General features: G+C 32.5%; 63 protein-coding genes and 1 pseudogene (2 of these 64 only partly in view). 17 read left to right on the top strand and 47 right to left on the bottom strand.

Translation table 11 applies throughout. The annotated features are described in order from the left end of the window. Positions 1-143 carry the 5' portion of a nuclease-related domain-containing protein gene (locus LQ679_RS05760; RefSeq protein ID WP_239762240.1) on the bottom strand. 766 nt of this gene lie to the left of the window's left edge, so only the first 143 of its 909 coding nucleotides appear in the window; its start codon is at positions 141-143; its stop codon lies off the left edge, out of view. Between the two features lie 94 nt (positions 144-237). Then, positions 238-1,575 carry a glucose-6-phosphate isomerase gene (locus LQ679_RS05755; protein ID WP_037588854.1) on the bottom strand — a complete coding sequence of 446 codons (1,338 nt, stop codon included), beginning with the start codon at positions 1,573-1,575 and terminating at the stop codon, positions 238-240. Between the two features lie 210 nt (positions 1,576-1,785). Here LQ679_RS05755 and LQ679_RS05750 point away from each other — a divergent pair, with 210 nt between their 5' ends. Together LQ679_RS05750 and argH are read left to right on the top strand one after the other, a co-directional pair. Then, on the top strand, positions 1,786-2,988 hold the full coding sequence (locus LQ679_RS05750) for an argininosuccinate synthase (RefSeq protein WP_025904705.1): 1,203 nt from the start codon (positions 1,786-1,788) through the stop codon (positions 2,986-2,988). Next, entirely contained in the window at positions 2,985-4,358 is a 1,374-nt protein-coding gene (gene argH / locus LQ679_RS05745) for an argininosuccinate lyase (RefSeq protein WP_204188809.1), read from the top strand. Before LQ679_RS05750 ends, argH begins: the two co-directional genes overlap by 4 nt. A gap of 48 nt (positions 4,359-4,406) precedes the next feature. Here argH and LQ679_RS05740 read toward each other — a convergent pair whose 3' ends face one another. From LQ679_RS05740 to LQ679_RS05715, 6 genes are all read right to left on the bottom strand, one after another. After that, positions 4,407-5,651 (bottom strand): Glu/Leu/Phe/Val family dehydrogenase, encoded by a 1,245-nt coding sequence (locus LQ679_RS05740; RefSeq protein ID WP_025904703.1) that lies wholly within the window; start codon positions 5,649-5,651, stop codon positions 4,407-4,409. A gap of 108 nt (positions 5,652-5,759) precedes the next feature. Beyond that, entirely contained in the window at positions 5,760-6,950 is a 1,191-nt protein-coding gene (locus LQ679_RS05735) for an ornithine--oxo-acid transaminase (protein ID WP_025904702.1), read from the bottom strand. Positions 6,951-7,020: 70 nt separating this feature from the next. Next, positions 7,021-8,565 (bottom strand): L-glutamate gamma-semialdehyde dehydrogenase, encoded by a 1,545-nt coding sequence (gene pruA / locus LQ679_RS05730; RefSeq protein ID WP_058591479.1) that lies wholly within the window; start codon positions 8,563-8,565, stop codon positions 7,021-7,023. A gap of 244 nt (positions 8,566-8,809) precedes the next feature. Beyond that, on the bottom strand, positions 8,810-9,190 hold the full coding sequence (gene ygs / locus LQ679_RS05725) for a S1 domain-containing post-transcriptional regulator Ygs (protein ID WP_204188810.1): 381 nt from the start codon (positions 9,188-9,190) through the stop codon (positions 8,810-8,812). 431 nt (positions 9,191-9,621) lie between these two features. Beyond that, positions 9,622-9,825 carry a hypothetical protein gene (locus LQ679_RS05720; protein ID WP_025904699.1) on the bottom strand — a complete coding sequence of 68 codons (204 nt, stop codon included), beginning with the start codon at positions 9,823-9,825 and terminating at the stop codon, positions 9,622-9,624. 83 nt (positions 9,826-9,908) lie between these two features. Then, entirely contained in the window at positions 9,909-10,502 is a 594-nt protein-coding gene (locus LQ679_RS05715; protein WP_239762239.1) for a peptidylprolyl isomerase, read from the bottom strand. A 76-nt stretch (positions 10,503-10,578) separates the two neighbouring features. Here LQ679_RS05715 and kapB point away from each other — a divergent pair, with 76 nt between their 5' ends. The 8 genes from kapB (at position 10,579) to mnhG (ending at position 16,841) form a co-directional block, all read left to right on the top strand. Next, positions 10,579-10,956, top strand: a complete 378-nt coding sequence (kapB, locus tag LQ679_RS05710; protein ID WP_037588851.1) for a sporulation phosphorelay system protein KapB — start codon at positions 10,579-10,581, stop codon at positions 10,954-10,956. A gap of 152 nt (positions 10,957-11,108) precedes the next feature. Next, a complete protein-coding gene (locus tag LQ679_RS05705) occupies positions 11,109-13,520 on the top strand; it encodes a Na+/H+ antiporter subunit A (protein ID WP_239762238.1) in 2,412 nt (803 codons plus the stop codon). Then, positions 13,501-13,929 carry a Na(+)/H(+) antiporter subunit B gene (locus tag LQ679_RS05700; protein ID WP_025904695.1) on the top strand — a complete coding sequence of 143 codons (429 nt, stop codon included), beginning with the start codon at positions 13,501-13,503 and terminating at the stop codon, positions 13,927-13,929. The genes LQ679_RS05705 and LQ679_RS05700 overlap by 20 nt, the downstream gene beginning before the upstream one ends. Beyond that, positions 13,929-14,270 carry a Na(+)/H(+) antiporter subunit C gene (locus tag LQ679_RS05695; protein WP_025904694.1) on the top strand — a complete coding sequence of 114 codons (342 nt, stop codon included), beginning with the start codon at positions 13,929-13,931 and terminating at the stop codon, positions 14,268-14,270. Before LQ679_RS05700 ends, LQ679_RS05695 begins: the two co-directional genes overlap by 1 nt. Further along, on the top strand, positions 14,263-15,753 hold the full coding sequence (locus tag LQ679_RS05690; protein WP_037588849.1) for a Na+/H+ antiporter subunit D: 1,491 nt from the start codon (positions 14,263-14,265) through the stop codon (positions 15,751-15,753). The genes LQ679_RS05695 and LQ679_RS05690 overlap by 8 nt, the downstream gene beginning before the upstream one ends. Then, positions 15,753-16,235, top strand: a complete 483-nt coding sequence (locus LQ679_RS05685; protein WP_025904692.1) for a Na+/H+ antiporter subunit E — start codon at positions 15,753-15,755, stop codon at positions 16,233-16,235. The genes LQ679_RS05690 and LQ679_RS05685 overlap by 1 nt, the downstream gene beginning before the upstream one ends. Next, positions 16,232-16,522 (top strand): Na(+)/H(+) antiporter subunit F1, encoded by a 291-nt coding sequence (locus LQ679_RS05680; RefSeq protein WP_025904691.1) that lies wholly within the window; start codon positions 16,232-16,234, stop codon positions 16,520-16,522. Before LQ679_RS05685 ends, LQ679_RS05680 begins: the two co-directional genes overlap by 4 nt. After that, complete coding sequence (mnhG, locus tag LQ679_RS05675) at positions 16,500-16,841, top strand: monovalent cation/H(+) antiporter subunit G (RefSeq protein WP_025904690.1); 342 nt, start codon at positions 16,500-16,502, stop codon at positions 16,839-16,841. The genes LQ679_RS05680 and mnhG overlap by 23 nt, the downstream gene beginning before the upstream one ends. 42 nt (positions 16,842-16,883) lie before the next feature. On the opposite strand, the gene LQ679_RS05670 is transcribed toward mnhG, so the two are convergent. From LQ679_RS05670 to LQ679_RS05640, 7 genes are all read right to left on the bottom strand, one after another. Continuing rightward, positions 16,884-17,252, bottom strand: a complete 369-nt coding sequence (locus tag LQ679_RS05670; RefSeq protein WP_204170982.1) for a PaaI family thioesterase — start codon at positions 17,250-17,252, stop codon at positions 16,884-16,886. Between the two features lie 23 nt (positions 17,253-17,275). Continuing rightward, on the bottom strand, positions 17,276-18,610 hold the full coding sequence (locus LQ679_RS05665) for a Na+/H+ antiporter family protein (protein ID WP_037588847.1): 1,335 nt from the start codon (positions 18,608-18,610) through the stop codon (positions 17,276-17,278). Between the two features lie 180 nt (positions 18,611-18,790). Further along, positions 18,791-20,266 (bottom strand): M17 family metallopeptidase, encoded by a 1,476-nt coding sequence (locus LQ679_RS05660; RefSeq protein ID WP_239762242.1) that lies wholly within the window; start codon positions 20,264-20,266, stop codon positions 18,791-18,793. Positions 20,267-20,284: 18 nt separating this feature from the next. Beyond that, positions 20,285-20,605: a YuiB family protein gene (locus LQ679_RS05655; RefSeq protein WP_107577233.1), complete on the bottom strand. Its 321-nt coding sequence runs from the start codon at positions 20,603-20,605 to the stop codon at positions 20,285-20,287. A 65-nt stretch (positions 20,606-20,670) separates the two neighbouring features. Next, complete coding sequence (locus LQ679_RS05650; RefSeq protein WP_037588845.1) at positions 20,671-21,885, bottom strand: NAD(P)/FAD-dependent oxidoreductase; 1,215 nt, start codon at positions 21,883-21,885, stop codon at positions 20,671-20,673. Positions 21,886-22,038: 153 nt separating this feature from the next. Further along, positions 22,039-22,398, bottom strand: coding sequence for a HesB/IscA family protein (locus LQ679_RS05645; protein WP_204252792.1), 360 nt, complete (start codon positions 22,396-22,398; stop codon positions 22,039-22,041). Between the two features lie 11 nt (positions 22,399-22,409). Continuing rightward, positions 22,410-22,646, bottom strand: a complete 237-nt coding sequence (locus tag LQ679_RS05640) for a YuzB family protein (protein WP_025904683.1) — start codon at positions 22,644-22,646, stop codon at positions 22,410-22,412. Positions 22,647-22,799: 153 nt separating this feature from the next. On the opposite strand from LQ679_RS05640, the gene LQ679_RS05635 reads away from it, so the two are divergent. Then, positions 22,800-23,864, top strand: a complete 1,065-nt coding sequence (locus LQ679_RS05635; protein WP_159315247.1) for an NAD(P)/FAD-dependent oxidoreductase — start codon at positions 22,800-22,802, stop codon at positions 23,862-23,864. Positions 23,865-24,443: 579 nt separating this feature from the next. Here LQ679_RS05635 and LQ679_RS05630 read toward each other — a convergent pair. Beyond that, complete coding sequence (locus LQ679_RS05630) at positions 24,444-24,770, bottom strand: YuzD family protein (protein WP_037588843.1); 327 nt, start codon at positions 24,768-24,770, stop codon at positions 24,444-24,446. A 109-nt stretch (positions 24,771-24,879) separates the two neighbouring features. Here LQ679_RS05630 and LQ679_RS05625 point away from each other — a divergent pair, with 109 nt between their 5' ends. Then, complete coding sequence (locus LQ679_RS05625) at positions 24,880-25,122, top strand: NifU family protein (protein WP_025904405.1); 243 nt, start codon at positions 24,880-24,882, stop codon at positions 25,120-25,122. 69 nt (positions 25,123-25,191) lie between these two features. Here the strand turns inward: LQ679_RS05625 and dltD are convergent, their stop codons facing one another. The 8 genes from dltD to LQ679_RS05585 all read right to left on the bottom strand — a co-directional run bounded on the left by dltD (position 25,192) and on the right by LQ679_RS05585 (position 31,947). Further along, positions 25,192-26,373, bottom strand: coding sequence for a D-alanyl-lipoteichoic acid biosynthesis protein DltD (gene dltD, locus LQ679_RS05620; protein ID WP_191835726.1), 1,182 nt, complete (start codon positions 26,371-26,373; stop codon positions 25,192-25,194). Further along, on the bottom strand, positions 26,370-26,606 hold the full coding sequence (gene dltC / locus LQ679_RS05615) for a D-alanine--poly(phosphoribitol) ligase subunit 2 (protein ID WP_037588840.1): 237 nt from the start codon (positions 26,604-26,606) through the stop codon (positions 26,370-26,372). The genes dltD and dltC overlap by 4 nt, the downstream gene beginning before the upstream one ends. Before the next feature lie 16 nt (positions 26,607-26,622). Beyond that, positions 26,623-27,843, bottom strand: a complete 1,221-nt coding sequence (gene dltB / locus LQ679_RS05610; protein ID WP_126477211.1) for a D-alanyl-lipoteichoic acid biosynthesis protein DltB — start codon at positions 27,841-27,843, stop codon at positions 26,623-26,625. Then, complete coding sequence (dltA, locus tag LQ679_RS05605) at positions 27,840-29,300, bottom strand: D-alanine--poly(phosphoribitol) ligase subunit DltA (RefSeq protein WP_126477212.1); 1,461 nt, start codon at positions 29,298-29,300, stop codon at positions 27,840-27,842. Before dltA ends, dltB begins: the two co-directional genes overlap by 4 nt. Before the next feature lie 15 nt (positions 29,301-29,315). Further along, on the bottom strand, positions 29,316-29,459 hold the full coding sequence (locus LQ679_RS05600; RefSeq protein WP_078099933.1) for a teichoic acid D-Ala incorporation-associated protein DltX: 144 nt from the start codon (positions 29,457-29,459) through the stop codon (positions 29,316-29,318). 299 nt (positions 29,460-29,758) lie between these two features. Next, positions 29,759-30,727, bottom strand: a complete 969-nt coding sequence (locus tag LQ679_RS05595; RefSeq protein WP_126477213.1) for a 2-hydroxyacid dehydrogenase — start codon at positions 30,725-30,727, stop codon at positions 29,759-29,761. A 22-nt stretch (positions 30,728-30,749) separates the two neighbouring features. Further along, positions 30,750-31,517 (bottom strand): TIGR01457 family HAD-type hydrolase, encoded by a 768-nt coding sequence (locus tag LQ679_RS05590; RefSeq protein WP_126477214.1) that lies wholly within the window; start codon positions 31,515-31,517, stop codon positions 30,750-30,752. After that, on the bottom strand, positions 31,504-31,947 hold the full coding sequence (locus LQ679_RS05585; protein ID WP_025904398.1) for a DUF86 domain-containing protein: 444 nt from the start codon (positions 31,945-31,947) through the stop codon (positions 31,504-31,506). The genes LQ679_RS05590 and LQ679_RS05585 overlap by 14 nt, the downstream gene beginning before the upstream one ends. Positions 31,948-32,055: 108 nt before the next feature. On the opposite strand from LQ679_RS05585, the gene LQ679_RS05580 reads away from it, so the two are divergent. Beyond that, positions 32,056-32,325 carry a DUF3055 domain-containing protein gene (locus LQ679_RS05580; protein ID WP_025904397.1) on the top strand — a complete coding sequence of 90 codons (270 nt, stop codon included), beginning with the start codon at positions 32,056-32,058 and terminating at the stop codon, positions 32,323-32,325. 429 nt (positions 32,326-32,754) lie between these two features. On the opposite strand, the pseudogene LQ679_RS05575 reads toward LQ679_RS05580, so the two are convergent. The 10 genes and pseudogenes from LQ679_RS05575 to LQ679_RS05530 all read right to left on the bottom strand — a co-directional run. After that, positions 32,755-33,132: pseudogene (locus tag LQ679_RS05575) on the bottom strand (YutD family protein); the annotation flags it as partial. Positions 33,133-33,144: 12 nt separating this feature from the next. Beyond that, positions 33,145-34,062 (bottom strand): lipoyl synthase, encoded by a 918-nt coding sequence (gene lipA / locus LQ679_RS05570; protein ID WP_025904395.1) that lies wholly within the window; start codon positions 34,060-34,062, stop codon positions 33,145-33,147. A 76-nt stretch (positions 34,063-34,138) separates the two neighbouring features. Next, positions 34,139-35,470: a bifunctional metallophosphatase/5'-nucleotidase gene (locus tag LQ679_RS05565; protein ID WP_239762237.1), complete on the bottom strand. Its 1,332-nt coding sequence runs from the start codon at positions 35,468-35,470 to the stop codon at positions 34,139-34,141. A gap of 12 nt (positions 35,471-35,482) precedes the next feature. Beyond that, on the bottom strand, positions 35,483-36,304 hold the full coding sequence (locus LQ679_RS05560; RefSeq protein WP_025904393.1) for a sulfite exporter TauE/SafE family protein: 822 nt from the start codon (positions 36,302-36,304) through the stop codon (positions 35,483-35,485). An 11-nt stretch (positions 36,305-36,315) separates the two neighbouring features. After that, positions 36,316-37,164 (bottom strand): DUF72 domain-containing protein, encoded by an 849-nt coding sequence (locus LQ679_RS05555; RefSeq protein ID WP_196307678.1) that lies wholly within the window; start codon positions 37,162-37,164, stop codon positions 36,316-36,318. Positions 37,165-37,424: 260 nt separating this feature from the next. After that, complete coding sequence (locus tag LQ679_RS05550) at positions 37,425-38,057, bottom strand: ATP-binding cassette domain-containing protein (protein WP_037588831.1); 633 nt, start codon at positions 38,055-38,057, stop codon at positions 37,425-37,427. Beyond that, on the bottom strand, positions 38,054-38,416 hold the full coding sequence (locus LQ679_RS05545; protein WP_058591498.1) for a YxeA family protein: 363 nt from the start codon (positions 38,414-38,416) through the stop codon (positions 38,054-38,056). The genes LQ679_RS05550 and LQ679_RS05545 overlap by 4 nt, the downstream gene beginning before the upstream one ends. After that, a complete protein-coding gene (locus tag LQ679_RS05540; RefSeq protein WP_196307677.1) occupies positions 38,416-40,419 on the bottom strand; it encodes a hypothetical protein in 2,004 nt (667 codons plus the stop codon). Before LQ679_RS05540 ends, LQ679_RS05545 begins: the two co-directional genes overlap by 1 nt. A 315-nt stretch (positions 40,420-40,734) precedes the next feature. Continuing rightward, positions 40,735-41,988: an N-acetylmuramoyl-L-alanine amidase gene (locus tag LQ679_RS05535; RefSeq protein WP_126476591.1), complete on the bottom strand. Its 1,254-nt coding sequence runs from the start codon at positions 41,986-41,988 to the stop codon at positions 40,735-40,737. Between the two features lie 20 nt (positions 41,989-42,008). Further along, positions 42,009-42,329, bottom strand: coding sequence for a phage holin (locus LQ679_RS05530; protein ID WP_078099932.1), 321 nt, complete (start codon positions 42,327-42,329; stop codon positions 42,009-42,011). A gap of 142 nt (positions 42,330-42,471) precedes the next feature. On the opposite strand from LQ679_RS05530, the gene LQ679_RS05525 reads away from it, so the two are divergent. After that, positions 42,472-42,801 (top strand): helix-turn-helix transcriptional regulator, encoded by a 330-nt coding sequence (locus tag LQ679_RS05525; RefSeq protein WP_126476592.1) that lies wholly within the window; start codon positions 42,472-42,474, stop codon positions 42,799-42,801. A gap of 31 nt (positions 42,802-42,832) precedes the next feature. Continuing rightward, entirely contained in the window at positions 42,833-43,297 is a 465-nt protein-coding gene (locus LQ679_RS05520) for an ImmA/IrrE family metallo-endopeptidase (RefSeq protein WP_126476593.1), read from the top strand. Between the two features lie 54 nt (positions 43,298-43,351). On the opposite strand, the gene dgoD is transcribed toward LQ679_RS05520, so the two are convergent. Genes dgoD through LQ679_RS05495 form a run of 5 tightly spaced genes read right to left on the bottom strand, consistent with a single transcriptional unit; the run spans position 43,352 to position 48,155 of the window. Beyond that, positions 43,352-44,500, bottom strand: a complete 1,149-nt coding sequence (dgoD, locus tag LQ679_RS05515; RefSeq protein WP_126476594.1) for a galactonate dehydratase — start codon at positions 44,498-44,500, stop codon at positions 43,352-43,354. Between the two features lie 14 nt (positions 44,501-44,514). Further along, positions 44,515-45,123 carry a bifunctional 4-hydroxy-2-oxoglutarate aldolase/2-dehydro-3-deoxy-phosphogluconate aldolase gene (locus LQ679_RS05510; protein WP_316251584.1) on the bottom strand — a complete coding sequence of 203 codons (609 nt, stop codon included), beginning with the start codon at positions 45,121-45,123 and terminating at the stop codon, positions 44,515-44,517. Between the two features lie 31 nt (positions 45,124-45,154). Next, complete coding sequence (locus LQ679_RS05505; protein WP_126476596.1) at positions 45,155-46,108, bottom strand: sugar kinase; 954 nt, start codon at positions 46,106-46,108, stop codon at positions 45,155-45,157. A 21-nt stretch (positions 46,109-46,129) separates the two neighbouring features. Continuing rightward, positions 46,130-46,915 (bottom strand): SDR family NAD(P)-dependent oxidoreductase, encoded by a 786-nt coding sequence (locus tag LQ679_RS05500; protein WP_107565548.1) that lies wholly within the window; start codon positions 46,913-46,915, stop codon positions 46,130-46,132. Positions 46,916-46,934: 19 nt separating this feature from the next. Beyond that, positions 46,935-48,155, bottom strand: coding sequence for an ROK family transcriptional regulator (locus tag LQ679_RS05495; RefSeq protein ID WP_239762236.1), 1,221 nt, complete (start codon positions 48,153-48,155; stop codon positions 46,935-46,937). Positions 48,156-48,386: 231 nt separating this feature from the next. Here LQ679_RS05495 and glcP point away from each other — a divergent pair, with 231 nt between their 5' ends. After that, positions 48,387-49,754, top strand: coding sequence for a glucose transporter GlcP (glcP, locus tag LQ679_RS05490; protein ID WP_239762235.1), 1,368 nt, complete (start codon positions 48,387-48,389; stop codon positions 49,752-49,754). A 66-nt stretch (positions 49,755-49,820) separates the two neighbouring features. Here glcP and LQ679_RS05485 read toward each other — a convergent pair whose 3' ends face one another. The 7 genes from LQ679_RS05485 to sufC all read right to left on the bottom strand — a co-directional run bounded on the left by LQ679_RS05485 (position 49,821) and on the right by sufC (position 55,957). Continuing rightward, positions 49,821-50,120 carry a hypothetical protein gene (locus LQ679_RS05485; protein WP_159315262.1) on the bottom strand — a complete coding sequence of 100 codons (300 nt, stop codon included), beginning with the start codon at positions 50,118-50,120 and terminating at the stop codon, positions 49,821-49,823. Between the two features lie 13 nt (positions 50,121-50,133). After that, positions 50,134-50,343 carry a DUF6007 family protein gene (locus tag LQ679_RS05480; protein WP_126476600.1) on the bottom strand — a complete coding sequence of 70 codons (210 nt, stop codon included), beginning with the start codon at positions 50,341-50,343 and terminating at the stop codon, positions 50,134-50,136. A 341-nt stretch (positions 50,344-50,684) separates the two neighbouring features. Continuing rightward, positions 50,685-52,082, bottom strand: a complete 1,398-nt coding sequence (gene sufB, locus LQ679_RS05475) for a Fe-S cluster assembly protein SufB (protein ID WP_025904379.1) — start codon at positions 52,080-52,082, stop codon at positions 50,685-50,687. A 46-nt stretch (positions 52,083-52,128) separates the two neighbouring features. Continuing rightward, entirely contained in the window at positions 52,129-52,569 is a 441-nt protein-coding gene (gene sufU, locus LQ679_RS05470) for a Fe-S cluster assembly sulfur transfer protein SufU (protein WP_025904378.1), read from the bottom strand. Then, on the bottom strand, positions 52,559-53,800 hold the full coding sequence (locus tag LQ679_RS05465; RefSeq protein WP_037588817.1) for a cysteine desulfurase: 1,242 nt from the start codon (positions 53,798-53,800) through the stop codon (positions 52,559-52,561). Before LQ679_RS05465 ends, sufU begins: the two co-directional genes overlap by 11 nt. Positions 53,801-53,825: 25 nt before the next feature. Further along, positions 53,826-55,142: a Fe-S cluster assembly protein SufD gene (gene sufD / locus LQ679_RS05460; protein WP_037588816.1), complete on the bottom strand. Its 1,317-nt coding sequence runs from the start codon at positions 55,140-55,142 to the stop codon at positions 53,826-53,828. 35 nt (positions 55,143-55,177) lie between these two features. Beyond that, entirely contained in the window at positions 55,178-55,957 is a 780-nt protein-coding gene (sufC, locus tag LQ679_RS05455) for a Fe-S cluster assembly ATPase SufC (RefSeq protein WP_025904375.1), read from the bottom strand. A 339-nt stretch (positions 55,958-56,296) separates the two neighbouring features. Here sufC and LQ679_RS05450 point away from each other — a divergent pair, with 339 nt between their 5' ends. Beyond that, entirely contained in the window at positions 56,297-56,530 is a 234-nt protein-coding gene (locus LQ679_RS05450) for a hypothetical protein (protein WP_025904374.1), read from the top strand. A gap of 270 nt (positions 56,531-56,800) precedes the next feature. On the opposite strand, the gene LQ679_RS05445 is transcribed toward LQ679_RS05450, so the two are convergent. Next, the gene (locus LQ679_RS05445; protein ID WP_232193896.1) for an IS3 family transposase occupies positions 56,801-57,671 on the bottom strand (it continues 682 nt past the right edge of the window). Within the gene, positions 56,801-57,671 belong to an annotated coding region that runs on past the window's edge; the region does not span the whole gene.

Below are 57,671 nucleotides of genomic sequence, written 5' to 3'. Positions count from 1 at the left end.
TCAAGTATTTGAGCGAATGCTTTTTCACCTTCGTACCCTTGTTTTGTGACTTGGTATTGTTCATCTACATTTTCAGGTAACACATCTATCCTATTTTGCAATGCATCAATATAAGCTAAAAATAAATTTTTACGTATTTTCATAAAATACCACTCATTTCTTCAAAAAATTCAAATCCAAAATAAAAAAAGTCCTCCAAATTAAATTTGGGGACTTTTTTCTAAAATACGTTTCATATTATAGTCTATCTTCTAATTCTTTTTTCAAGTCTTCGAATCCTGGTTTACCAAGTAATGCGAACATATTTTGTTTATATGCTTCAACACCCGGTTGGTTAAATGGATTCACACCTAACATATAACCACTCATTGCACATGCTAATTCGAAGAAGTATACAACATAACCGAATGTATATGCATCTAATTGAGGAACTTTAACAACTAAGTTTGGTACGCCACCATCTGTATGTGCTAATAATGTTCCTTGGAATGCTTTCGTATTAACGAAGTCAACTGTTTCACCTGCTAAGAAGTTTAAACCGTCTAAATCGTCTTTGTCTTCTTCAATTGTAATATCATGTTTAGGATTTTCAACTTTTACAACTGTTTCAAATAAGAAACGACGGCCTTCTTGTACATATTGACCAAGTGAATGTAAGTCAGAAGTGAAGTTTGCACTTGATGGATAAATACCTTTGAAGTCTTTACCTTCAGATTCACCGAATAACTGTTTCCACCATTCACTGAAGTATTGTAAAGCTGGTTCATAGTTGATTAACATTTCTGTTGAATATCCTTTTGCATATAAGATATTACGAATTGCTGCATATTGATATGCAATATTGTCATCAAGTTCTGAAGATGATAAATCTTCACGTGCAGCTGCAGCACCTTTCATCATATCTTGAATATCAATACCACTTGCTGCGATTGGTAATAATCCAACTGCTGTTAATACTGAATATCTACCACCGACATCATCTGGTACGACAAATGTTTCATATCCTTCACCAGTTGCTAAATCTTTTAAAGCACCTTTTTCTTTATCAGTTGTAGCAAAGATACGGTTTTTAGCTTCTTCTTTACCGTATTTTTCTTCTAAAATTTTCTTAAAGATTCTAAATGCTACTGCAGGTTCAGTCGTTGTACCTGATTTAGAAATAACATTAATAGAGAAATCTTTACCATCTATATACTCAATTAAATCATGTACATAAGATGAAGATAAATGATGACCTACAAATATAATTTGAGGATTTTCACCTTTTTCATAATTAGCAAATGTAGAATTTAACATTTCAACTGCTGCACGAGCACCTAAATATGAACCACCAATACCAATTACAAGTAATACTTCAGATTGTTCTTTGATACGTTTAGAAGCAGCTAGAATTCTATCGAACTCTTCTTTGTCATAATCTACAGGAAGGTCAACCCATCCTAAAAAGTCGCTACCTGCTCCAGTCTTTTCATGTATAACATGATGTATATTTTTTACTAGATCACGTGATTGTTCTAACTCATGTTCACCAAAAAATGTTAAAGCTTTTTTATAATCAAATTGAATATGTGACATAATATCCTCCTATGTAATCTATATTTAATTTCAACAACGTCTTTATTTTACTCTAGTTTTCATAGGCTTTCAATCGAAATGCAACGATATACTTTTAAGTGCATAAATATTTAAAATAACTATTGAACATTCATTCCTAATATGATATTGTATGTTTATCGATTAAATATACAAGATATTAAATATTAATACAAAAGCGAGGTTTTTTTAATGACTAACAAAGTTGTATTGGCATACTCAGGTGGATTAGATACGAGTGTTGCAGTAAAATGGCTAATTGAAAAAGGATATACAGTAATTGCATGTTGTTTAGATGTTGGTGAAGGTAAAGATTTAGAACTAGTAAAACAAAAAGCATATGATATGGGTGCAGAAAAATCATATGTAATAGACGCAACTAAAGAATTCAGTGAAGATTTTGTTGGATATGCAATTAAAGGGAATACAATGTATGAAGGAAGTTATCCACTTGTTTCTGCATTAAGTAGACCACTTATCTCTAAGAAATTAGTTGAAATCGCGCAAGAAGAAGATGCGATTGCAATAGCACATGGCTGTACTGGTAAAGGGAATGACCAAGTACGTTTTGAAGTAGCTATTAAAGCATTAGCACCTCATATTGAAGTATTAGCGCCAGTACGTGAATGGTCTTGGAGTCGTGAGGAAGAAATTGATTATGCTAAAAAACATAACATTCCAATTCCTATCAATTTAGATTCTCCATATTCAATTGACCAAAATTTATGGGGTCGTAGTAATGAGTGTGGTATTCTTGAAGATCCATTTGCGACACCACCAGAAGATGCATATGATTTAACGAAACCAATAGAAGAAACACCTGATACACCAGAAGAACTTGAAATTGTATTTGAAAAAGGTTTACCTATTTCAATCAATAATAAATCATATCCGTTAGATGAATTAATTTTACAACTTAATGAAATTGCTGGTTTACACGGTATCGGTAGAATCGATCACGTAGAAAACCGTTTAGTTGGTATTAAATCACGTGAAGTCTATGAAACACCGGGTGCAAAGGTTATAATGGAAGCACATAAAGCGTTAGAAACGATTACTTTAACTAAAGACGTTGCACACTTTAAACCAGTAATCGAAAAACAATTAGCTGAACAAATCTATAATGGATTATGGTTCTCTCCATTAACAGATAGCTTAAAACAATTTATCGATTCTACACAAACTCAAGTAACAGGTACAGTTCGTGTTAAACTATTTAAAGGAAATGTAATCGTTAATGGACGTAAATCTCCATTTAGTTTATACAATGAAGCACTTGCTACGTATACTAAAGAAGACGCATTTAACCAAGAAGCAGCTGTTGGATTCATTGAAATCTTCGGTTTACCTACTAAGGTTAAAGCATTATTAGAAACAGAGGGTGTTTTAAAATGACAAAAAAAGCATGGGGTGGAAGATTCGAGTCTAACCCTGAATCATGGGTAGATGCATTTAATGCATCTATCCATTTTGATAAAAATTTAATTGATCAAGATATTCAAGGTAGTATTGCACATGCAACAATGTTAGCGGAGCAAAATATCATCAAAACAGAAGAAGCAAATCAAATTATTCAAGGTTTAAAAGATATTCAAGCCGACTATTATAACGGTAATCTTGAGCTTTCTGAATCACTAGAAGATATTCATTTAAATATTGAACATGCTTTAATTCAGAAGATTGGTCAAGTTGGCGGTAAATTGCATACTGGTAGAAGTAGAAATGACCAAGTTGCAACGGATATGCACCTTTATACAAAACAACATGTTCAAGAGATTTTCACACTTATAGAGTCTCTTCAAAAATCAATACTTGTTATTGCTGATGAACATGTGCATACTATCATGCCCGGTTACACGCACTTACAAAGAGCGCAACCTATTTCTTTCGCGCATCATATCATGACTTATTTCTGGATGTTAGAGCGTGATAAATCGAGATTTAATGATAGTTTAAAAAGAATCGACATCAGTCCACTAGGTGCTGCAGCTTTAAGCGGTACAACGCACCCTATTGATAGACATCGTACACAAGAACTTTTAAACTTTAGTAGTTTATATGAAAATAGTCTTGATGCAGTTAGTGACCGTGATTATATCGTTGAAACATTGCATAATATTTCATTAACGATGGTTCACCTTTCGAGATTTGCAGAAGAAATTATTTTCTGGTCTACTGATGAAGCTAAATTCGTTACATTATCAGATAGTTTCTCTACTGGATCATCGATTATGCCACAGAAGAAAAATCCTGATATGGCAGAATTGATTAGAGGAAAAGTAGGCCGAACAACGGGTCATTTAATGAGTATGCTCGTTACTTTAAAAGGCTTGCCACTAGCATATAATAAAGATATGCAAGAAGATAAAGAAGGTCTGTTTGATGCCATTCATACGATTAAAGGCTCATTACGTATTTTCGAAGGTATGATTTCTACTATGCAAGTGAATAAAGAGCGTTTAAACGAAACAGTCCATAAAGATTTTTCTAATGCTACTGAGCTAGCTGATTATTTAGTAGAACAAAATATACCTTTCAGAGAAGCACATGAGATCGTAGGTAAAATCGTCTTATGGTGCATTCAAAACGGTAAATATTTATTAGATGTGCCATTAGAACAATATCAATCTTATAACGAACGTATACAAGAAAATGTATATGATTACTTGAAACCTGAAAACTGTTTAAACCGTAGAAAAAGTTATGGTTCAACAGGTCAAGAGTCCGTACAACATCAAATTAATGTCGCTAAAGAACTCATATAATCAAAAAAACACACCATTCAAAATGGTGTGTTTTTTATTGGTTAAGGCTTATGCCCATCCTCTATATCTAGCCGCTTCAGCTGTACGTTTAATACCTACAATATAAGCTGCTAATCTCATATCTATTTTTCTGTTTTCTGATAAGTTGTAAATTGTATCAAAAGCTTTAACTAATTTTTCACGTAGTTTTTCGTTAACTTCTTCTTCAGTCCAGTAATAACCTTGGTTATTTTGTACCCACTCGAAGTAAGATACTGTTACGCCACCAGCACTTGCTAGTACGTCTGGTACAAGAAGAACGCCACGCTCACTTAATATTTTAGTTGCTGCCATTGTAGTTGGACCATTAGCTGCTTCTACTACAATTTCAGCTTTAATATCATTAGCATTTTCTTCTGTAATTTGATTTGAAATCGCTGCTGGAACAAGGATATCACAATCAATTTCGAATAACTCTTTATTAGAAATTGTATCATCAAATAGATTTGTAACTGTTCCGAAGCTATCACGACGATCTAATAAATAATCGATATCTAAACCTTCAGGATCATGAAGTGCACCGTAAGCATCTGAAATACCTACAATTTTAGCGCCTTGATCATATAAGAATTTCGCTAAAAAGCTTCCTGCGTTACCAAATCCTTGAATAACGACTCTTGAACCTTCGATTGTTTTTCCACGTCTCTTAGCTGCTTCTTCAATTGCAATAACAACACCTAATGCAGTAGAACGATCTCTACCTTGAGAACCACCTAAAACAATAGGTTTACCAGTAATAAATCCTGGAGAATTGAATTCATCCATTTGACTATATTCATCCATCATCCAAGCCATAATTTGTGAGTTTGTAAATACGTCTGGTGCTGGAATGTCTTTTGTAGGACCTACTATTTGAGAAATAGCACGAACATATCCACGAGATAATCTTTCTACTTCATGAATACTCATTTGTCTTGGGTCACAGACAATACCACCTTTACCACCACCATATGGTAAATCTACAATTCCACATTTTAACGTCATCCACATAGATAATGCTGTTACTTCTTCGACATCAACATCTGGGTGGAAACGAACCCCACCTTTAGTTGGTCCAACTGCATCATTATGTTGTGCACGATAACCAGTAAATGTCTTAACAGAACCGTCATCCATTCTAACAGGTATACGCACTGTTAATAATCTCATTGGTTCTTTAATTAAATCGTACATTCCCTCGTCAAAACCTAATTTATTAAGGGCTTCACCAATAATTTCTTGTGTCGATGAAACTAAATTTAAATTTTCGCTCATGATCCTCTTCGCCTCTTTTTTAAATACTTTTAATCTCTAAATAATTGTAACATAATTGATTATTTTTAAAAGGTCTTAAACGTTTTTTTGTAAACGTTATCAGATTTTTTATTTAAAAACAGACTTAACTTGATCAAGTGCCCAATCTAAATCTTCTTTTTCGATAATAAGTGGTGGTGCAAAACGAATAACTGTATCGTGTGTTTCTTTACATAACAGACCTAATTCTTTTAATTTTTCACAATATGGTCTTGCATCTTCAGTTAATTCGATACCGATGAATAAACCTTTACCTCTTACTTCTTTGATTGATGGATGATCAATTTTTTGTAATTCTTCTTTGAAATAAGTTCCTAATTCTAAAGAACGCTCAGATAATTTTTCATCAATTAGTACATCTAATGCTGCAACAGATACCGCACATGCTAGAGGGTTACCACCAAAAGTAGAACCGTGTGAACCTGGGTTAAATACTTCTAGAATTTCTTTATTACCAACGATACATGAAATTGGGAATACGCCTCCACCTAATGCTTTACCTAAGATATACATATCTGGTTGAACATTATCCCAATCTGTTGCGAATAATTTACCTGTTCTACCAAGACCAGCTTGAATTTCATCTGCAATGAATAATACATTGTTTTCATCACAAACTTCTCTAATTTGTTTTAAATAACCGTCTTCAGGTACATTAATACCCGCTTCACCTTGAATAGGTTCAATTAATACGGCTGCTGTATTTGGTGTAATAGCAGATTTAATTTGTTCGATATCACCGAAATCAACAAGTTTGAATCCACCTAATAATGGACCGTAACCTCTTTGGTATTCTTTTTCTGAAGAAAGTGAAACTGCAGCCATTGTACGACCATGGAAGTTACCATTCATCGCAATGATTTCTGCTTTGTTATCTTCTACGCCTTTCACATCATATGCCCAACGTCTTGCAGCTTTAATAGCTGTTTCAACAGCTTCTGCACCTGTGTTCATTGGTAATACCATTTCTTTATTTGCAAGTTTACAAATTTTTTCATACCAAGGACCTAATTGGTCACTGTGGAATGCACGTGAAGTAAGTGTTACACGATCTGCTTGATCTTTTAATGCTTGGATAATTTTCGGATGACGATGACCTTGGTTAACTGCAGAATAAGCAGATAACATATCTAAATAGCGATTGCCCTCTGGATCTTTAACCCAAATACCTTCCGCTTCTGAAATTACAATTGGTAATGGCAAATAGTTCGGCGCACCAAATGTATTTGTTTGTTCAATGATTTCTTGTGACTTTGTCATATTAAATCTCCTCCCATTAAAACAGTAGAGCATGTATACGCCCTACTGTATTTTTATTATTTCAACAATATTATAACATTTCTGAAGTAGTACGTCCTTGTAAGTGAAGTACTAAGTAATCTGGTCCACCTGCTTTAGAATCTGTACCTGACATTTTAAAGCCACCAAATGGTTGGTAACCTACAATTGCACCTGTACATCCTCTATTGAAGTATAAGTTACCTACCATAAAGTCTCTACGTGCTTGTTCTAATTTAGAGCGGTTATTTGTAATAACGCCACCTGTTAAACCGTATTCTGTATCATTTGCAAATTCAATTGCTTGATCAAAATCTTTTGCTTTGCTGAAACCAACAACTGGTCCGAAGATTTCTTCTTGCATTACTCTGTCGTCATGTTTTAAATCAGCAATAACAGTTGGGTTAACGAAATGTCCTTTTTCTTCGTCAGTTGTACCACCTGCTACAATACGGCCTTCTTTTTTACCGATTTCGATATATTTTTTAATTTTGTTTAATGAGTTTTCGTCAATTACTGGACCCATATAATTAGCTTGATCAGTTGAATCACCGACAGTTAATTTTTCTGTACGTTCAACTACTTTGTCTAATAATTCATCATAAATATCTTCAACTGCAATGACACGTGAACATGCTGAACATTTTTGACCTGAGAATCCAAATGCTGATTGTACAATTGAATCAGCTGCTAAATCTAAGTCGCCTTCTGAATCAACGATAATTGTATCTTTACCGCCCATTTCAGCAATAACGCGTTTAAGGTGTGTTTGGCCTTTTTGAACTTTTGCAGCTCTTTCGTAAATAGAAACACCTACATCACGAGAACCAGTAAATGAAATAAGACTTGTATCTTTATGATCAATTAAATAATCACCGATTTCACTTGATGAACCTGGAATATAGTTTACCACCCCTTTTGGTAAACCTGCTTCTTCTAAAACTTCCATAAATTTATAAGCGATAACTGGCGTTTTAGATGATGGTTTTAATAACACAGTGTTTCCTGTTACCACTGGTGCTACAGTTGTACCAGCCATGATCGCAAATGCGAAGTTCCATGGTGAAATAACAACACTTACACCAACTGGTAAATAATTATATTTATTATATTCTCCTGGACGACTTTCTACTTTTTTACCGTCTTTTAATTCAAGCATTTGACGTGCATAGTATTCCATAAAGTCGATTGCTTCAGCAGTATCTGCATCTGCTTCTTTCCATGGTTTACCACCTTCTTTAGAAAGTAAAGCTGAGAATTCGTGTTTACGACGTCTCGTAATTGCTGCTGCTCTGAATAAAACGTCAGCACGGACACTTGGATCAGTATCTCTCCATGTTTTAAAGGCTTCTTTAGCAGCTTCCATTGCTTTTTCAGCATGTTCTTTGCTTGCTTTAGAAACTAATCCTACTGTTTCTTCAATATTTGAAGGGTTATATGAACGTGTTTTATCTTCTGTAAAAATACGTTCGCCTCCAACAATAATTGGATACTCTTTTCCTAAATATCCTTCAACTGTTTTAAGACCTTCTAAATAAGCAGCCTTATTCTCCTCTTTCGTAAAATCAGTAAATGGTTCGTGTTTGTATGGAATCATTAAAGTAAACCTCCCTATGTTTATACGGGGTATTAAGAAACCCCTTACATCCCTATAATGACACACTTTTATAGATTACTTCAAGCTATTTTTTTCTGAATTTTTACAATAAAAATAAGTTGTAAATTTACTTCAAATAAATATTCAAAAAGCCGTTTAAATGTTCATTCAATGAAGTGATTTTTCGTATAAAAAAAGCCGGATTATCATGTAAGATATCCGGCTTGTAAAGACGATAGATCATTTATTCGTCTTCAAAATGTTTATTTGATTGTTTAATCCACTTAGGCAACCTTTCTTCCAAAGGTTGAAACCCGTATTTTTCTGTCTCTCTAATTTCATCTAGAACTGAGCGCTTTTCTTTCTTACGTTCTTGTCTTTTGAAATATTCATTATCTTTAAGTGATAAATTCAACTTGCCATCCGCTTCAACTTTAATTATTTTAGCTTTTACTATCTGGCCAACATTAAGAAATTGATTAAGGTTGTGCACGTAATCATTCATCACTTCAGAAATATGAATGAGACCTTCCACATGATCAGGGGTTTCAACAAAGGCGCCATATGGCTGAATGCCAGTCACTTTTACCTTTACAAACTGACCAATTTTATATTGTTTTCTCACTTTTAGAAAACCCCTTGTACTTGAAGTTATTAACTATTTCATCATAGCATAGTTATTTTTATTAAACCATTAATTTGATATATAATTCTGAAAATATTATGCATAAATATAAATCATCTATAAATTCATGAATTTATTATTAGATTAAGAAATAAGTATTCTATGGAGAAAATAGATTAAAGATTCTTTATGTGTTGGAGGATTTGTATGGGGATTTTGTATGATATGCTGGGCGCTAACGATCTTGTTTCTGTTTCTTGAGCGTTAGCGCCTCGTTTTTGCTCTATTTTTGGATTTTTTTCTGCGCTAACGATCTTGTTTTTGAGTCTTGATCGTTAGCGCCCACCCCTTAACTCAAAATATAAAAGAGACTTCGACATACATATGTCTCAGTCTCTTCCTATATATAGTATTCGTTTGGAATGCTTTATTTACTTCTTATTGTTCTTTTTCTCCTCTTGCTCTAAATGATCCATTACTTGTTTTTCAAATGATTTCATTTTTTCTTCGTCTTTTTTAGATTTTTTACGGAACATCATAAATACGATATACGCCAAAATCATAAATAATATCAACGTAGCAACAGCAGGAATATATTCTAATTTATTATCTGGAAAATAAAGAAATTCCATCATAAGCCGACCACTCCCTTAGCAACTAAATTATACCAAAGATTGAGTCGAATGCATTGATTTTTTTATGACAATTGAATGTCGATTTATTTTATAATTTCAATTGTTTCAATTACTACATCTTCAACTGGTTTATCGTTAGCGCCAACTTTAACATTAGCAATCTCTTCAAGAACTGATTCACCTTCAACAATTTGACCAAATACTGAGTGTTTTTGGTCTAACCAAGGTGTACCACCTTTTTCTGCATAGCGATCAACGATTTCTTTAGGCCAACCACCATCTTTAAGTTGAGATAACATATTTGCTGGTACTTCTTTCATTTGAACAATGAAAAATTGTGAACCGTTTGTATTTGGTCCAGCATTAGCCATAGATAACGCACCGTATAAGTTAAATGCTTGTAATGAGAATTCATCTTCAAAAGCACTTCCATAAATACTTTCGCCACCCATACCTGTACCAGTTGGGTCTCCACCTTGAACCATGAAGTCGTTGATAACTCTGTGGAAAATGATGCCATCATAATATTTTTTCTCAGCTAAACCGATGAAGTTTTCAACAGTTTTAGGTGCTAATTCAGGAAATAACTTGAATGTCATGTTTCCTTTAGTTGTTTTAATTTCTACAACTCTTTCACCTTCTAATATTTCAGTTGTTAATTGAGGATAGTTTGTCATTTAATATTCTCCATTCATGTTAAAATAATTACAATAGTGATATCATAACATAATTTTTTAGAAAGGGGATATCAACATGTATTATCAATTTCCACACAAAACAGGTCAATATGTCGTAGAAATAGTTGAAGAAAAAGGAGACCAGTTTCTCGTTAAAGTATTAGCTGTTCTCAAACATCCTAGACAAGGAGATTTACATAGTCCAAATGAAGTTGAAAATGTCTTTTTCCATGAAAGAAAAGCTTTAAGTCAATTCGAAAAAAGATATACAACTGCACAGTTTTTAAAAGACTATCCGCACGATGTTCCGAACTATATTGATTCATTAAAAACATCATTAGCTGAACTTGAAGAAAAAATGATTAAAAGAAATAATGCTTATAGTGAACAAGCTTTAAAGTGTATTGAACAATTAAAAATAGATTATTCACGTCAATACAAGGCGAATTTTTAGCAAAACTAAAAAATTTTTAATAAATTTTTAACGTGTTTCTTCATATTTAAAAATAACCTAAAAATTCTGAAAGATTGACTTGATAGTATTTTCAAGCATTAACTTTATTGTGTATAATAATATTTATAAGATTTTTGGAAGGAGGTTATTAAATGAGTTTGATGCATATTATGATTTTGTTACCTTTAATTTTTGTAATCATAATACCAATTTTATACAGATTTTATAAAGGTATACATCTAGGATGGTTTGTACTACCTATTCCGATTATTATATTTAGTTATTTTATGTCATACATAAATGTTCCAGATTCGGATAAACCATTCATTGTAATATGGGATTTCATGCCTAGATTAGGTATGAACTTCTCCGTTCATTTAGACGGACTAAGTTTATTATTCGCATCTTTAATTACAGGGATTGGTGCGCTCGTTGTTTTATATTCCATTACATATTTAAGTAAAAATGAATCACTCGGTAATTTTTATTGTTATTTACTTATGTTTATGGGAGCTATGTTAGGTGTTGTATTATCAGATAACCTATTAATGCTTTACCTATTCTGGGAATTAACATCTATTTCAAGTTTCTTACTTATCGCTTATTGGCGCCATAAACAATCGTCAATATACGGCGCACAAAAGTCATTATTAATTACAGTGTTCGGTGGCTTAATGTTACTAGGTGGATTTATTTGTATCGCAATTGCAGGTAATTCATGGAGTATTACCTCTTTAGTACAAAATGCCGCTGAAATTCAAAGTTCACCTTACTTTATTTTTGCAATGATTTTAATTTTAATTGGTGCTATGACTAAATCTGCACAATTTCCATTTCACATTTGGTTACCAGATGCAATGGAAGCACCTACACCAGTCAGTGCGTATTTGCACTCAGCAACAATGGTTAAAGCAGGTATATATTTAGTTGCTCGTACAACGCCAATTTTTGCAGCAAGTGCTGGATTTGTTTGGGCGGTAACTGCTGTCGGATTAATCACATTGTTCTGGGCATCATTTAATGCTGTTAAACAACAAGATTTAAAAGGTATTTTAGCATTCTCAACAGTTTCACAGCTCGGTATGATTATGTCCATGCTTGGAATCGGTGCTGTCAGTTATCATTATTCTGGTGAAGAAAGTCAGTTATTCTTAGCTAGTATTATCGCTGCAGTATTCCATTTAATTAACCACGCAACATTTAAAGGTGCGTTATTCATGATTACGGGAACAATCGATCATGAAGTTGGTACAAGAGACATTAAGAAATTGGGCGGTTTAATGACCATCATGCCAATTTCTTGTACATTCACAATTATTACTGCTTTAAGTATGGCGGGTGTTCCACCATTTAATGGTTTCTTATCTAAAGAAATGTTCTTAACAGCAATGTTTGATAGTCATCAAGCTGATGTATTTGGTTTATCAACACTTGGTTACTTACTACCTATCGTTGCGATTGTTGGTAGTATCTTTACGTTTGTATATTCATTTAAATATGTACATGAAATATTCTTTGGAGATTACAAACCTGAAGCATTACCTAAGAAACCACACGAAGCGCCATTACTTATGTTATTGCCGACAGGTATTTTGACATTCTTAGTTGTGTTATTTGGTTTATTCCCAAATATATTAAGCAACAGTATTATTGCACCAGCAGTAAGAGCAATTGCACCATTCGCTGATGCGCCTGATGTTCATATATCTCATTGGCACGGTATAACACCTGCTTTAATAGGTACATTAATCGTATTTATTATTGGTTTTATATTATTTAAATCAGTAGAAAAATGGTTCAATATTTACAGTATTCAACCTGAATACTTAACGTTTAATTATTATTACGACAGAGGTATTCAATTAAGTTCTTATATCTCAAACAAAATCACACAAAGCTATATGACTGGATTTATCAGATCATACTTAATGTATATTTTCGCATTCTTTATCATTATGACTGCACTTACGTTATTTACACATCCTGTAAGTGTTGCATTCGATAATATAAGCGAAATTAGACCATATGAAGTGATTTTAATGGGCTTAATTCTAGTGAGTACATTCTGTATCGTATTAGCTAAATCAAGACTATTTAGCATCATTATGTTAGCAGCAGTTGGTTATTCAGTTGCTTTATTCTTTGTATTCTTCGGTGCACCAGACTTAGCACTGACACAATTATCAATTGAAACAATTTCGACTGCCCTATTCTTACTATGTTTCTACCATTTACCTAAAATGAGTAGACATGATGAAAATAGAAACTTTAAAATTGGTAACTTAATTATTTCGATTTGTGTAGGTATTGGTGTTATCACAATCGGATTAATTTCATATGGAAATAGACATTTTGATTCTATTTCTCAATATTATATAGATAATGTATACGATCTAGCCGCTGGGAAAAACATGGTAAACGTTATTCTTGTAGACTTCCGTGGATTCGATACATTATTCGAGTCAGCTGTTTTAGGTATTGCTGGCTTAGGTATTTACACATTAGTTAAATTAAGAGACAAAGGTAAAGATGGAGGTGAAGAACATGAAGAAACAATCGAATGATGTATTCTTTCAGTTTAATGCCATTATCATTTTCCTAATTATTATGATGTATGCTGTTTCTATTTTCTTTGGTGGACACTATACACCAGGTGGCGGTTTTGTAGGTGGATTATTACTTTCATCTGCAGTCATTATTATCGGTATAGCATTTGACACTAAAACATTAAAGAAAATGTTCCCATTTGACTTTAAATTAGTAACAGCAACTGGTTTGTTCTTCTGTGTTCTAACACCAATTTTAAGTTGGACATACAACAAAACATTTTTCACACATAAATTTGGAGAATTCCATCTTCCTATCTTTGGTGAAGTTCATTGGCATACAGCAATGCTATTTGATTTAGGTGTATTACTAGCTGTTGTGGGTACCGCCATTACTATCATATTAGCGATTGGAGAGAATGAATAATGGAAATATTAATGATTTTCGTTGCAGGTATTATTATATCCGTATCAGTGTACCTAGTTCTCTCTAAAAGTTTAATTAGGATAATTATTGGTACTACATTACTATCCCATGGCGTACATTTAATGTTACTGACAATGGGTGGATTGAAAAAAGGTGCCTTACCAATTGAAGAAGAAGGTATTAAGAACTATGTTGACCCATTACCACAAGCATTGATCTTAACTGCCATCGTAATAGCTTTCGCTGTTACAGCATTCTTCTTAGTATTAGCTTTTAGAAGTTATAAAGAATTAGGAACTGATAATTTAGAAGAGATGAAGGAGGTACCGAAAGATGAGTAATTTGATTATTGTACCTCTTGTCATTACGTTTTTAACGGCCGTTACGTTAATTTTTGTCGGTCACAGACCTTATGTTAAACGTAAAGTAGTATTAACAGGTTTCTCGTTAGCATTTTTAGTGAGTTTATACAACCTCTACCACATATATATGAATGGAACACAAACTTTAAATCTAGGTAGCTGGCCAGTTCCATACAGTATTGTGATTTACGTGGATATGTTAAGTGCATTACTCGTAACTGTAAGTTTATTGATTACGCTTATCGTACTCATATACTCTCACCAATCAATTGGACTCCATCGTGAAAGATATTTTTATTACTTCGGTGTTTCAATGATGGTAACAGGTGTTAACGGCGCATTTATGACTGGTGACTTATTTAACTTATTCGTATTTTTCGAAGTATTTTTAATGTCATCATATTTATTACTTGTTATTGGTGGTACTAAAATCCAACTACAAGAAAGTATTAAATATATACTCGTTAATGTATTAACATCTGCATTCTTTGTATTAGGTGTCGGTATGCTTTACTCAATTACTGGTACATTAAATATGGGAGATCTACATGTTAAATTCGCTGAACTTTCAGGAACAGATTTAAATATCGTTGTGATTACATTTATTATGTTTCTATTTGTATTTGCGACTAAAGCAGGTATGTTTCCACTGTATTTCTGGTTACCTGGCGCTTATTATGCACCACCAATTCCAATTATCGCGCTATTCGGTGCTTTATTAACTAAAGTCGGTGCATATGCAATTATGCGTACATTTAGCTTATTCTATTCAACAAATAGTGAATTTATTACGCAAACATTAATTGTTCTAGCAATTTTAACAATCATCATGGGTTGTATCGGTGCTATCGCTTATTACGATGTTAAAAAGATTATCATCTATAACATTATGATCGCGATTGGTGTTATCTTAATTGGTGCTGCTATGATGGATAAAAATGGCATGATGGGAAGTATATACTACTTGTTACATGACATGATTATCAAAGCTGCTTTATTCTTATTAATTGGTGTCATCATTAAAATAACTGGTACCCCTGATTTAAGAAGGTTCAGTGGTTTAATCAACCACTATCCAGTTCTTGGTTGGATTTACTTTATAGCTGCCCTTTCGTTAGCAGGTATACCACCATTAAGTGGTTTCTATGGTAAATATATCATCGTAATGTCTACATTTGAAAATGGTTATTACATAAGTGGTATTATCGTTCTTTTATCAAGTTTATGTGTACTCTATTCTGTAATGCGTATTTTCTTAATGGCATTTTGGGGCGAAGAAAAAGGTTATGTTTATAACCCTAAACTACCAATTAATAAATTAATGATCGCATCAGTTGCCATTACAATTGTAGCTATTCTATTTGGTCTTGGTGCAGACTACTTATATCCATTAGTGGAAAAAGCTGCATTACCATTCTATAACCCAGAGACTTATGTTAATGCGTTAGGAGGCGATTATTAATGGCGATACAAGTACTCATAAATGTTCTTTTAGCTGCATTATGGATGATGCTTTCTGATACGTATACATTTGGTGCATTTGTATTTGGTTATCTATTTGGTATATTGTTCGTCTTAGTAGCCTTACCGCTTCTTCCAGGCAAACATTTATACTTACGTCCTGTTTGGAAATCGCTTATTTTAGCAGTGATATTCATGAAAGAATTAATTTTAGCGAATATAGATGTTATTCGAATAGTTATTCAAAAAGAAATCCATAATAAGCCAGCATTTTTCGCTTATCCTACAGATTTAGATAAAGATTGGGAAATTAGTTTATTATCACAATTAATCACTTTAACACCAGGTACAATCGTCGTAGCAATTTCAGATGACAAAAAAACACTCTATATTCATTCAATTGACTTTTCAGATATCGATTCTGAAGTGAGTGCGATTAAAGATTCATTTGAAAAAGCTATCAAGGAGGTGAGCATACGATGACAAATATATTCGTTATTATCGCGATTATCATCGTTGCACTCTCTATGATTGGTATGCTGATTCGTGTTATTATTGGCCCTACTCTTGCTGATAGAGTCATTGCGCTCGATGCATTGGGTATTACATTAATGGCCATCATAGCTTTATTCTCAGTATTAACTAATACTAGATATTTATTCGTTATACTTTTATTAATAGGTATATTAGCATTCTTAGGTACTGCAGCATTTGCGAAATTTATGGATAAAGGAGAGATCATTGAAAATGATAGAAACGATTCTTATTAGTATCTCAATTTTTATGATGGTCATTGGAGCTTGCTTTAGCTTTTTCGCAGCGTTAGGTATTCTAAGATTACCAGATGTCTTTTCTCGCGCACACGCCTCAGGAAAAGCTTCTACGTTAGGTGTTATGCTTATCTTATTAGGTGTATTGATATACTTTATCGCAAAAGAAGGACATTTCAATGTTCAATTACTACTTGGTATTATCTTTATATTCATAACAGGACCATTAGCAGGTCACTTAGTTTCAAGAAGTGCTTACTATATGGGCGTTAGACCTAGTGAAAGAACAATACGTGATGATTTAAAAGATGCAAAATAAATAATAAGAGCATGGGACAGTTAGTCCCATGCTCTTATTTGTTTATCTTTTCTTTTTGATAGCAATTGTTGCGCGTATAACGGAGATGAGTTCGTCTTGTTCGTTCGTAACTTTGACGTCCCATACTTGAGTTGTACTTCCGATATGAAGGGCTTGACCTATTGCGCGTACTGTACCTGATCGAGTTGACTTTATATGGTTTGCGTTGATTTCTAATCCTAATGGTATTTCATCTTCACTTGAAGCGTAATGTGCTCCCATAGATGCTGCTGTTTCTGCTAATGCTATTGTTGCACCGCCATGTAAGAATCCGAATGGTTGTTTAACTTTATCCGTTACGGGCATCGTCATTTCTATATAACCATGACTTGATTCGATTGTTTCTATTCCAAAGTTCTCTATTAAATCCATATGATTAATCCCCCTTAATCATACTATAATACCATTGCTGCAATAAATCCAAAAATAATTAGCGGGATATTATATATTAAGAAGTTCGGTATACACGTATCTCTAATATGATCGTGTTCACCATCAACATTTAAACCAGCTGTTGGTCCTAAAGTTGAATCACTTGCAGGACTTCCTGAATCTCCTAACGCACCTGCTGTTCCGATAACAGCTATTAATGCCATTGTGCTAAGTCCAATTTCTTGTCCAAATGGAATAAATAAACTAGCAATAATCGGGATTGTCGCAAATGATGATCCTATGCCTAGTGTTACAACAAGACCAATAGCATACATCATTATAATACTGAATGCTTTATTATCTCCTGTAATTGATGCTAGACTTTCAACTAGTGAACCTACTTCATTTGTGGCACTCATCACACCTGCAAATCCGTTTGCTGTTAAAATCACAACACCAATGTATGCCATGATTTGAATACCTTCAACTAATTTAGCATCTAAGTCTCTCCAGTTATATAATCCTGAGAAGAAGAATATTAAAATCCCTGCTAATGCACCAAAAATCATAGATTCCGTTAATGTTTGAACAACGAATGTTCCTAAAATCGCTAAGCCAGTCACAATTAATGGATATGGCTTTAATGTTTTCATTTCTTCGTCTTCTTCTACTTTAATTGTTTTATATGTTCTAGGTTTCCAATACATTATAATCGCAACGATTAATCCGAATACATAACCCATTGATGGAATTAACATTGCTTTCCAAATACTATTGAATTCTATATCTACGTTTGCTTTTCCAAATGCATCAAAGATAATAGATTGGAATATGTGACCATAACCGTATGGGAATAAAATATAAGGGAAACATAGTCCGAATCCAATAACTGTAGCAATTAATCTTCTATCCATTTGTAGTTCATTAAATAAGCTTAATAATGGTGGTATAAGAATAGGTATAAATGCGATATGGACAGGTATAATATTTTGACTGAGTACTGATATGACAAGTAATACAGCCACTAATAATATTTTTATTTTTACTCTACTTTTCTGTGAATTTTCTTTTTTCATTGATGTAATGATTTTTCCTACGATGTAGTCAGTAATACCACTATATGAAATCAGTGCTGCAAATCCTCCTAATAATGCATAAGATAGTGCAACTTCTGAACCATCAACGATTGTTTTACCAAATGTGGAAATGACTTTATCAACAGACATTCCACTTAATAAACCACCTGTTAATGCACCTATGAATATACTTAGTACAACATTTAAACGCATTAAACAAAGTATAATCATCACAATAACAGCTACTAATACTGCATTTATTTCCAAAAAGACCCTCTCCATTCTTTAGTTCTCTACCACGATAAAGTGAAATAATGAACTTATCATATCAGTTGAGAAATAGCATGTCAACATTTCAAGAATTAGTCCGAATATTCTGAATCGAATTTCGTCATAATTAAAGCGGGATCTAAACCTAGTTTTTTACATAGATTTTTTATCCCGCTTTTTATATGTTTGATTTTATTTATTTTTTAAGAAATGTAGTACTGTTGGTATCATAGCACCTGTCGCACCTTTTGGACCTTTGAATGAATCCTTTTCTGTTTCCCCTGAACCTGCAATATCAAAGTGTAAGTGTGGTATTTCATCACTAAAATGCGTTACAAATGCTGCTGCAAATAAAGCTTTACCGTTTTTATTTAAAATACAGTTAGTTAAATCTGCAACTTCTGAAGATTTAATATCTTGTTTCTCTTCATCTGTTATTGGTAATTCAAAACTTACTTCATTTGAATATTTTGCAGCTTGTTTCACATCATCAATGTATTGATCAGCATCGCTTGAGAATATCCCCGTTTTCCCTAAACCTAATGCTGCAACAACAGCTCCTGTTAATGTCGCAAAGTTCATAATAAGCTCTGGCTTATATTGTTTAACGAATGAAACAGCATCACCTAATACTAATCTTCCTTCAGCATCCGTATTTGTTATTTCAACTGTTTCTCCACTTAATGCTGTATATACATCATCTGGTTTCATTGCATTGCTTGAAATCATATTTTCAGCTAATGGTAATACTGCTACTACATGAATTGGTAATTGTAATTTGTTTATAGCATGCATCATACCTACTACGTTACTTGCACCACTCATGTCATATTTCATCGTTGGCATACCTGTTTTAGATTTAATTTGGTAACCACCTGAATCATATGTCACACCTTTACCTACAAGTGCAATTGGATCTTGAGTTGAGCCTTTATATTCAAGCACGACTAAACGTGGTGGGTTTATAGATCCTTTACCAACTGCATCTAATAAACCAATACCTTCTTCTCTAATTTCATTTTCATTTTTAATCGTTACTTTTACTTGTGAATCTTTAAAGTGCTGTTCAATTTGGTTTGCGAAATAATCTGGCGTTAAAATATTCGGTGGTGTTTGTGAATAAGTTCTCGCTATATTAACACTCTCTCCTAAAATTTCACCTTGATTAATAAATGTCGTAACATCTTCATTTGTCGTTGTAACATAATTAATGACTGTATCAACATTTGCTGATTTGTTTGATTTATACGTATCAAATACAAATGTAGCTTGTGTGAATAACCAACCAAAACGATAAGCACGTTCTTGATGAGATACATTTTGTGATACAAACGTATCATCTAACAAATGTACTTCTTCAATTCTATTACTTTGTAAATATCTGCTTAAGTTTCCGTACACAACTTGATAGTCATTTTCTTTAATTTCTTTTAAATTACTTAACCCTACAGCAATTAATTTAACGACTTGTCCATTTACGATAATCGCTGTACTAGTGATTTTACCAAGTTCGCTACTAATAATTTGTTGTTTTTTTAAATTTTCAAGTTGTCCGCCTAAAATTTGATCAATTTCATCAAAATTGTGCATTTGATTTAAATGACTTGGACAACCGATTACAATCGGATGTTCATTATTAGAATATGATTCTTTAATTTTTATATTCATCATTATTATCCCCTTTTGTTAAAACATTGAATAACCGCTTCTTCGTAAATTCCTTATAACAAATCCTGCGACAATCGCGCCAATCCATCCTGAACCAAGCATTAATATATCCGCAGTATGTATGTGTGTTAAACCTGTAATAAGTTTTGAAAATGCAGTTGTTGGATCTGTAAAGTACATAGCCGTGGAAATTTTATCTACAATTGCAAAAATAACAAATGGATAAAGTACGACCATTAACCAAGTACCTTTTAATAGCATATTTAATATAAAAGCGATTCCAAAAAACAGAACAAAAAATAATGCCATTGATATGATAACTTGCGGTAAAGATATCATAGCTAACCTCCTTTAAAAAAAGAGACCCGCCTAATAGCAGGTCTCTACACTTAATAATGAATCAATTAGAATTTACCTTTTTTATAGGCTAATCCGATACCACCAATTTTGAAAATTGCACGAGTATCGATAACTTTTTTCATGAATGCTGCTTTTTTACCAGTAATTTCACGACCCATAACAACACCAACACCATCATGGCTACCTAATGAACATACAGTACCTTTGTCATCGTATACGAATGGTTCTGTTTTCTCACCATTGAAGATGTTTTTGATGTTTTTAGCAAGGTGTTCACCTTGTTGCATAGCGATTTGTGCTGTTGTTGGAAGTGGACGTTTGTTGTCTCCTTCACCAGCCATAACAGCTGAACAGTCACCAATTACGAAGATATCATCATAGTTGTCGATTGATAAATCATCTTTAACTACGATACGACCACGTTTAACGCCGTCAAATGATTCTTCCATTAATTTGCTACCTCTAACACCTGCAGCCCAAATAGCTGTGTTAGCTTCTAAAGTTTGTTCTTCGTCGTTAACTTTAACTACGAAACCTTTTTCATTACAAGCAACGATTGGAGTAGAAATTTTGAATTCAACACCACGGTCTTCTAAATATTTAACAACGTAGTTCACTAAGTTTTCTGAGAACATAGGTAACATTTTTGGAGCAGCTTCAACACAAGTAATTTTAACTTTAGATTGATCTACACCGTATTTTTTACATAATTCAGGAATGCGTTCTGTTAATTCACCTAATAATTCAACACCAGTGAATCCAGCGCCACCTACTAAGATTGCTAAGTCATTTTCATCTTTTTCTTTAGATGCAGCATAATTAGCAAATTTATCTTCGATGTGTTTAGCAATACGACGAGAAGTGTTAATGTTTTCGATTTGTAAAGCATGTTCTTTCATACCTTCAATACCGAATGTTTCACTTTCAAATCCTAATGCAACAACAAGAATATCATATTCAAATACACCGTTAGATGTTTCAACTGTTTTAGCATCTTTGTTGATTTTTGTTACTTCTGCTTTAACGAAGTTTACTTTATTTCTGTCGATTACATTTGTAATTGGATATAAAGCATCCTCATAGTTTAAAGTACCTGCAGAAGCTTCGTGTAACCATGTAGCTTCGTAGTGATAATCGTTTTTGTTGATTAATGTAACATCAACGTCTTGGTTTGAAACTAATTTTTGCAATTTAGTTACTGTTTGTAAGCCAGCGTAACCTGCCCCTAATACTAGAACTTTTTTACGTTCAAATCCCATTATTTTCACCTATACTTTCTAAATTTTGTTTGACACTTATAGGAAAGTTGTGTCACTTTGTGTTTTTCCTCACAAATAAAGATAATACTATTTACATACAAGTTTTATTGTATATTTTTATAAAGATAAATTCAAGTGTGACATATCAATTCCTTAGCATTGTTCTGGTGTACCAGAAACATCTTTAGTCTTAAATGAGCTTCCGCAACCACAAGCTGCAATCGCATTAGGGTTGTCAATCGCAAATCCGCCACCCATTAAAGATGTCTTAAAGTCAATTGTTGTACCATTTAAAATTGGTGCATCACTCTTATCTACTAACACTTTCACACCATAAAATTCTAGAACTTCATCATTCTCTGCTGGTTCTTCTTCTGCTGACATCCCGTAAGAAAGTCCCGTACAACCGCCACCTTTAACAGATACTTTCAAATAACCATTTGGCATATCGTTATTTTTCATCATATCTTTAACTTCATAAGCTGCTGCTTCAGTTAATATAACAGTTGACATATTTATTCCTCCTAAAAAATCCAATTTTCTTCTATATGACTATATATATTTTCAAGTAATTCTTCTGGTGTTTCTCCCTTGACCATATCTCCATTGACTAATGCATATAACCCTCTTGCACATGGTCCACAATTTTGTAGACAACCGTATTCCAATACATCTACTTCTGGATCATTGTCGAGCTTGTTAAACACTACATCAGCACCTTTGGCCAAGTTTGAAATACAAAATTCGACAATTGGGTTCAATGTGTTCACCTACTCACTTTTTATTCATTAAACTATTTTAACATTCATTGTAGTTTATGCCAAAAACGATTATACTAAAAGTATACTTATATATTATAAAATATATACATACAAATTTGTAGAAATTTGATTTATGGACAAAGGAGAATAACGATGAAAAGCTTAGTATTATTAGGGGGCGGATACGGTAATATGCGCTTAATGAAAGAAATACTTCCTAGCACATTACCTTCCGATTATTCAATTACGCTGATTGATCGTATGCCATTTCACGGTTTAAAAACAGAATTCTACGCATTAGCAGCAGGCACAAAACCAGATAAAGATATTCGAGTTCAATTTCCAAAAGATAAAAAAATTAATACAGTATATGGGGAAATTACTGATATTGATTTAGACAATCAAATTGTTTCAGTTGGAGATACACGAGTTGATTATGATGAACTTGTAATAGGTTTAGGTTGTGAAGACAAATATCACAACGTACCTGGCGCAAAAGAATATACTTATAGTATTCAAACTGTACAAAACGCACGCAAAACATACCAAGCAATATGTGACTTACCAAGCGATGCAACTGTTGGTATCGTTGGTGCAGGGTTAAGCGGTATAGAACTTGCAAGTGAATTACGTGAAAGTAGACAAGATATTAAAATCAAACTTTTCGATAGAGGTGCACGAATCTTACCTGCATTCCCAGAGAAATTAAGTAAATACGTAAAAAAATGGTTTGATAAACATGATGTAGAAGTTGTACCAAATTCAAATATCACTAAAGTTGAACCAGGACAACTTTATAACAACGAAGATATTCATAACGTTGATTTAGTCGTATGGACTGCCGGTATACAACCAGTTGAAATCGTTAGAAATCTTCCAGTTGATACTAATGACGGTAGAAGGGTTATCGTAAATCAATATCATCAAATTCCAACATATCCAAATGTATATATTGTAGGCGATTGCGCAGCATTACCACATGCACCAAGCGCATATTTAGCAGAAATACAAGCTGATCAAATCGCTGAAGTCATGAAATTACAATGGGCAAACAAACCACTACCTGAAAAGATGCCAGAATTGAAACCACAAGGATTTGTAGGTTCACTTGGTGAAAAACAAGGATTCGCTTATTTAATGGAACAAACCGTAACAGGTCGTTTAGCAAGAGTCATTAAATCAGGCGTCTTATGGTTATATAAATATCATAACGGATAAGAAAAAAGTAGCAGATTACTCTGCTACTTTTTTTCTGTTGTATGTGGGGGTTGGATGGAAGTGAAGATGTGAGTTTGTTGCCTCTTTAACTCACATCTTTTGCAATCTCGTGAGTTTACTACCTCTTTAACTCACATCTTTGGCGATCTTGTGAGTTTACTTCACCTTTAACTCACATGTTTGGCGATCTCGTGAGTTTATTTCTTCTTTAACTCACATCTTTTGCAATCTCGTGAGTTTACTGCACCTTTAACTCACATGTTTGGCGATCTTGTGAGTTTACTTCACCTTTAACTCACATCTTTTGTGATCTTGTGAGTTTATTACCTCTTTAACTCACATCTTTTGCAGTCTCGTGAGTTTACTGCACCTTTAACTCACATGTTTGGCGATCTTGTGAGTTTACTTCATCTTTAACTCACATCTTTTACTATCTCGTGAGTTTACTTCATCTTTAACTCACATGTTTGGCGATCTCTTGGCTTTATTCGGACATTAAGCCACATCTTGCCTCATATCACACATCTACTCTCTACCCAACTCACCTGTCCCCAACAATCTTCCCAACATTATTCTTATTTATTGTTCTACTGCTACGTGTTCATCTATAAATTTTGTTACTGGCTTTAATTGAACATAACCATCTGCTACGTATTCATCATTGATTGTTACGAGTGGATAGAATAGTTCGTCTTCGTTTATTCTTTCAATAAATTGTTGGTCGTGATCTGTTAAATTTTCAGTTTGATTCATAATATCAATATATGTGTATTCAAGGTTTAACTCTGGATATTTTCTTCCTAAAATTGCTTGTAACCACTCAAATGTATCTTTTGATGATGGTGCATTTACACAACTTGCACATACAACATCAGCCCCATAAATTACTATACTTGCCTTGGACATTTTAGCATCCCCCTAGTTTCATGAATAGATTTTTTACCTTATTTCTATTATAATAGATAAATAAGATTAATGTATCTAATAACACTTGATGAGAGGAGTATTAATATATATGGCTACCGAACAACAAACAATGTTTGATCAAGTTAGTGATGTACTCGAAAAGTTAAGACCATTCTTATTACGTGATGGCGGCGACTGTGAACTAGTAGATGTTGATGACGGGATTGTTAAATTACGTCTACTTGGTGCTTGTGGTACTTGCCCAAGTTCTACTATTACGCTAAAAGCCGGCATAGAACGTGCTTTATTAGAAGAAGTACCTGGCGTAGTGGAAGTAGAACAAGTATTCTAACTTTATAATTAATAAAAAATAGGACATCGTTTATAAGACGATGTCCTGTTTTTTATTTCCTAGGTAATATTAATGATAATGTCTACTCTCTTTTCCATCATATGTTCCATTGATGTGTTGTATCATTTGTTCATTAATATATACCCAGCCTTTCCATCCAATATGAACGGCATCTGTTATAACATACGGTTCATATTCTTTATCGGTTAAATCATATACTTTCATATCGTTCTTTTGAATCATATGATTGATTTTCTCATATACCGCTTCACGTTTCTCTTTATCGACATGGATATGGTCATACCATTTTCCATTTGCTGGAATAACGATAAACAATGGATCTGCTTTGGCTTCTTTTAAAGTATCAATTAATAATTGTAAATCATCAAATTCTTTCGAATGCATATTAAACTCGTAATTACGATTATATCTTTTACGTTGCTGCTTTAATAAGTGCCAATATTTATCATTCATACAAAATTTGTTTGTTCTTGAATGTTGTGCGCCATATTCAGAAGCGTATAACTTCAAATCATTCCAATTCATTTGATTAAAATGATGGTGCTCTTCTCTATGTAACTTTGCTTTTTCTTGTCCAAAAATTGATTTTAAAGCGTCGTGTTTTTCATAGATGTTTTTTTCAAAATCATTCATAAATGTACCTTCATCATAATGATGATTTTCTTTTTCTATGATTGATTTTAAGTATGGGTCTGATTTTAATTGTTTGAATTGCACTAATCTTTTAGCAAAACGATCTTTAATTTCTGGACTTAACACTTTATTTTTAAATAAGTGGTCAGCTTGTAATGGTGAAAATCGAGCACTAAAATTATCATTAGTCAGTCCATGATTCGTAAACCATTGTGGAGAAATAATAATCGCTATTTTTTTACCTTTCAGATTATGTGCTTGGCTCCCCATATTAATTGCATGAATTAAATCAGTTGATCCACCCGTACCTATTAGATATGGTTGTAATTTCGCTTTTTTATCATTCAAGATATACGCTGGATGGAAGATGTCTTGTTTTTCCAATTCACTTGATCCAAAGATTGGATAGAACTTTTTGCTTAATAACATTTCTTCTTGTGAGTGCACACCTTTTAGTACTGTATCATCTAAAGATATCGCTTCGTTATTAATACTGTCATACTTTGAAAATGATTTAATCCATTCCACAGGTACGAGTAAAAATAAACCGAATAATAATCCACTTATTAATAATGGTAACAATAACTTTAGTTTCATTGTAATTCCTTAAGTACTTCTATAATTTTATTTGGTGTTGCCCACTCATCTCTATCAAAATCAGTAATTGTCACATCAATGCCTAAATTATTTTGAATTTCTAATAATAATCCAACTGTCGCAAATGAATCGATAATACCTTCTTCAAATATTTCAATATCAGGATTTTCTTTAACGATATCATTTTCTGCAACTTCTGCTAAAATATTTAAAACACTCTCTTCAAAATTCATAATATATCTCCCTTATTTAATGTATTAACTTGCCTGAGAAAAGTAAAAATCCAAATGCTATACAATGGAACGTAATAAGAATTGCTACTATGTTCATAATGCTTGGATTCATCTTTATAGGATGTTTTTTACGCCATTGTTCATAATAGCCATATCCAATAAATAGCATTGCATGATATAAACCATACAAAATATAATGCCATTCAATACCATGCCAAATTCCCATAATAAAGAAATTTAAGAAAAATCCTAAATTAGATATTAGTAACTTATCTTTTAATAATTTTTCTTTAGATACCCAGAACACAAACCGCATATATACGCAATCTCTAAACCAAAATGATAAACTCATATGCCATCTATTCCAGAAATCTTTAATATTTTTAGCTTTAAATGGTTGATTAAAGTTAACTGGTGTTTGTACACCAAATAAATAACTAAATGCAATAGCAAATAAACTGTATCCTGCAAAATCAAAGAATAAATAGAAACTATAACCATACATATAATATAAGTAATTTAAAAATGTCGGATCCGTGTCTATTGGTACAACTTTTATGACATATTCATTAATGTAATAAGCAATAATATATTTATACAAGAATCCCATAAACACCATATGTATCGCTTTGATAAGCATGTCATAGTACTTTTCAGGTTCTATCGTCTTCTCTTCATCTTTAATAAATCGTTTATATCGATCTATTGGACCAGATGAGATGGTTGGAAAGAATGTGATAAAATCGATTAATTTCATCGTATCGATAGATTTTATTCGACTATCACGAATTTCCATAATGAGTTGAATACTCTTAAATGCAATATACGATATACCTAAGAATCCAATAAATTCAATGACTCTATTACCATGTATTGTAAGTTGATGTGTTCCAAGCCAGCTACTTTGTAATACTTTGACAATAATTAACGGTAATATAGATAACAATATTGCACTTACATATAACTTGAAGTTATTCGTTTTCTTTACGAGCGTGTTATAAGTTCTAATCAAAACAACTTGATAACATACGTACAGTGCAAAGAAAATAAGTTGATAACTTAAATATTGATTATCGAATAAATTTTTACTGTCATCCGAAAAAATTAAAACAAGCATAATTAAGGTTATTAACCTATTGTATATAAGACTTTTCTTACCGATTAATCCTAAAATAATTACGGGCAACATTAAGATTAAACAGATGTAGAAATAAGTAAAATCGCCATATGGTGTCATGAATTTAACCTCTCTAATACTTTGTTGCGATCTAATTTACCGTTAGCCGTTAAAGGTAGCTGTTTAGCATAACTGAATTTTCTAGGAATCATATATTCTGGTAAATGTAATTTCAATTCATGTTTCAAATGCATTGTCATGTCATTTTCACTATCTAGCTCGTCATCCATTGGTACAATCGTTGCATGTAAATATTGGATTTTCTCACCATGTTTAATTGGTGAAATGACAGCTTGTTTAACATCTGGTAAATGTTCAAGTACGCTTTCAATTTCTTCAAGTTCCATGCGATACCCATTAATCTTAATTTGGAAATCAATTCTTCCGTTAATGAACCAATAGCCATCTCGATAAGACGCTTTGTCCCCTGTATGATAATTTAATTGGCCATCAAAGATTTTAAACACTTTATTATGTTTTTCTTCATCTTTTAAGTAACCTTGGCTCACACTTTTACCAATAATAATTAATTCACCCTCATCTGTTAACTTCAATTCACTATTTGGGCGCACTTTGCCTATTGGTAAAGGTTTAAATTGATCCAGTATTTCTTGTGTGATTTGTATACTCGTTACAGCAACTGTAGCTTCAGTTGGTCCATATGTATTATAAATAGTCGATGTCGTAAACAAATCATGTAATTTCTGTGCTGTTTTATGACTTAATATTTCTCCACAGAAGAAGAACTGCTTTAATTTCGGATGATGTGTTTCATTAAAATTAGGCAATAAAAGACACATTTCTAAAAATGAAGGTGTAGATACCCAGCTTTCTACTGCTTTTTGTTCAAGTAATTCATATAATTGTTTAGGCTTTTCAATCATCTTCTTATCAACAAGTTGAAGTGTACCACCTGTCATTAAACATGGATAAATGGCCATAACAGACAAGTCAAAAGAAAACGGTGCTTGATTTAACCACATTTTGTACTCGCCTATTTGATTTAATTCCAGCATCCATTCTGTAAAATCAACAAGACTTTCATATCTTATTTGTACACCTTTAGGAAAACCTGTAGAGCCAGATGTAAAAATTGTATAAACAATATCTTTATCAGTTATTCTATTAAAATCTTGATCCACTGATTCAACAGCAAGTATTTCTTCTATTGTTATTTGATTTACATGTAAATTATTCAATAAATTTCCAGTTGTGTTCAAAATAAAAACAGGCTCAACCTTCTCAATGATATGCTCTATTCTTTCTAATGGAATAGATGTATCTATTGGAACGTAACCAATGCCTGCTTTCATACTCGCAATCATTCCCACAATCATATAAGGTGACATATGACCATAAAGTACTATAGGCTTTTCAGAACCTTTAATTAAAGTAGCTAATTTATTAGAATAAAGATCTAATTCACCATAAGTCATTACTTCATCTCTATAATTTATAGCAACCTTATCAGCATGCCACTTATTCATAAATGTTACTTTTTCTAAGATGTCATTCATAAAAGTTCTCCTTCATTAAAATTCATTATATATAAAATCATTACTTGCGCTTCCACCAGCGTAAATCCAAAATAACACAATCATGATTATTAAATAGAAAATCGTTAAACCAATCAGCTTAAAATTTTCAGAGTTTATAATATCCCTAATTTTTTCCATTGTTAATCTCCTTGTGTTTTAATTTTGTAATTATTCTATTTCATCATTATATTCTAAGCATAATGGAATATCAAGAATAATATGTAAAATTTTAGCAATATATGGCAATAAAAAGGGAGCGTGACAGAAATCTAATTTGTTAAAAAAGATTTCGTAGTCTCGCCCCGGCAAGGATGACTAGAGTTGAAAAAGCTTGATACAAGCGTATTTCAATTCAGTCATCTACTGCCAAGAAACTAAAACAGGCTGAGACATTCCATTATGTCCCAGCCTATTTTTTAGTTATTAATTTCGTTTAATTATTTTAATTTAACCGGCGTAATTGGATCATGGTTAGACATAATTTGTTTAGCATTATCCACGCATAGCTGCACCATTTTATCTCGAGTTGCAATTGAACTACTACCAATGTGTGGCACAACGATCACTTGATCCATTTTCAAAAATGGATGATCATCTGAAATAGGTTCATTTTCAACAACATCTAATGCTGCACCTAAAATTTCTTGTTGCTCTATTGCTTCAATTAAATCAGACTCTACAATGTGACCTCCACGTCCGATATTAATTAAAATTGCTGTGTTTTTCATTTTTTTAAATGTTTCTCGATTGAATATACCTTTTGTTTCAGGTGTTAATGGCGCTGTACAAACTACGAAATCACTTTCATTAAGCAATTCATCCAAAGTACGATATTCAACGTTTAATTGCTGTTCAGCTTCTTCTTTTCTAGAGCGATTATGATAAAGTACTTTGCAATTAAAGCCTTTCAATCTTCTAGCAAAAGCTTCTCCAATTGAGCCCATACCATAAATACCGACTGTTGAGCCGTGGACATCTTTTCCTGCTAAAAGATAAGGACCCCAGCTTTTCCATTCACCATTATGTACATATTGAACCGCTTCAACAATTCTTCTTGCTGCTGTCAACATTAACGTAAAGCCTAATTCGGCAGTCGTTTCTGTTAATACTTCTGGTGTATTTGTTACAACAACACCTTTTTCTTCAGCAAGTTTCACATCGATATTATCAAAACCAACAGCTAAATTGACGACACCTTTTATGCGCGTTGCATTGTTAAAAAATTCTTCATCAATTTGCTCGCTTAATGTCGTAATGACAATTGTTGCATCTTGAGAACGTTCTAAAAACGCTTCTCTAGGCATTGGTTCTAATTCGCTATTCCAAACATCTACTTCTGCATATTCTTTAATCTGATTGATAAACTTTTCTGGTAATTGTCTTGCAACAAGCACTTTCTCATTCATGTTCTCAGCTCCTTATGTGAATTTACTTAATCACTTCAAATAAATTCTTAACGCTATATGTTGGTAATACTTCTTTTTTATTAATTTCTTCTAAAGATGTTACACCAGTTTGTACATGTAATGTATCAATGCCACTATTGATTCCAGCTAAAATATCAGTATCATATAAGTCACCAATCATGACACAATCTTCTTTAGCATGACCAACTTTTTCAATAGCTTGTTCCATAATAATTGTTTCAGGTTTACCAATGAATACTGGCGTCTGTCCAGTCGATACACTTACAACGCTTGTCAATGAACCATTTCCAGGTAAAAATCCTCTTTCATTTGGAATCGAAACATCTTTATTTGTAGATATGAATTTCGCGCCATTTCTAACGGCTAAACATGCTACTGAAAGCTTTTCATAAGAAATATTCACATCTAAGCCCATTACGACATAATCAACATGTTCATCTTCTTTCACAACTAATCCAGCATCTTTTAAAGACGTTTCTAATCCACTTCCTCCTACCATATACACTGATGCACCTGGAGAAGCTTCACTTATATATCCAGCCGTTGCCATTGCAGAAGTAATCACATGTTCACTTGAAGTATGAAAACCCATATTATTTAATTTTTCTGCTACTTCAGCAGGAGTTTTTGATGAGTTATTTGTAACAAATAAATAATCTTTATTATTTTCATTTAAATAATTTATAAATTCGATTGCACCTTCAATAACTTCCGTACCTTTATACATTGTGCCGTCTATATCAATAAAATAACCTTTATAATCTTTCATTTTTATCTCCTTCACCAAAAGCTGTTACGGGAACATTTTCATTTTCTAAAAAATGTTTTGTATCTTCAATTGCTTGTTTATAAAATGGCGTCGCAATTTCAAAAGCTTTTCTTAATTGATCATGATCAAGATTTTCATAATTTCGAATAAGTTCTTTTCTGTAATCAATAGATGTTCTAATTGCTTCAGCCGTTGAAGGTTGGAATACTTTTTCAAGTTCCATAATATCAATTACATCTTTATAATTACCAGGATCTCTTAAAATAAATGCATCAATAATCAAATTCCCAATATCGACTACAGATTCAATCATCATATGTGCGATTCTTTCTAAAGCATATGGAGAATTTTTCTCGCTTTCAAAATCTACCGTCAATTTTTCTAAATAATTTAATTTTAAAGTTAAAGTTTTGCTATCTACGAAATACATGTAGAAGACCTCCTATCCATATATCATCATATCATAATTTTGAATTGTAGGGCATTGCTCTGTATACTATACAAGTAAAGAAAGATTTTTAAAAAGGAGTCGCTAAACATGATAGATATGTTCTTATATGATGAGCAAGATGAAGCGAAAATACAATTTGTAGGATTTGTCGGTGAACACAGTCGCTATGACTTAACACTGATTTATACAGATAGACATTATGGAAAAACAATGGTACTCAATACTCAAAACAATACATTTGGTATTATTGGTAAAGATGACTTAGAAGAAGAAGGCTATATTAGTCACATCCTCGGTTTAACAGAAGAAGAAGGCGAAGAAGTAACAGAATATTTACATGATGTTATAGATATATAGATTTGAATTAAGTATGTGATTAATATAGTGTGAGCGTTATTAGCAGTTCTGGCCGAAAGTGCTAATACTGATACCGTTATTAGCAAGTTTTGCCCAAAGTGCTAATAAGAAGTCCAGTAATGACAATTCTCAGTAGTTTTGTAAATAAGGCACTCCATAGTTACACTTCGACCGATTTTTGTAATTATGGACACCCATAGTAACACTTCCGCCGACTTTTGTTACTAACGCACCCGTCATTATAAACAACTTCATACAAAAATATTCACAACTCTCACTATAGCTCAATAAAAAAAGAGCCCGGAATTTTCCGGGCTCTTTCGTTTATAAATAATCTTTTAAAGTATTTTTAGATGTAGGTTGTTCTTCAATTAAGTCTTCTTCTATTTCTACTGTTTCAGCTTCTTGTTGTTTGTCTTGTTGTTCTTGTTTAGTGTTTTGCTGAATTGTTGGCTCTATTTTAACATCTTCTAATTTATGTTCTTCGTCTATGAAAGTTGCTTCTTCTGCTGTTAATTTAGATATCTCAGATTTAGATAATCGTCTTAACACAAAATATTTACATCCAAAATTACAATACTCTAGTATATAATCTTGAATGGCAGAGAATCGCTTATTTGCATCACTTTTTTTATTAGAATCATGATAAAAGCCTTTTAAACGAAGTTGCTCGTAACCAAAGTCACCAACAATAAAATCATATTTATCTAGAATTTCAGAATAACGTGATGTAAATTGTTCTTCATTGAAAGATTTCTGATCATCTTTAATCACTTCAAAATAGTTATTTTCTATTTTAGTTAACATTCAATCACCTTATTAGTTATTAAGTGCTTGTTCACCTAGAATATGTTTTTGTTTAGCAGCTTCATTAACTTGTTCATCTGCGTGATAAGAACTACGTACCATTGGACCAGCTTGGCAATGTTTAAAGCCTTTTTCCATCGCTACTTTTCTTAATTTACCAAATTCTAAAGGTGTGTAGTATTTTTGAACATTTAAATGTTTGCGTGATGGTTGTAAATATTGACCGATTGTCATAATATCTACGCCGTTTGCACGTAAATCATCCATTGTTTCATAAATTTCTTCAACTGTTTCACCAAGTCCAACCATTAAGCTTGATTTTGTAGGAATATCTGGGTACATTTCTTTAGATCTTCTTAAGAATTCTAATGTACGGTCGTATTTTGCACGTGCTCTAACTCTTGGTGTTAAGCGTCTAACTGTTTCGATATTATGGTTTAAAATATCTGGTTTAGAAGCCATTAATGTTTCTAAAGCTTCATAACTACCACCCATATCTGATGGTAATATTTCAATTGTAGTATATGGATTTAACTCTCTTACTTTACGTACTGTTTCTGCATAAACGTTAGAACCAGCATCTTTCAAGTCATCTCTTGCTACAGCTGTAATTACTACGTGTTTTAAGTTCATAAGTTGAACTGATTCTGCTACACGTTGTGGTTCATCTAAATCTAACTCATTTGGAAGACCTGTTTTAACTGCACAGAAACGACATGCTCTCGTACAAACTGCACCTAAAATCATAAATGTAGCTGTACGTCTTTCTCCCCAACATTCGTGAATGTTTGGACATTTAGCTTCTTCACAAACTGTATGAAGATTCTTCTCACGCATCATTTTCTTCAAGCCTGTGTAATTCTTATTCGTGTTTAATTTTATTTTTAACCAGTCTGGTTTACGTAATATTTCTTCATTTTTAGTAGCCATATACGTGAACACCCTTCTATTATTAATTTTCATCTTTATATATTATAACGAATATAAGTATAAATTTAAATGCTCATTACACTTTCTTTTCATGTTGTAATAACTTTTGTTCAAAAATATTTCTTAAAAACTCTGGCATAATATAATTTATATTCATATCTTTCAATATCGGGAAGTATCTTCCAAATGTGTACATATCAATTGTACCGAGCTTATATTGTTCGTGATCTTCTATTTCTTTACCGTTTACAAAACATTGACCTGTAGACTCAATATAGCCGATATTTTTAAATACATATCCGCCAAAAATATCTCCTCTAAAGCCAAATCCAAATGCTACTTCATCCATATAGGACTGTTCCATCGCTTTATAGATAATTTGTTTAAGTTCTACACCTCTTAAATCTACTGAAACAGTGTTTATAGGATGCGGCAACATTTGATGAATATCGTATTCTGTTAACTCATTACCCGTCTTACCTTTAACGATAAGACCTGCATTAATAATTGCACAGTCTGCTCCTGTAAATTCTAATACACTTTCGCATAATAAATCCGTTGTATAACTTGCACTGTTAAGTCGTCGTGGTAATGAAAAATTCCCTTTAAGAATCGGTTTATTTAATAATGCCTTACCTTTTTCTTCATAATCATTTGGTACTTCTTCAATTAAGTCAGAATTAATAATTACCGCTTCTTTATGGATAACTTTTTTATTTTCAATAACTAAATCTACTTTACCAACATAATGACCATATTTACCAGCTGCAGCCATCAACACACCATTTTGTTCTTCGCCATTTTCAAAATAATGATGTGTATGTGCGCCGAAGATAACGTCAACTTCCGGACATTCTTTGCAAATTTGCTCATCAAAGAAGATGCCAACATGACTTAATACGAGCAGTACATCATACGATTCTTCCACTTGCTCGATTTCATTTTTTAGCGCAAGTAATGGTGACGTTACTTTCCAATCAAGTCTTTCATAAATATGATTAAAAGGTGCTGTCAAACCAATCATACATACTTTAATACCATTAATATCTTTAACAACATGAGAAGTTATATGATTCGGTAAATTGCCATCTAAATCAAATAAATTGCAACAAGTAACATCGAACTGAGCTTCATCATATAAGTGGTTTAAGGCATCATGAGATATTGTCATACCTTCATTGTTACCTATTGTTACAACATCTACGTGACTGTCATTTAAAATATTAACATTTTCTCTACCTTGTGATGCTTCTGTTAAAGGATGAAATAAATCTATATGATCACCTATATCAATATATAGAGTATCATGCTGACAACGACTTCTTTCATCTTTAATATACTGAGATATTTTGGCATATGTATTTAAATGACTGTGTATATCATTTGTATGAAATATCGTGAGCTTCACAAATCCAACTCCTTATAAAACACTTTTTATAATCAAATATATACCTAAGATTAACATTGTAAATCTTAAAATTAAAACGACAGTGTCTGACTTCATTCTACTATTTATTCTTACACCAATTTTTGCACCAAAGTAACTTGAAATAATCAATACAATCGCATGTACCCAAAGTACATTACCTTGCACAATGTGGCTGACAGAACTTGATAAACTTGAGAAAAATATCATCATCATACTTGTACCAACAGCAACGTGTGGTGGGAATCTAAATACAATAATCATCAATGGTGTCATCAGTGCACCACCACCGATACCGAATAAACCAGTCGTTATACCAACAATAAATGATGAAACAATAGCAACAAACGGTGGTACACCGTATTTATGATGTTCGCCATATCTATCTGTAAAAGATTTTAAATACTTTTCTTGTTGGAAATACTTTATTGGTTTCACATGATTACGTATCATTAATACGATAGAAATAAAGATTAAGAAAATACCAAAGTACAAATTAAATGAATCTAAAGTAAAATACTTACTTAAATATGCACCGAGTAAAGCACCCGGAATAATACCCACTAAGAATATCAATCCATTTTTTACATCAACTTGCTTCGTTTTCAAATAACCTAATGTTGCTGTTAAACCCGTTGTAATTAAAATAACAGATGATGTACCAATCGCTCTTTGTGGTGTCATACCAGACAATAATTGATGGTCTATACCGAAATATACGAGTGACGGAACAATAATAATTCCGCCACCAATTCCAACTAACGCCCCTAATATTGCAGACGATACACCTATAATAATTAACACTAAATATGCCATACCTGTCACCTCTAAAATAATTTAAGTTGCTTAGGCGCTAAACCTTCGTATTCTATATCTAATAACTTTTGGTAAGTTTTGGCATTTTGTGCAGCATGTCCACCAGAATTATTATTAAATACTACATAAACATCTTTCGCTTTATGCTCTAAAATTTTAACTTTATCAGCTAACTCTTTAAGTTCTGCTTCATTATAATTATATAAATATCTGACATCACGCCACTCTTGATCTGTCATATCTTTCTTCGTCCATCCGTTTACATTTCGACCATGATAACGGACGAAAGCAACATCATGCGTAATGCGATTAACAAGTGGTATAGACCCTTCTCCACTCTGCGGTTCATCACAAACACTGTGAATAAATTTCATTTCGGTTAAAAATTCCAACGTATACTCTTTAACATCTTCTTTAAACCAAGTACGATTACGGAATTCGATACAAACGTCAAAATCTTTTAATTGCTCACGTACATAACGTAAATAATTAATATTTTGAGGCTGTAAATCAAACCAAGGTGGAAACTGTACGAGAATCATCGCTAACTTTCCTGATGCTTTCAACGGTGCCATCGAATCTTTAAATAAATTAAATAATGTCATTTTGTCCTCAGCAAAATCAGTTACCTCAGCATGACCTGTTAACGCCTGATGAATCTTAACAACAAACTTAAAATTATTAGGCGTTTCCCGAATCCATTTTTCAATATTTCGTTGCGGTTGAATCGCATAATAAGTTGCATCTAATTCCACAATAGGAAAATGAGCAGCATATGCTTTTAACTTTTCTTTTTTATTAGACAGGTCTTCATATAAAGAATCATGATCTCCCCATCCAGTTAGGCCAATTTTTATCATATCTCATCACCATACTCATCATACCACACAGAGTATTTATAGTTCAGTTTGTTTGATTAAAATTATGTAAAACTATGAATGAGCAGTAAAGAATCGTATGTCGTTCGTTACACTTCTTATACAATCTGTAATTATAAGCCGTCTTAGTTACACTTCCGCCGACTTTTGTTACTAAATTCACCATTCTTTTCAACTCATAAAAAAATAACGGCTATGACAAACTATAATGTCCTAGCCGTTTTAAATGTGTATCAACTCATTCATGTAGCAAGTTGTATATTTCTATCACAATATTTCATAACTTCCTCGTCATGCGTAACAATTAATATAGTAGATTTACCTTTAAATTCTGATAAAAGTTCAAGTATTTTATATTTATTATCATTGTCTAAAGCACCTGTTGGCTCGTCTGCAAAAATGATTAGAGGTTCTTTTAATAGTAACCTAGCAATTGCGACTCTTTGTTGTTCTCCTCCACTTAATGTATAAATTTTAGTATTAAGTGGTTTATTTAATCCTACTTTTTTCATGACATCATTTTTCAATACTTTTTTCTGTGATTTACTCAATTTTTTATAAGTTAGTACGATGTCCAAATTATATTCAATCGTTTCATGTGTGATAAGTGCGTAGTTTTGAAACAAATAGCCTAACTTATTTCGATATAAAAGCATCTTATGTTTACGTTTCATCTTAGTTATGTCATCACCATCAATATAGATAGTGCCACCATCAATTTTTTCTAAGCCACACATACAACCTAATAAAGTAGATTTTCCCGAACCACTTCTCCCAGTTATGGCGACCATTTCACCTTTGTTAATATTCAAACTCAAATCACTAAATAAATTAACACCATTAAATTGTTTTCTTAAATTATTTACACGGATCATTGTTTAATCATCTTCTCATACTCAGATTTACTAATATATTCTATAAAATAAACCCATTTACCTTTGTGATCGATTTTGACATATTGTTCAGAAGGGCTATGACCTTTAAAGTCCAATAGGTAGTTATTTTTATGACCATTTTCATCATAAGATTCAATATCTTTATAATCTTGGATATTTATTATTTCTTGTTTACTTAAATGTTCAGCATCGCTACTATATGGAACCTTAGCATAACTCCACCCTCTTTTAACAAAGGGATTTACTACATCCAATTTTTCATCAATATTTTTCATCGTAAATAAAATTATACAAATAATCATAATGCTTGCTATTAATGTATAAATTAACTTTTTCATTATTGAGTCTCACCTCTTCTTGCATCTTTCAACAAATGATATTCATATCGATTAATAAAAATCATGACAGAAAGTAATTCGAAAAGAATGATTGAAATCATTAATTTGAATGAAATTTCTACAATATCAAAAAAATTCACAATAAATAATGCTATAAATGTAGAAACTAAACTATTTATCACAAAACTTATATGCTTTTTAAAAAAAGAATCTCCATGAATAGTTCTTACAAATATCACTTTTTTCTCTCTATCACAATAAATATTAATAATAAATAGATATACTGAAATTAATATTATGATTCCTAGTATAGAGGTAGTAACAGAAACAAATAGATTACGTTTTATTTTATTATATTCAGTCAATACACTACTATAAGCATTAGTCAAACCTTGAATTTCTGTATCAAACTTATTATTATCTAGTTTACTTTTAATTAGATCATAATCATTAAAGAGCAATAACCCTTGTGATGTAGCAGAACTATAGAAAGAAATTGGATAATAACCTTTAGGTAATATTATTATTACTGGATTATAAGATATAACCTCTTTACTATATACACCTGTACTATAGTTAAATAAATTATAATTATTTTTTATTTTATGAACTTTGATATCTAGATACCTTTCTTTATTAGGAACTTTCTCAATTTCATCATAAAATTCAATCTCTTCTTGTAAATCTTTTTTTATTTTATTTATATTCTCTTTGGAAAAACCATTATCAGGAATTAGTGCTGTAATTTTTGAAAAATCTACTGATTCTTTGTTTTCTATACTAATTTTATTTCTATCAATAAAAGTCTTATTTACATAGATAGCATTATCTAAATCATATTTCTCCCCAGATTTTTTCCAATTATAATGTCTATGAAATGTAAGCATCCAATTCTTTTCAGGAATTTTGTTTAATAAATTTATCACTTCTTGATCTGAATATTTAAACTGTTTCTTACCTGTTTCTATTTCATTTGTTGTCAAATCAGCAATATATAAATCTTTATTCTTAAACCAATGCTTTTCACTGTTAACAATGTCAACCGTTTCTATGTAATTATGTATTGAAATCGATATAACATTGAGTAATGTTAAAGTCACTATTAACTTAATTATATTTGGTAAGTATTGGAACCTATTGCCAACACCTTCAAATTTTATATATTTTTGAATATTAAAAGTTTGTTTAGATACTAACCAGTAAGACATTAGCGATACCATAATCAAAATAATATAAAATATTACTACACAAATTAAATATGACCAAAAGATATATCTGATTTGTGCCAATTGATTATATAAATATAATCCAATAGTTGCCTTTAAAGTTATTATTATGAAATGTGAAACAAAGATTTTCGTAATTTTTAATAATTGTAAAGCTATAATTTTTGACGATGTGAATCCATGTATTCGTTTAATAGACATTTCTTTCACTGAAGCAAGTTGATCATATAAAATAGCTATGAAAATTATTACTAATAAAATTATGAAAGTAGAAGGTAATTGATGGGTACTTATATATTCCAATATTATTAAATGTAATGGAAATTCATAATCTTCAATTGTTAAACCTTTTTCTTCTAATGTTTCATAAAAATCACTCTTGGGATTCTCTTTTATAAAAAAAGTTGTTCCAACCAAATTTACTTTACCCAAAATTTTATTATCTGGTTTTATAATTTGATATTTCTTGTTACGATTAAATGCTTTTTCATTAAAATTAAGTTTCTCGTTCAAATTATATTGAGATAAATATTTAGTTTTACCATTATCATCATAATTCCCATTTACTCGAATCATCGAAATATTATGTTCAGTAGAAAGTTTAACTAATAACCTATTTATTTCTTCTTTATTATGTTTCTTGTCCCACTTTGCTATAACTAATGCTTTGTTGTATCCTGGCAATTTAATATCATCTATATAATTATAAAAATTTAAGAATATAAAAGTTATAATACCGAATATAAGAAATATAGTAGTCTTTGTAATTTTCTTCATTTATAAACTCTCCATAATTGCTATGTTGGATTACTTTCTGCACATATTTTTGCCTCTCCCCTTATCTATATATTAAGTTCAAGTTATTCAAGACGTCTTAAGAATAATATATTTAATTCATAATATTCTGCCAATTACTTTTTATACAGTTTTTTACAATTAAAACCCTCGCTATTTGTTTGTTGATAGCGAGGGTTTTGTGGTATATTTAATTTATTCGGATACCTTACATAATGTTATTTAATGATGGCCGTCATTGTATAATTTTTATGGTTAAGGTATTTTTTTCTGCGTTTTTGTTCATTATTTTGTCTCCTATTTTAATTTCAATACTTGTCCGATTTGTATGACATCTGATGTTAATCCGTTCAATTTCTTTAATGTTGCTACGGTAACGCCTGTTTTTTGACTGATACTCCACAGTGTATCTCCTGCTACGACTGTATATGTTGTTGGCTTCGTATTGAGGGCACCGCCGTTAATGGCTTCTGCTAGTGATTTAGTATATGCATTTAAATTATTTTTAATGTAATTCATATCTTTTGTTGAGGTAATAAATCCTAATTCTACTAATCGGTAATTGATATATTCTGCTTTAGCAACGTTACAATGTAATAGGTCACTTCTTTCTGTAATGCCTCTAACAGTACCTACATGTTTTTTCACTGCTGCTTGTAATGCTGTATCAATACTGTCTGCTGCTAATCCACTTGGAATAATAACATGACCTCCTGTAGCTGATGCGGCTGCTGAATCTAAATGAAATTCTACTACAATTTCATAACCTTGTGATTTCACCCAATATAATCCGTAATCTGTTTTATTTCCGACTTGTTCACCGTATGCTGTGTCTTGATACATATCTTGGTCTTTACCATATATTCCAACTGTATGACCTGCTTGTTTTAAATAATTTGCTACTCTGTCTACGATATTCGCTCTAATAAAATCTCTTTCATTTGTTCCATTTCCTACTGCGCCCGGATCATTATATCCATGTCCTGCTACAATCATAATTTTTCTACTCATTTTAACGGCTCCTTTATTGTTAGATTGATCTAATTTTTGATTAAGTTTGGATATATCATAATTTTCAATTGGCATACCACTGCACACTCTTGTTACTTCTTTAGAAATGTCTTCACCTTTTCGACGTAATTGGATATGCAAATGTTCACTCATCGGATTATTGTCATAATTACTGTTGCCTTGTAAACCAATGATGTCACCTTGAATGACTTTATCACCTTTAGAAAATTGCAATGTATCTCTTTGCATATGTCCGTAAATCCAATCATTGCCATTACTATCTCTAATTTCAATTGTGCCTCCGAAATTACCAAATGGTTCACTTAATATAACTGTTCCACTTGTAACTGCTGGAATTTGATTCGTTTCATTACTATAGACATCAAAAGCTCTATGATAACCACTACAATAGGCATCATAATTTATGCCATCTTCTCTGTAATTTCTGTATCCATAGTTCTTCGGATATTGATTGTACGTTCTTGGGTCAGATGAAATTTCCCATCCTTTTTTAGTTAAATATGTTATAGCTGTTAACATTCAATCATCCTTTCTCATTTTTATTTTTTACCAGATTCTTTTAAGAACTTTTCTTGTTCACGTGATTGATTTGTAAAAATGAATGTGTTTTTCCAAATACCATAAAGCACAAATACAATAGGTATCCCTGTGTTTAATACATTCATCCATGCATTTAACTTTTGAGGGTTCAACCATTCTACCGAAATACCAGATGCATTCAATGCTAAATATAGTGCACCTAAGAACCCACCTATCATTGCGATAAATTGTTTAACTTTGTCTGGATCAATTGGGATTCTGTTATCTTCTTCGGAATAATTCAAATTTACTTTATCTGTTTTGAAGTTCATTTTAACCATGTGTCTCACCTCCTTGGTTACACTATAATATAACTTTTGGTTGACGTCAATAACTTTTAGTTATATTTTTCTGCAAAATTATTGATAAAATATAACTATAGGTTATAATAATAGTATCAATCATATAAGGAGCGGGAAACTTATGGTGTCTCAAAATAAACTCTCTGAACAAATAAGTTTATTAAGAACTAAAAATGGATGGACGCAACAAAAATTAGCAGATGCGTTACAAGTTTCAAAACAATCCATTTCATATTGGGAAACAGGAAGAAAAGCACCAAAGATGAAGAAAATAGAAGAAATGGCAAAGTTATTTGACGTGAGTGTCAGTTATATTTTAGACGGGGAAGCTAAACAATCTTATAACTCTACTGCAGAAACGATTGCCGCACATTTAGATGGAGAATTAACAGAAGAAGAATTGAAGAAAGTATTAGAATATGTTGATTTTCTAAAGCATCAAAACAAATGATTTATTAAATGGATAATATGGTGGGGATAATTTGAATAGATATGAAAAAACACTTATCAATAATGAACACATCGTGATTAAAGAAACAAGTAACCTTCCCAATCAACTGAAAGGTTTATATGTAGATGGATTAATTTTATTGAAAGATAATTTATCTAACAAAGAAAAATTAGAAGTGCTAGGAGAAGAGTTAGCCCATCATGATATATCTTATGGAGATATTCTCGATACAAGTGAATTATGGAAATGGAAATTTGAACATAAAGCAAGAAGATTAGGATTTGAAAAAATTATACCTCTAAAAAGTATTGTGCAAGCATACCAATCAGGTGTCCATAATAAATTTGAACTGAGTAATTATTTAGACGTATCTGAAGGTTATATAGATGAAGCTTTAGAACATTACAAACAAAAATATGGATTAAGCACATGGTATGATCATTATTTAATAAAGTTCAACCCACTTCAAGTTTATGAATATAGAGAAATCAATTAAAGGCTGAGACGTCATTGTCTCAGCCTTTAATCATGTTATAAATATACGTTATATTTACCATTCTGCAATGCTGCCATCTTTATGTCTCCAAATTGGGTTATGCCAATCATGCCCGACTTCCGCCATTTTTCTGACATGTGCTTCATCAATTTCTACACCAAGGCCAGGCTTTTTAGGAATATCTACATATCCATCTTTAAATTCAAATACTTCTTTGTTTGTAATATAGTCTAGAATATCACTGTCTTTATTGTAATGAATGCCTAAGCTTTGTTCTTGAATAAAAGCATTGTGACAAGTTGCATCTACTTGTAGACATGATGCTAAAGCGATAGGTCCAAGTGGACAATGAGGTGCAGCACCTACATCATAAGCTTCTGCCATAGAAATAATTTTTTTACATTCTGTTATACCACCAGCATGTGATAAATCAGGTTGAATGATATCGACAAATCCACTTTCTAAAATAGGTTTGAAATCCCATCTTGAAAATAGTCTTTCCCCAAGTGCTATAGGAATAGTAGTCGTTTGACTAATTTCTCTAACCGCTTCTATATTTTCACTTAACACAGGTTCTTCTATAAACATTGGATTGTATGGCTCTAATTCTTTCGCTAAGACTTTAGCCATTGGTTTATGAACACGCCCGTGAAAATCAATTCCAATACCTAAGTGATTGCCAGCTGCTTCTCTAATGCCAGCTACACGTTGAACAACACTTTCTATCTTGTCATAACTATCTATATATTGTAATTCTTCAGTTGCATTCATTTTGATTGCTTCAAAACCATTTTCAAAAGCTTTTTTAGCAGCGTTCGCAGTATCTTGAGGTCTGTCACCACCAATCCATGAATATACTTTCATAGATTCTCTACATGCCCCTCCTAATAATTCATGAACAGGCGCGTTATAATATTTACCTTTAATATCCCACAATGCTTGGTCTATACCTGAAATGGCACTCATTAAAATTGGACCACCTCTATAAAAGCTACTTCTATACATCATATTCCAGTGATCTTCGATATTTAAAGGATCCTTGCCAATCAACTGTTGCATAAATTCATCAACCGCTGCACCAACAGTTTGAGCTTTACCTTCAATTACAGGTTCACCCCATCCAACGATACCTTCATCCGTCGTAATTTTTAGAAACAACCAACGCGGTGGTACTTGAAACAACTCATAGTCTACAATCTTCATGTTAGCACTCCTCTTTAATGTACTTTGTTATAAAATGCTTGTGCTTTTTGTTCTAGTTCTTCAAAATATGCTTTATTCGTTTCTACTTTCGTATTAACTAAAGCACTTCCTAAACCGACACCAACTGCTCCCGCTTCAATAAAGTCAGTAACATTGTCTATACTCACACCACCTGTTGGTAAAAGTGGAATATGCGGTAATGGACCTTGTAAATCTTTAATATATTCAGGACCTAAACTTGTTGTTGGAAAGACTTTAATAATATCTCCACCGTATTCATAAGCTTCTAAAATTTCCGTTGGTGATAAAGCACCTGGTATACTTACGGCACCGTATTTTTTACTCATGCGAATCGTATCTTTATCTACCGTTGGCGATAATATAAACGTTGCACCACTTAAAATAGCTAACCTTGCTGATTCTGCATCTAAGACTGTACCTGCTCCGACTACAACTTTATCCTTCATTTCATTAGAAATCAGTTCAATAGATTCTAACGCTTTAGGTGAATTCATCGTAACCTCAATCGCTCGAATACCTGCTTTATATAACGTTTCTACGATTGGTAAAATATCATTGGGTTTTGCATTTCGTAAAATTGCGATTAATTTAGTTTCTTTGATTGTTTGTAATGTATCTATTTTAGACGCCTCCTTATCTAATTACATCATCTACATGACCTGTATGCTTCATCTGTTCAATTTCTTCTTTAGTTGGTAAGCCTTCAACATCACCTTTAACCGTTGTCACAAGTGCACCAGCATTACAAGCCTGTTCAGTCGCTTCATGAATGGATAATCCTTCTATAATACCTGCAATTAAACCTGCCGCAAAGCCATCTCCAGCACCAACAGGATCAACCACTTCTATTTCTTTTGAAGCTTTTGCATAACCTGAAATGTCGTTATGTACATAGTAAGCACCTTTACTTCCTAATTTAACAACTACTGTTGATGCACCTAAATTAATAATTTCTTGAGCGATTTCTTCTTCAGATTGTGTATTGAATAAAAATGCCCCTTCACTCGTTCCTGGCAACACAATATCACTTAAAGCGATTAATTGTTTTAATGTCTCTTTCGCTTCATCTTCAGACCATAATTTGAGTCTTAAGTTTGGATCGAAAACAATTTGTAATCCTAATGATTTTGCTGTCGAAATGAGTTTAAATATTGTTTGTTTACAAGATGCACTTAAAGCAGGCGTAATACCTGTGACATATAAATATTTAAATTGAGCGACATAACTTTCATCTATATTTGCTTCAGACATTAGACTAGCTGCTGAACCTTTTCTATAATAATGGACGCGTGTTTGATCTTGTCGAAATTTCTCTTTAAGAAAAATGCCAGTTGACGCCTCAGATATTAATTTTACAGAATCTACATTAATACCTTCACCACGAACAAAATTTAAAATCTTCTGTCCTAATTCATCATTTCCTAATTGACTGATCCAGCCAGTTTTAACACCAAGCTTTTCTAACCCAATAAGCGTATTTGTTTCAGCCCCAGCTATATGCGTTGAAAAGTCTTGAGCATAACGCATTGGTCCTACTTCTTTAGGTGCAAACACAACCATCGTTTCTCCAATAGACAATACATCCATCTTCATGACCCTCCTTATAACTTAATAGCCGTCTGCGTTGTATAAACGTGCAGATAAACCACCATCAATGACTAAGTGTTCACCTGTCATCATTTCAGAATCATCAGATGCTAAATATTGCGCTAATTTACCTATATCTTCTGGTTCATTAATTCTTGATGTCGCGTGTAAATCTAAGACACCTTGTCTCACTTCATCTTCGTTTTCCATTGAATCAAACCAATTTTTTAAATGTGATGTGTTCGTAAATCCAGGACATATCGCATTAACACGAATATTGTATTTACCTAAACTTAATGCCATACCTCTTGTCATCGCATTAACGCCACCTTTAGCTGCAGCATACATATCAGTATCTGGTAAAGTCGCGATTGAGTGGTTTGAAGAAATATTGATAATAGAACCGCCACCTTGTTTCTTCATTTCTGGGATGACATGTTTAGAACATAAGAATGTTCCTCTTAAATCAATATTGATAATAGAATCCCAATCTTCAACTGTTGCTTCTTCAATTGATTTAAACACTGTGATACCTGCATTATTAACAAGTGTGTTGATTTTTCCATAATGATTCACTGTTTCGTTAACCATATTAATAATACTTTCTTCTTTAGATACATCTGTTTCAACAAAGTATGCGTCGCCACCGTTATCGATTATTTCTGCTACTGTTTCTTTACCAAACTCTGGATCAATTGTCGCAACGACTATCTTTGCGCCTTTACTGCCAAGTTGTTTTGCAATACCTTTACCGATACCTTTTCCTGCGCCAGTTACAATAATGACTTGTTCATTTAATTCACTCATTTATAATTCCTCCTTATATTCATTTATTTGGTTTTGGTAATGAGAATATTTCTTCTACAATTAAAGATGCTGCGCCAATCGTGTATAAATCGTCCCCTAAAGCAGAAGTTACGATTGGAGTCCCTTTCGCATCTTCCCCCATTACTTTTAACCGAATGATTGCTTTAATTTCTGGTAGTAAGAGATGACTAATTTTTGTTAAACTACCACCTAATACAATAAATTTTGGTCCAAATAAATTGATTAATATTGCAAAGCCTAAACCAAGATTCCTACCAACTTCTTTAGCAATTTGGACACATAATTCATCGCCTTGATTCACTGCCCCATAAAAATCTTCAATACTTAATTCATCAATTTCAGACTGTACATTTAATATTTGACTTTTAAGACCAATTTTTAATTGACGCTTAATCATTTTTAAAATTGCTGTTTCTGAAGTCAATGTTTCTAAACAGCCATAATTACCGCAAGAACATAATGGACCATCTGGATCTATCGTGACATGTCCAATTTGACCTGTAATATGATGATTGCCTCTTAAAATCGATCCATTATTGATAATACTTGCACCCACACCATAATCCACGATGACCGATATAAAGTTTGTTTCTTCTTTGCCTTGACCAAACCACATTTCCGCAAGTGCTGCACTATTACAATCATTATCAATTAAGACCATCAAGTCTGTTTCAGATTCTAATATCGATTTAATTTCGATATTTCTCCATCCTAAGTTTGGCGCAAAGATATTTGTACCATTTTGAGTATCGACCAATCCGTGCATGCCTACTCCAATACCTAGAACTTCAATTTGTTGCGCTGAATATTCTTCTGCAATTAAACGAATTTCTTGTCCTAAATAAACAATCATGTCATTCGGATCTTTTTGTAAATCCATTTCTATTTGTTTCTCAAATAGGATTTCCGCTCTTAAATTGCTGACAATAATACTCGTTCTATATGCACCAATTTCTAAACCAATCATCACTTTTTTCTCTTTATTAATATCAAGTGGTATAGGTTGTCTGCCTCTAACTTTTCTTTGCATTGCCTTCTCTTCTATCCATTGTTCATCAATTAATATTGAAACAATTTCTGAAACTGAAGGTCTTGATAAGTCAATTTTATTCGCAATTTCTACTCTAGAGATTGGTCCATACTTTTGAATCGTCCTTAATACAAGTTGCTTATTATAATCTTTCATTAAATTAATATTGATCCGAGATGATTGCTTCACGACACCCCTCCTTAACTTTAAGTAAATTAAAATAACTAAATAGAATATATTTATTCATATATTACTTGATTTTCTATTTGAAAAGGCTTACATTAATAATTAAATCAGATTCAAAGTGTAATTACAACTTTTTTAGTTATCTTAAATAATTAAATACCATCAACGAGCTTCAACCTTTTATTTTAACTAAAGTTTCTGATGGCGTTATTCAAATTACATGGGGGTAATAAAATGGAAGCAAGCAATTTTAGAACGAAGTTAATTTTCTTCCTAGGTGCTTTAGGTGGATTGCTTTACGGATATGACACAGGTGTTATATCTGGCGCGTTGCTTTTTATAAAAAATGATATACCACTCACAAGTTTCACTGAAGGTTTAGTCGTGAGTTCAATGTTAGTCGGTGCAATATTTGGCTCAGGATTCAGTGGACCACTATCGGATAAACTCGGTCGAAGAAAGCTCGTATTTGTTATTGCGATTGTCTTTATCGTCGGTGCATTAATTCTATCATTAGCACAATCAATGATTATCCTAGTTATAGGTAGATTTATAATCGGGTTAGCAGTCGGCGGCTCTACTGCGATCGTGCCAGTCTATTTATCAGAAATGGCACCTACTGACACGAGAGGTTCTTTAAGTTCATTAAACCAACTGATGATCACAATAGGTATTCTTGCTTCATATTTAGTCAACTATGCGTTCGCAGATATGGAAGCTTGGAGATGGATGGTTGGATTAGCAGTTGTACCTTCTGTCATCTTAATGATCGGTGTTTACTTTATGCCAGAGAGCCCTAGATGGTTACTTGAACATAAAAGTGAAAAAGCCGCTAGAAAAGTTATGGCAATTACAAGAAAACAATCAGAAATTGATAAAGAAATTGATGAAATGAAAGAAATCATTCATATATCAGAAAGTACATGGACAGTCTTAAAATCCGTTTGGCTAAGACCCGTACTTGTTATAGGCTGTATATTTGCACTACTGCAACAAATCATCGGCATTAATGCCATCATTTACTATGCACCAACAATCTTTAGTAAAGCAGGTTTAGGAGATGCAACAGCTATTCTTGGAACAGTCGGCATCGGATCAGTCAATGTAATTGTAACGATATTTGCAATATATATAATGGATAAAATTGACCGTAAAAAACTACTCATTACAGGTAATATCGGTATGGTTTGTTCATTACTTATTATGGCAACACTCGTATGGACAATCGGATTACATTCAACAGTCGGCGCATGGATTATTGTCGCATGTTTAACATTGTTCATTGTTTTCTTTGCATTCACTTGGGGACCAATCTTATGGATCATGTTACCAGAACTATTCCCAATGAGAGCAAGAGGCGCAGCAACAGGTATCGCGACATTATCCTTATCAATAGGTAGCTTATTAGTCGCACAATTCTTCCCACTGCTCACATCAGTAATGGGAATCGAACAAGTATTTCTAATCTTTGCAGTCATCGGTATACTTGCAATGATATTTGTCATTAAATACTTACCAGAAACAAGAGGCAGAAGCCTTGAAGAAATCGAAGTAGACTTAAGAAATAGAACATCATCCGTTACATTATCTAAAATTGATTAAGTCATAGAAAACCCCGTAGAAATTCTACGGGGCCATCTTTATATGGTAGTATTATAAATCCAAAATTCACTTCTTCTCTATCATTATAAATAAGGCATAAAACATTAAGAGTACTGAAATACCTAATATAATAGAAATGATTGATAATATAAAATTAAAATCATAAACTATATCTCCAGCAACAATTAACACTGTTCCCAAAAATAAACAAGTAGCAAATATGTATGAGATTTTAGCTATATTTTCTGGCTTTACTTTATCATGCTCTATAGAAGCAATAATATTTATATTTTTAGATATTGCAACGTATATAGAAATGGTTAAAGAAATTACTAATATACATATATCTAGTATGATATTAAACACTGTCTACCTCCATTTACTTGTTAGCTTTATTCCTTTTATAATCTTTGATTAAGTAAAATAAATGTGAAGCACCTAAGCAACAAAAAATAACTATAACTATATTAACAATTATACATATCATATTCGAATTAGGTAAATACGAAAACAAAAACACAAATGGTATAAAGCATATAATTTCTAGTATTGTTATATTTTTAAAAATTTCTTTTAAGTTATTCAACATTGATCACCTCATTATGATAACCTTGTAAGACTTCATTTTATATTTCCTTAATTTGTAAAAATAATACCACAAACATATAAATAGGTATATATTTTCTATATTAAAAATATCTCCCATCGATTTTGTTAAGTGCTGACGCCTGAGGGAATAGTATGAGTGAGAGACTATTGGCTCGAACCATACCCTAGGCAAGCATGCACGAACAAAATCGAAGATTACTTTATAAACATATTATCTAAAATAGATTAAGAAATAGAAAAACCCTGTATAAGTTCTTACGACTAAGAACTTATACAGGGTTATTTTATCTATAAATATTGTCTTACACAGTTTAATTGGTATTATCCAATTGAACCTTCCATTTCGAATTTGATTAGACGGTTCATTTCTACTGCGTATTCCATTGGTAATTCTTTTGTAAATGGTTCGATGAAGCCCATTACGATCATTTCAGTTGCTTCTTCTTCTGAAATACCACGGCTCATTAGGTAGAATAATTGTTCTTCAGATACTTTAGAAACTTTCGCTTCGTGTTCTAATGAAATGTTATCGTTCATGATTTCATTGTAAGGAATTGTATCTGATGTAGATTCGTTATCCATAATTAATGTGTCACATTCAATGTTTGAACGTGCGCCAGTTGCTTTACGTCCGAAGTGTACTTGACCGCGGTAAACAACTTTACCACCATTTTTAGAAATTGATTTAGAAACAATTGTTGATGACGTATTAGGCGCTTTATGAATCATTTTTGCACCAGCGTCTTGAACTTGTCCTTTACCTGCAAGCGCGATAGATAAAGTCATACCTCTAGCGCCTTCTTCAAGTAAGAAACAAGATGGGTATTTCATTGTTAATTTAGATCCTAAGTTACCATCAATCCATTCCATCGTACCATTTTCATATACGAAAGTACGTTTAGTAACTAAGTTATAAACATTGTTAGCCCAGTTTTGGATTGTTGTATAACGGCAGTATGCATCTTTCTTAACGATAATTTCAACTACAGCTGAGTGTAATGAATTAGTCGTATAAACAGGTGCTGTACAACCTTCTACATAGTGTACTGAAGAACCTTCATCAGCAATAATTAATGTTCTTTCAAATTGACCCATGTTTTCAGAGTTAATTCTGAAGTAAGCTTGAAGTGGTGTTTCTAATTTTACGCCTTTTGGTACGTAAATGAATGATCCACCAGACCAAACTGCTGAGTTTAATGCTGAGAATTTATTATCTGCAGCTGGAATAACACTTGCGAAATATTCTTTGAATAATTCTTCATTTTCACGTAATGCTGAATCAGTATCTTTGAAGATAATACCTTGTTCTTCTAAGTCTTGTTCCATGTTGTGGTAAACAACTTCTGATTCATATTGTGCAGATACACCTGCAAGATATTTTTGTTCTGCTTCAGGAATACCTAATTTATCGAAAGTATTTTTGATTTCTTCTGGTACTTCATCCCATGAACGCTCAGAACGTTCTGATGGTTTAACGTAGTACGTGATTTCATCAAAGTTTAACTCTGTTAAATCGCCACCCCACATTGGCATTGGCATTTTGTAAAATTGTTTTAATGATTTCAAACGAAAATCAAGCATCCATTGTGGTTCGTCTTTCATTTCAGATATTTTTTTAACGATTTCTTCTGTTAAACCTCTACCTGAACGGAAAATAGAAACGTCTTCATCATGGAAGCCATATTTATAATCTCCAACTTCTGGTGATTTTTTAGCCATTTTCTTCACTCCTCTTTTATAATAGCGTTCGCCCATTTTTCAAAAGTTACGCGTTATTTTGCTCTTTTGTTCCTTTTTCAAATGCTTTCCATGCTAAAGTAGCGCATTTGATTCTTGCTGGGAATTTAGATACACCTGATAGTGCTTCTATATCGCCCATTTCTTCTGTAATATCGTAGGATTCACCAAGCATCATGTTTGAGAATTCTTGACTCATTTCTAATGCTTCTTCGATTGTATGACCTTTAACCGCTTCAGTCATCATAGATGCGCTAGACATTGAAATAGAGCAACCTTCACCTTCAAACTTAGCATCTTTAATAACATTATCTTCTACATCTAATGTTAAGCGGATGCGATCTCCACATGTAGGATTGTTCATATCTATTGTTAGAGAGCCATCTTCAAGAACGCCTTTATTACGAGGATTCTTATAGTGGTCCATAATGACAGAACGGTATAGTTGATCTAAATTGTTAAAATTCATAAGAGAAAAACTCCTTCGCGCCATTTAGTGCCTGAATGAGTTGGTCAACATCTTCAGTAGTATTATAAATATAGAAACTTGCTCTTGCTGTTGATGATTGGTTTAACCATTTCATTAATGGTTGTGCACAATGGTGACCTGCTCTTACAGCTACGCCTTCAGAATCTAATGCTGTTGCTAAGTCATGTGGGTGAACACCTTCTACATTAAATGTAATTAATCCAGCTCTTTTATCAGGAGTAGGTCCATATATTTCAAGTCCATCAATTTTAGACATTTCATTGTAAGCATAGTTCACAAGATCATACTCATGTTGATGAATGTTATCTAAACCGATAGCATCAATATATTTAATCGCTTCAGCTAAAGCAATTGCTTCAGCAATAAGCGGTGTACCAGCTTCGAATTTCGTTGGTAAGTCTGTCCATGTTGCATCTTCTAATCCAACAAAGTCAATCATATCTCCACCAAATTCGATTGGTTCCATCTTATCTAATAAATCACGTTTACCATATAAGACACCTATGCCAGTAGGGCCTAACATTTTATGACCACTAAAGCTAAAGAAGTCTACATCTAAATCTTGAACATCCACTTTCATATGTGGTGCTGACTGGGCACCATCTACTGCAATAACAGCATTATGACGATGTGCGACTTCTGCAATATATTTAACATCATTGATTGTACCTAATACGTTAGACACATGAGCGACTGCGACAATTTTAGTTCGATCATTGATCGTACTTTCAATTGCCTCTCTTTCAAGTTCGCCACTTTCTGACATTGGAATAAATTTAAGTTTAGCACCTGTTCTTTTAGCAAGCTGTTGCCATGGCACGATATTCGCATGATGTTCCATTTGTGTGACAACAATTTCATCACCTTCAGAAACATTTGCATCACCGTAACTATGCGCCACTAAGTTGATTGCTGTTGTAGTTCCTCTAGTGAACACAACTTCTTCAAAATATTGTGCATTTATAAATCTTCTAACAGTTTCTCGTGCTTTTTCATAAGCATCCGTAGCAAGTGTACCTAGTGTATGCACACCTCGGTGAACATTAGAGTTATAACGGTTGTAGTAATCTACAATGCTATCAGTGACTTGAGTAGGTGTTTGACTTGTGGCTGATGAATCTAAATACACGAGTCTACTACCGTTAACTTGTTGTTCTAATATCGGGAAATCTTTTATAATTTTTTCTACATTAAATGTTGATTCGGCCACATTATCAGACCTTTCTGTGCCTTTTTTATATTTGTGTTGTTACTTTTAATTCAATAACTTCACGTAATTGACGTTTAACGTCTTCGATTGGCAATGCAGATACAACTGGATCAAGGAAACCGTGAATAACTAAACGTTCTGCTTCTTCACGAGAAATACCTCTACTCATTAAGTAATAAAGTTGAGTTGGATCTACTCTACCTACTGAAGCTGCGTGTCCTGCTGTTACATCATCTTCATCAATTAATAAGATTGGGTTTGCATCTCCACGTGCTTTTTCAGATAACATAAGAACACGAGATTCTTGTTGAGCATCTGCTTTCGTACCACCGTGTTTGATGTAACCAATACCATTAAAGATTGAAGAAGAACTATCTTTCATAACACCATGTTTCAATATGTGACCATTAGATTCTTTACCATATTGAATGATTTGTGTTGTGAAGTTTTGTTTTTGTTCTCCACGACCAACTACGACTGTTTTTAAGTTACAGTTTGAACGGTCACCCATTAAATAAGTCGTGTTGTCGTTAATTGTACTACCGTCATTCATTAAACCTAAAGCCCAATCGATTGTCGCATCAGCTGCTGCTGTACCACGACGGATAATGTGACCAGTAAAGCCTTTATCCATGAAATCAACTGTACCGTAAGTAATGTTTGAGTTTGCACCAGCAATTACTTCAGAAACGATGTTTAATTGACCTTCGTTTGAAGATACTGTAGATAAATAGTTTTCAACGTAAGTTAATTCTGCACTTTCTTCAGTTACGATAATCGCATGGTTGAAGAAACTTGCATCGCTATCATCATGTAATACAACGTATTGAACAGGGTCTTCTACAACAACGTTTTTAGGTACGTATACAAATACACCACCGTTAACTAATGCTGCGTGTAAAGCTGTTAATCTATGTTCATCAACTTTAACTGCGTCTGTCATGAAGTATTTTTGTACTAAATCACTATTTTCAATTAAAGCTGTTTTTAAATCTTTAATTACAACGCCTTGTTCGACTAATTTTTCATCTACTTTAGTAAAAGCAGGTGTATTATTATGTTGAACAATTAAGTTTGTAGCATTTTCAGTATCGATAATTTTACGAACTGATTCTGGTAAATTGTCGATAGTATCAAATGTTTCACTTGTAACAGCATGTGTTTTGAATGAATCAAAATCCCATCTGTCAATTTTTGTTTTGTCTGGTTTAGGCATTTCTAATGTATCTAATTTTTGAAAACTTTCTTTTCTTAAATCAGTCATCCATTGTGGTTCATTTTGAGATGCTGAATAATTAACTAAGTCTTCAACGTTAATATTTAACTTTGTTTCAGTTGCCATTTATACTCCTCCTACTTGACTATCATGATCATATATTATTCAGCGTTAATTGTTTCGTCTTTAATGTTAAGTTCTTCTTTAATCCACTCGTAACCTTCTGCTTCAAGACGTTTTGCTAATTCTTCGCCACCTGATTTAACAACTCTACCTTGCATCATAACGTGTACAAAGTCAGGTGTAATATAGTTTAATAATCTTTGATAGTGAGTAATAATTAAACAACCAAAGTCTTCTCCACGCATTTTGTTAATACCTTTTGATACAACTTTTAATGCGTCAATATCTAAACCTGAGTCAATTTCATCTAAAATTGCAAATTTAGGTTCTAACATCATTAATTGAAGAATTTCGTTACGTTTCTTCTCACCGCCAGAGAAACCTTCGTTTAGGTATCTTTGAGCCATATCTTGGTCCATTTCTAATAGATCCATTTGTTTATCTAATTTCTTAATGAATTGCATTAAGTTAATTTCATCGCCTTCTTCACGTTTAGCATTAATTGCAGAACGTAAGAAATCAGCATTTGTTACACCAGAAATTTCTGATGGGTATTGCATAGCTAGGAATAAACCAGCTTGCGCACGCTCGTCAACTTCCATTTCTAATACATTTTCACCATCAAGAAGTACTTCACCTTGTGTTACTTCATAACTAGGATGGCCCATGATTGCAGATGATAAAGTTGATTTACCAGTACCGTTAGGTCCCATGATTGCGTGGATTTCACCTTGTTTAATAGTTAAATCTACACCTTTAAGAATTTTCTTACCTTCGATTTCTACGTGTAAATCTTTGATTTCTAATATTGATGCCATATTATTTTTCCCTCCAGAGAATTTATTCACATTTAAAAAAGATAACCCTACATTATCTTTTCTAGTTTATAATAATTTTAATGTAACGTCAAAGTTTGCTGTGAATCTTTACCCTTAATATTATAACGTAGTTACACGGGCAAATAAACATTTTCGCTTTATTTATATAGAAGAAACTGTTCATATAAAGTATTTTTCTGAAATGTTTTTCAAATGATAATCATTTCAATTAATTCTCAATTTATAAATATTCTATTTCAACGTCTTCCGAATGCCTTTCTATCCAATATATACTATAATGATGATAAATAAATATGCAGTTTATGAAAGGAAAATTACATGAAACGCTATGAACAATTTGCATTCGTTATAAGTGCAATATGTGCATTTATACTTTTATTAAATTTAGTCAATGTTATTAATTTGAGTAGTCTTTTAAACACATTATTAACAGCTGCTACAATTGTTACAATCGCTACATTCAACGTTAGAAATTACAGATTTGTCGGTATCATTTTATATGCCATTGCCGTATTTATGCTCATCATTTATTTCTTTAACGGATATATTTAAGTATTGATTATCGCACGATATCTACCAGTCTTCGTGCGTTATGCCCTTATTTTGTACCCTTGCGCACGATATCTCTCAGTCTTCGTGCGTTTCGCCCTTATTTTGTATCCTAGCGCACGATATCTACCAGTCTTCGTGCGTTATGCCATTATTTTGTACACTTGCGCACGATATCTACCAGTCTTCGTGCGTTATGCCCTTATTTTGTACCCTGGCGCACGATATCTCTCAGTGAACATAACCCTGTCAAGTAGACACTAAAAAAAGCAATCAATTTGTTGGCTGTGCTTTTATAAGCGCAGCCATTTTTAATGAAATTCTTTTAGAATTATAAAATTTTATATATTCGTTTATTTGCTTTATAGCGTGTTTTATATCATTGAATGTTTGTGGTTTGTCTTTGAATACTTCTGATTTGAGTAATCCCCAAAAACCTTCCATAGGACCATTATCAATACATCTACCTACACGAGACATGCTTTGCTTCATAGAAGCTTTTTTAATCATCTCTCTAAATAGAACACTCGTATATTGGAATCCTCTGTCGCTATGAAATATAATGCCTTCGGTATTTCTTTTAATTATGGCTTTATTAAAGGTATCAAATACTAGTTTATTATTATTTTGAGATGAGATTACATGACTGATGACTTTTTTAGCACCTAAATCATAAATAGCACTTAAATACACTTTAGATCCATTTTTTAATTTAAATTCTGTCACGTCTGTTAACCAGACTTTGTTAACTTTAGTTGTTGTGAACTCTCTATTAAGGATATTTTGAGAAGTGATTTCTGGCTTACTAAGTTTATATTGCCTTCCCTTTTTTCTAATGACAGCTTTTAATCCGTACTTCTTCATAATTCTATATACGCGTTTATGATTAACCTGGAATTTAGTATATAATCTCAGATAAATATAAATTCTTCGATATCCATATATGCCATCATGTTCATGATAAATCCTAAAAATCTCATCTTTTAATTCGTTATTGAATCTTTCAGATTCTGAAACCTCTCTGTTTTTCCATTTATAATAACTCGCTCTCGATATTTCAAGTGCGGCGCATATCCATTTGATTGGATACTTATCTTTTAATGCTTCGATTGTCTTGTATGCTGCTATTTGCCTGATTTTCGAT

Origin of the sequence: Mammaliicoccus sp. I-M35 (genome assembly GCF_022386455.1) — a bacterium.
Lineage (GTDB): Bacteria > Bacillota > Bacilli > Staphylococcales > Staphylococcaceae > Mammaliicoccus > Mammaliicoccus sciuri_A.
The sequence above is the reverse complement of the archived record's forward strand: the minus strand, read 5'-3'. Positions and strand labels throughout refer to the sequence as shown.

Excerpts from the sequence above, each read along its gene's own strand:
- sufC (WP_025904375.1), bottom strand. The coding sequence starts at position 55,957 with ATGGCATCAATATTAGAAATCAAAGATTTACACGTAGAAATCGAAGGT.
- LQ679_RS05660 (WP_239762242.1), bottom strand. The coding sequence starts at position 20,266 with ATGAATATAAAAATTAAAGAATCATATTCTAATAATGAACATCCGATT.
- LQ679_RS05540 (WP_196307677.1), bottom strand. The coding sequence starts at position 40,419 with ATGAAGAAAATTACAAAGACTACTATATTTCTTATATTCGGTATTATA.
- LQ679_RS05650 (WP_037588845.1), bottom strand. The coding sequence starts at position 21,885 with ATGGGATTTGAACGTAAAAAAGTTCTAGTATTAGGGGCAGGTTACGCT.
- LQ679_RS05480 (WP_126476600.1), bottom strand. The coding sequence starts at position 50,343 with ATGTTGAATAACTTAAAAGAAATTTTTAAAAATATAACAATACTAGAA.
- dltA (WP_126477212.1), bottom strand. The coding sequence starts at position 29,300 with ATGAATGACATCTTAGAAAAAGTAACATTTATGAATAAGTGGCATGCT.
- LQ679_RS05555 (WP_196307678.1), bottom strand. The coding sequence starts at position 37,164 with ATGATAAAAATTGGCCTAACTGGATGGGGAGATCATGATTCTTTATAT.
- LQ679_RS05535 (WP_126476591.1), bottom strand. The coding sequence starts at position 41,988 with ATGTTAACAGCTATAACATATTTAACTAAAAAAGGATGGGAAATTTCA.
- LQ679_RS05720 (WP_025904699.1), bottom strand. The coding sequence starts at position 9,825 with ATGATGGAATTTCTTTATTTTCCAGATAATAAATTAGAATATATTCCT.
- LQ679_RS05750 (WP_025904705.1), top strand. The coding sequence starts at position 1,786 with ATGACTAACAAAGTTGTATTGGCATACTCAGGTGGATTAGATACGAGT.
- LQ679_RS05595 (WP_126477213.1), bottom strand. The coding sequence starts at position 30,727 with ATGAATGAGAAAGTGCTTGTTGCAAGACAATTACCAGAAAAGTTTATC.
- LQ679_RS05505 (WP_126476596.1), bottom strand. The coding sequence starts at position 46,108 with ATGGATGTATTGTCTATTGGAGAAACGATGGTTGTGTTTGCACCTAAA.
- LQ679_RS05560 (WP_025904393.1), bottom strand. The coding sequence starts at position 36,304 with ATGGCATATTTAGTGTTAATTATTATAGGTGTATCGTCTGCAATATTA.
- LQ679_RS05655 (WP_107577233.1), bottom strand. The coding sequence starts at position 20,605 with ATGATATCTTTACCGCAAGTTATCATATCAATGGCATTATTTTTTGTT.
- mnhG (WP_025904690.1), top strand. The coding sequence starts at position 16,500 with ATGATAGAAACGATTCTTATTAGTATCTCAATTTTTATGATGGTCATT.
- LQ679_RS05670 (WP_204170982.1), bottom strand. The coding sequence starts at position 17,252 with ATGGATTTAATAGAGAACTTTGGAATAGAAACAATCGAATCAAGTCAT.
- LQ679_RS05690 (WP_037588849.1), top strand. The coding sequence starts at position 14,263 with ATGAGTAATTTGATTATTGTACCTCTTGTCATTACGTTTTTAACGGCC.
- glcP (WP_239762235.1), top strand. The coding sequence starts at position 48,387 with ATGGAAGCAAGCAATTTTAGAACGAAGTTAATTTTCTTCCTAGGTGCT.
- LQ679_RS05695 (WP_025904694.1), top strand. The coding sequence starts at position 13,929 with ATGGAAATATTAATGATTTTCGTTGCAGGTATTATTATATCCGTATCA.
- LQ679_RS05545 (WP_058591498.1), bottom strand. The coding sequence starts at position 38,416 with ATGAAAAAGTTAATTTATACATTAATAGCAAGCATTATGATTATTTGT.
- LQ679_RS05735 (WP_025904702.1), bottom strand. The coding sequence starts at position 6,950 with ATGACAAAGTCACAAGAAATCATTGAACAAACAAATACATTTGGTGCG.
- lipA (WP_025904395.1), bottom strand. The coding sequence starts at position 34,062 with ATGGCTACTAAAAATGAAGAAATATTACGTAAACCAGACTGGTTAAAA.
- LQ679_RS05580 (WP_025904397.1), top strand. The coding sequence starts at position 32,056 with ATGATAGATATGTTCTTATATGATGAGCAAGATGAAGCGAAAATACAA.
- LQ679_RS05680 (WP_025904691.1), top strand. The coding sequence starts at position 16,232 with ATGACAAATATATTCGTTATTATCGCGATTATCATCGTTGCACTCTCT.
- LQ679_RS05685 (WP_025904692.1), top strand. The coding sequence starts at position 15,753 with ATGGCGATACAAGTACTCATAAATGTTCTTTTAGCTGCATTATGGATG.
- sufU (WP_025904378.1), bottom strand. The coding sequence starts at position 52,569 with ATGAATTTTAACAATTTAGATCAACTATACCGTTCTGTCATTATGGAC.
- LQ679_RS05665 (WP_037588847.1), bottom strand. The coding sequence starts at position 18,610 with ATGGAGAGGGTCTTTTTGGAAATAAATGCAGTATTAGTAGCTGTTATT.
- argH (WP_204188809.1), top strand. The coding sequence starts at position 2,985 with ATGACAAAAAAAGCATGGGGTGGAAGATTCGAGTCTAACCCTGAATCA.
- LQ679_RS05590 (WP_126477214.1), bottom strand. The coding sequence starts at position 31,517 with ATGAAAGATTATAAAGGTTATTTTATTGATATAGACGGCACAATGTAT.
- dltB (WP_126477211.1), bottom strand. The coding sequence starts at position 27,843 with ATGACACCATATGGCGATTTTACTTATTTCTACATCTGTTTAATCTTA.
- kapB (WP_037588851.1), top strand. The coding sequence starts at position 10,579 with ATGTATTATCAATTTCCACACAAAACAGGTCAATATGTCGTAGAAATA.
- LQ679_RS05740 (WP_025904703.1), bottom strand. The coding sequence starts at position 5,651 with ATGAGCGAAAATTTAAATTTAGTTTCATCGACACAAGAAATTATTGGT.
- sufB (WP_025904379.1), bottom strand. The coding sequence starts at position 52,082 with ATGGCTAAAAAATCACCAGAAGTTGGAGATTATAAATATGGCTTCCAT.
- LQ679_RS05600 (WP_078099933.1), bottom strand. The coding sequence starts at position 29,459 with ATGGAAAAAATTAGGGATATTATAAACTCTGAAAATTTTAAGCTGATT.
- sufD (WP_037588816.1), bottom strand. The coding sequence starts at position 55,142 with ATGGCAACTGAAACAAAGTTAAATATTAACGTTGAAGACTTAGTTAAT.
- LQ679_RS05645 (WP_204252792.1), bottom strand. The coding sequence starts at position 22,398 with ATGTCAACTGTTATATTAACTGAAGCAGCAGCTTATGAAGTTAAAGAT.
- dltD (WP_191835726.1), bottom strand. The coding sequence starts at position 26,373 with ATGAAACTAAAGTTATTGTTACCATTATTAATAAGTGGATTATTATTC.
- LQ679_RS05585 (WP_025904398.1), bottom strand. The coding sequence starts at position 31,947 with ATGTATTTCGTAGATAGCAAAACTTTAACTTTAAAATTAAATTATTTA.
- LQ679_RS05450 (WP_025904374.1), top strand. The coding sequence starts at position 56,297 with ATGAAACGCTATGAACAATTTGCATTCGTTATAAGTGCAATATGTGCA.
- dgoD (WP_126476594.1), bottom strand. The coding sequence starts at position 44,500 with ATGAAGATTGTAGACTATGAGTTGTTTCAAGTACCACCGCGTTGGTTG.
- LQ679_RS05700 (WP_025904695.1), top strand. The coding sequence starts at position 13,501 with ATGAAGAAACAATCGAATGATGTATTCTTTCAGTTTAATGCCATTATC.
- LQ679_RS05755 (WP_037588854.1), bottom strand. The coding sequence starts at position 1,575 with ATGTCACATATTCAATTTGATTATAAAAAAGCTTTAACATTTTTTGGT.
- LQ679_RS05715 (WP_239762239.1), bottom strand. The coding sequence starts at position 10,502 with ATGACAAACTATCCTCAATTAACAACTGAAATATTAGAAGGTGAAAGA.
- LQ679_RS05530 (WP_078099932.1), bottom strand. The coding sequence starts at position 42,329 with ATGGTTAAAATGAACTTCAAAACAGATAAAGTAAATTTGAATTATTCC.
- LQ679_RS05635 (WP_159315247.1), top strand. The coding sequence starts at position 22,800 with ATGAAAAGCTTAGTATTATTAGGGGGCGGATACGGTAATATGCGCTTA.
- LQ679_RS05630 (WP_037588843.1), bottom strand. The coding sequence starts at position 24,770 with ATGTCCAAGGCAAGTATAGTAATTTATGGGGCTGATGTTGTATGTGCA.
- dltC (WP_037588840.1), bottom strand. The coding sequence starts at position 26,606 with ATGAATTTTGAAGAGAGTGTTTTAAATATTTTAGCAGAAGTTGCAGAA.
- LQ679_RS05550 (WP_037588831.1), bottom strand. The coding sequence starts at position 38,057 with ATGATCCGTGTAAATAATTTAAGAAAACAATTTAATGGTGTTAATTTA.
- pruA (WP_058591479.1), bottom strand. The coding sequence starts at position 8,565 with ATGATTCCATACAAACACGAACCATTTACTGATTTTACGAAAGAGGAG.
- LQ679_RS05705 (WP_239762238.1), top strand. The coding sequence starts at position 11,109 with ATGAGTTTGATGCATATTATGATTTTGTTACCTTTAATTTTTGTAATC.
- LQ679_RS05625 (WP_025904405.1), top strand. The coding sequence starts at position 24,880 with ATGGCTACCGAACAACAAACAATGTTTGATCAAGTTAGTGATGTACTC.
- LQ679_RS05525 (WP_126476592.1), top strand. The coding sequence starts at position 42,472 with ATGGTGTCTCAAAATAAACTCTCTGAACAAATAAGTTTATTAAGAACT.
- LQ679_RS05500 (WP_107565548.1), bottom strand. The coding sequence starts at position 46,915 with ATGAGTGAATTAAATGAACAAGTCATTATTGTAACTGGCGCAGGAAAA.